Below are 57,671 nucleotides of genomic sequence, written 5' to 3' on the forward strand. Positions count from 1 at the left end.
ATGCCCAATGCCCAATGCCCAATGCCCAATTCCCCATGCCCGATCCCCAATCCCCAATATTGTGATGCAAAAAGATGGACAAATTAAATCTTTCATGTAGAATCGAAACCAACTTGAAATTTGTAAGATTTAAGATTTTTGGAGGGTAGGCTTATTAATCCTTCTAGCAGCTTACAAGATGCTAAATTGTCATCTGTTGCAGACTCCTCAGTTTTGCAAATCTGTGGTGGGCATCCGTTGCAAGGTCATGTAAAAATTAGTGGGGCGAAAAATTCAGCACTAGTCATTATGGCTGGGGCTTTGCTTTGTTCAGGGGACTGTCACATCCGTAACGTACCTTTGCTCGCAGATGTAGAGCGCATGGGTCAGGTATTGTCGGCTTTGGGTGTTAGTTTGCGGCGCAATGGTGACAATTTAGACATCAATGCTAGCGAAATTACCTCATCCAAAGCTCCCTATGAACTGGTAACTCAGTTGCGAGCCAGTTTTTTTGCCATCGGTCCCATCCTGGCACGTTTAGGAATAGCACAAATGCCTTTACCAGGAGGATGTGCAATTGGCGCTAGACCAGTAGATCTCCATGTCCGGGGACTCCAAGCAATGGGAGCCGAAGTACAAATTGAGCATGGTATTTGTAATGCTTACATCCCTGGTAAAAACCGTCGCTTAAAGGGAGCAAAAATCTACCTAGATATTCCCAGTGTGGGAGCCACAGAAACGCTGATGATGGCAGCGACTCTAGCAGAAGGTGAAACAATCATTGAAAACGCCGCCCGTGAGCCAGAAGTTGTTGATTTGGCAAATTTCTGTATAGCAATGGGAGCAAAAATTCAAGGTGCAGGCACGAGTACAATTACCATCGACGGCGTTTCCAAACTACATTCTGTTGAGTATAATATCATACCTGACCGCATCGAAGCCGGAACTTTTCTGTTGGCGGGAGCAATCACCCGTTCAGAACTGCTCCTTTCGCCCGTCGCCCCAGATCATCTAGTACCAGTGATTTCCAAATTGCGGGAAATTGGCGTGAGTGTAGTTAAAGAAACACCAACTTGCTTACGTCTCCTCAAAGCCGACAGATTAATAGCGGCAGATATCGAAACCATGCCCCATCCTGGTTTTCCTACCGACATGCAAGCGCCATTCATGGCTTTACTGGCGATCGCAGAAGGCGATAGCCTAATTAATGAAACCGTATTTGAAAACCGCTTGCGTCACGCCTCCGAGTTAAATCGCTTAGGGGCAGACATTCGTGTTAAAGGTAACACTGCTTTCGTCCGGGGAGTACCACTATTATCTGGCGCACCTGTAATTGGTACAGACTTACGAGCCGCCGCAGCTTTAGTTGTCGCCGGCTTGGCAGCAGACGGTAAAACCACTATCCAAGGATTGTCCTACCTTGATCGCGGCTACGATCGCCTTGATCTCAAATTACAGCAATTAGGAGCAAAAATTCAACGTTTACCCGGTTCCGAGGTAAAAACAGAAATTGCTCCTGGCGCGCTCAATACCTGAACCATCTAAAAAGCTGTATTTTCTCTTTGTGTCTTGGTGTTTCAAATATTCTTTTTCACCACCAAGACACAAAGACACCAAGAAATACCACCAACCACCAACAACTAATCTCGCTATACTAGGCTTTGTAGGGCTGGTATCAAACCAACTCCATTACAAACCTCACAACTTTCCACTTGCTTTGCTATGTTATCCTCCAAAACTCAGCTTGTTGGTCTGAAAGCAGACTCATTTCGTCACCCCCTAGACCTCGAAGCAACCAAAGCGCTGAAGCAGATTCCCGGTATAGATTTGATGGTGCGGAATGTCCTGGGGCCAGTGGCGGAGCAATTATTTTATGTGGAAAACATTGCATCTAGTATCTTGGTGGGCGAAAACCAACTACCCCATTTACACAAACTATTATTAGAAGCTTGTCATGTTTTAGACATTGAGCCACCGCAGTTGTATATCAGACAACATCCGGCTCCGAATGCTTACACTTTTGCGATGCGGGGTAAGCAGCCTTTTGTAGTGCTGCACACTTCCTTAATTGATATGCTCACACCAGAGGAAACTCAAGCAGTCATTGCTCATGAACTGGGACATCTCAAGTGTGACCATAGTGTTTATCTGACACCAGTCAATATATTAATTTTGGCAGCAGCAACTTTGCCTAATATCGGTGGATTTATTGCTCAAGCAATCCAAGCACAACTTTTGGAATGGGTTCGTTGTGCAGAATTTACCTGCGATCGCGCCGCATTATTAGCAACCCAAAATCCCAAAGCCGTGATGTCTGTGTTGATGAAATTAAGCGGTGGTTCACCAACTCTCGCACCCCAACTTAACCTTGATGCTTTTATTGACCAAGCCCGCGCCTACGATGATATTAGTAAAACCGAACTCGGCGAAATGGTCAAAGTCACCCGCACAGCCCAATTAACTCACCCAGTACCAGTATTGCGGGCGCGAGAAATTGACCGTTGGGCAAGTAGCACGGAATATGAAAGATTGTTGCAAAATCCAAAGTTAGAAATTAGCAGTGATGATAGTAAAGGCGTTAAGTGGCGCAACTGGTAGATATTAGACTTCTGGTGATAATTAACTATACGTTACCCAAAATCTTTGTAGAGACGTTGCATTGCAATGTCTCTACATTATTTTCAAGGCAGATCTAACCTACCTTCCGCACCTAACTAACAGTTAAAATTCAAGAGACTTAATGAGAATATTGACTTTCATTGACCCAACTGTAGACCCTGTATCATAGCCTACAGCTAATGTAACCTCTATCAAATACTTAGGTAATACAATTAGGCTACCTCTAATGAATCTTTATAATCGGGATTTACTGGAAAAAATACAGCAGGTGAAACCTTAAAAAATTCTCCAAGTTTTTGAATGTGTTCAACCGTTAACTTACGCTTGCCACTAAGAACATCAGAAACAATTGATTCTGTTTTGAAAATAGGAACCAAATCTTTTTGTTTTAAATTTAATTCTTCAATCAAAACTTTAAGAAGTTCTACACCATAAATATCTGGCACTAAATCTTGTCCTTGTTCGTATTCACTAATCAAAACTCCAAGTAAATCTAGATAATCTTCTTCCGCTTCAGTCAATTCACCTTTATCAAGTAAGCGATCTACACAAGCTTGTGTTTTCTGAAAATCTTCTTCAGATTTTATGGTGCGTGGAGGAAAATTAGTAAGTAATTCAGTATATGTGAGATTGTTTTGCATTTTGTCATTTTTAGAATCGTTTTTTAATTGTTGTCACTAAGATTGATACAATATCAATTTTAGTTTTATTGTAGTGATAGCACCTTTAATAACTATTCACTATCAAACCATTCGTCATTCTTCCATTTATCTTTATCGTATTCTGCATGAGTTAGAAACTCACGAATGTATATAGCTTTTATTTTATAGTTAATACAGGTTATTAACCTATATTTGTTTCCTCCAATATCAAAAATGACGAAGTTTTTAACTTGGTCAGGTGCAAAGATGGAAGTAGCTTTAACATCAGTAAAACTTTTCCATTCTTGCGCTTTTACAAGCTTTATCCAAGCTCGTATACTAGACTCTCCATCAGGATATTTTTCACAAGCTTGCTTGAGTCTGGTTTCTGAGATAATACGCATCGTTTGGGGTTTCCTCTACACTTTGTAATTGCCATATTTGTTGCTCCCTATGAATTCACTGGTTTTTAAAATTAATACAATGCCTTATTTAATAACAGACATGAAATAATCTTAGCAAATTGCGAAGTTAATTGCCAAGACTTTATTTGTGAGTATTTTTGCTCAAATATTGTTATCTCGCCAAAGCTTGCCAGGACTTTGATAAGATTTGGCGTAATTCCTTCTTTCACAAGTTCGACCGAGGAGCGACATTTGGCGAGGTTAACCTTTGAACAAGCAACAAGCAGCAGATTCTCTTGGTGTTAGTGTCCGCGCTCTTGAGCGATATGTCCAGCAGGGGCGAATTAGCGTTTGTAAGACGCGATCGCCTATGGTAAAGTCAGCTAACCTTATTTACTTAGGGATTTGGACAATTTGAGCGATCGCTCCATTTTTAAATTAATAATCACGAATCATATAGCAATCCGTGTAGAAATTGTGAAAGGTAAGAGGTCAGATCCCCGACTTTTTTAAAGATACAGCTGGTGAATAGTGGGTTTGATCCCTCGTTCGCCTACAAATTGGTTGTAGAGACGCGCCATGGCGCGTCTCTACATCTGGTGGAATGACGAAAAATCTTAATGAGGGATGTCACCTTTGATTCGCCAGCTGTATCCTTTTAAAAAGTCGGGGATCTTGTTGTTCACGACCTACGAATTATTTTCTTAACCAATAGCCACAGCCAATAAAACGGTAAAATTATTATTACCAACAAGAATTTCAAAAATAAATTAAACAGCCATTTCCAAATAGCACGGGGAGACAACTGGCGTTGCAGAATCGTCAGATTTTCTCGAATTGTCACTGTCTTGGGATGATTGACCCCTAACAGCCGTTCACACATCGCCAAAGCATCAATGTAGAGAGATTCGGCTTCACTATACCGCTCTTGGCTATTGTAGAGCAAAGCTAAATTGTTCAAGCTAGTAGCCATATCGGGATGGTCACCAACAAACAGGCGCTTGCTCATTGCCAAAGCTTCAATCAAGAGAGGTTCGGCTTCACTATACCGCCCTTGGCTACAGTAGAGCAAAGCTAAATTGTTCAAGCTAGTAGCCACATAGGGATGGTCGCCAACAAACAGGCGCTTGATCATCGCCAAAGTATCAATGTAGAAAGGTTCGGCTTGACTATACCGCCCTTGGCTATCGTACAGTCCAGCTAAAGTGTTCAAGCTAGTAGCCACATCCGGATGATCGCCAACAAACAGGCGCTTGATCATCGCCAAAGCATCAACCAACAGAGGTTTGGCTTCACTATACCGCCCTTGACTACGGTAGAGTTCAACTAAATTGTTCAAGCTACTAGCTACATCGGGATGGTCGCCAACAAACAGGCGCTTTCTCATTGCCAAAGATTCAATGTAGAGAGTTTCGGCNCTAAATTGTTCAAGCTACTAGCTACATCGGGATGGTCGCCAACAAACAGGCGCTTTCTCATTGCCAAAGATTCAATGTAGAGAGTTTCGGCCTCACTATACCGTCCTTGGCTATCGTAAAGTGCAGCTAAATTGTTCAAATTAGTAGCCACATCCGGATGGTCGCCTGCAAACAGGCGCTTTGTCATCGCCAAAGCATCAATNTTAGTAGCCACATCCGGATGGTCGCCTGCAAACAGGCGCTTTGTCATCGCCAAAGCATCAATCAAGAGAGGTTTGGCTTCACTATACCGCCCTTGGCTATCGTAGAGCAAAGCTAAATTATTCAAGCTAGTAGCCACATCCGAATGGTCGCCTGCAAATAAAGCTTGGCAAACAGTGACGCATTGCTCACGCCAAGGTTCTGCTAATTGATATAGTCCTTGTCCTTCATAAAATCTTCCCACTCCCAAAAATATCCAAATTACTTGATCATTGGGAACTGATGCTGGGGAAATTATCTGTTCCTCACCTGCTTTGTTAATCTCAGCAATTAATCGATTTCCCAGGTCTTCAAGATGGGGAACAAAAACGCTGAAAAATTTGATTTGCTCAGAGGTAGGTGACTGGGGGATCTTTTGAGCAAGAGTTATCATTGCAGTGGCGAAGGTTGTTTCTAAAACTGATTGCATTTCGCCAGCATTGGCTAATTGCTCTTGCAAAAACCACCGCACTAAAGCATGAATTTGATAATATCCTTGGCTGTCTTCTACCTGTTGCAGCAAGTTGCGTTCGTAGAGTTGCTTTTTAGCTGCGTTTAATTCTTCAGCACCCCACCCCGCCAAAGCTGCGCTTTTGCTCCCCTCCCCGCTTGCGGGGAGGGGTTGGGGGTGGGGTGCTTCTGTTTCTGTTTGCTCAATGTTTTGACTTTCTATCGCCACCCAAATTACCAAATCCCAAAGAATCAATTGAGGAGCAAATAAACTCAAAAATCTGCCTAGTTGTTGCGCTACTGGGTCGAGTTCATCCCAAGTTAAAGCAAAGGCGGCTTTAACTCCCAGTTGAGTTGAGTTAATGGTTTCCCGGTCTTGTAAAGCTGCTTCTGCTAATTTACGTTCTTGCAATTGCCTTAACATTGTGTCCAGAGATAATTCTAAATCCCGGACTAAATAACCTCCTACTAACTCTATCCCCAAGGGTAAATATTCCAGCAATTTACAAATTGCAGTTGCGGCTTTTGGTTGGTTGTCAACTCGCCCGTCTTTGTTTCCCAACAGTTTTTTTAACAATTCTAAGGCTTTACCTGGTTCTTTTTCTGGCGAGAGAACATCTAAAGCAATCTCTTGAATAAAATTTGGGTCTAGATTTCGCAACCGAGTAGTCACCAAAACTCGAAAGCGGTTATCACTGGGTACAACTTCGCGCAAATTGTCTAAGCTAGTGACATCATCAAAGATAATTAATATAGGTAAGTTAGCTTGGGGATATTGCGACCAACACCAAGCGGCTTGTTGCTTTAGGCTTAATAATTTTCCCCCTCGTTCTTGGGGAATCTCCAAACCCAGTTTGACAAAAAACTCCAACACTTCAGCAGCGAGATTGCTGGCTCGGTCATTAAACCAAGCAATTCCCCCATAATGATCTTGATATCGTCTGGCGTATTGGGTAGCTAATTCTGTTTTACCTACACCTCCCATCCCAGCTATGGCGACATAATCTCCGCGCTGCAAATCTTCATCCAGTTGTGTGAGTTCTGTTTCTCGCCCCACAAAATGCACCGAACCGCGATAGGGGATAGATTTTGTGGGAGTTAGCTGTTTTTGTCCTGCAATGATTTGAGTGCCGATGTTAACATTAGCATCAGAAGCAGCGAAAACACCGATTTTGTCAGCAATTTTCCTGGAATCTTCAGACATATATGATTAAATTTAATGCCATTGAACTAATTCTTCAGTAGTGGCGTGGCAAGGCTAAAATGTTGCAATAAATCTCTAATTTTTTCTCTGCGTTCTCTGCGCCTCTGCGGTTTATTAATGCAACATTTTAGCTGTGTCAGTCCAGTAGTGGCGTGTCTAGACTAAAATGATGCAATAGAAAAGGTTGGTAGTAAGCGCTTTAAATAAGTCGGCGCTAATATTTATAGCTATGTTAAGAAATTTAAATGTAGGGTGCGTTATGCCGTAGGCTAACGCACGGTCAAGAATTCAAGGCGCGTTGCGCTGCGCGATAACGCACCCTACAGCTAATTTATATTTCTTCATATACATTGAATTTTTCCCGCCGACTTACTTAACGCTAAAAAAACTAAAAATCTAATGCACTATTTTAGTCTAGACACGCCAGTAGGATGTGTTACGGCTTTAGCCTAACGCACCGTTTTGAAATCATTGGCGGTGCGTTAGACGTTCCGTCATAACTACTACTACTAAAAAGACATGTTTTCAATATTACCTGTTCCACCCGGCATGACTACCTGACCAATTTTATCTGCCAACTTTGCTAAATTAGGCATAGCCAGAATCTCTGCAAATTTCGGATTTGGTTCGGCTTTTGCTGCTGTTGCTAATTCCTCTGCTGCTTGCGCCACTTCCGGATCAGCTTTCGCCGCAGCTTCTACTTCCAATACTGCCTTACCATAATCTAGCGGTTGTTCTGGTGCTTTTTCAATAGCAGCGACAATTTGAGGAGACTGTTTTCTCAGCTTCACAATAAACTGACCAGTCTTATCCCATAAAGCTTCGCCTACCTTTTCTCCCGTCTTTTCTAACGCTTTGGTGGCGACTACAGAGCCAATTGCGATCGCAGCAGTAGTTAAAGGTTCCATGTGCTACTTTGCTTATGTGCATTCTAATTAACTTAGGAATACACGAGTTTGATTGTACATTAGGCAATTTCAATCAAAATTTTTGATTTCGTTAGGACACAAGTTGTTGTCGTTAGGACACTAAGTTGTGTCGTTAGGACACTAAGTTGTGTCGTTAGGACACTAAGTTGTGTCGTTAGGACACAAGTTGTTGTCGTTAGGACATTAAGTTGTGTCGTTAGGACATTAAGTTGTGTCGTTAGGACACTAAGTTTGTTTTTTTCAAATCGTTCTACTTCGCCATCAATCCTATCTGGTTTGTGAGAATCGCAAAAGCCAGATCCCCGACTTCTCTTAGGATACAGTTGGCGAATCAGGGGTGACACCCCTCATCAAGATTTTTCGTCATTCCACCAGATGTAGAGACGCGCTGTTTGAAGCGTCTCTACAATCAATTTGTGGGCGAACGAGGGGTTAAACCCACCATTCGCCAGCTGTATCCTAAGAGAAGTCGGGGATCTGATCTCTCACGCAGCACTTCAGCAAAAACACTAATACTAATCTCAAAAAACTTGAGCAAAAATCTAATTTTATGTGAAATTTGCTGATGCAGAATGAAATTTGATTAAGACAAACTAGCTCTAAAAGTATTGATGAGGAGCGTAGCTATGTCTCGTAAAAAACGCACATCCCGCGTTTTAGAAAAAGCCGAATTAAGAGCCTCTGGACTCAAAGCAATTGATCCAACTATGGATTTTGGCGATGTTCGCAATTTGCAAAATATGACACAATTAATCGATCAATATCGTACCAAAATTGATGCTTATAATACTGCGTTAACTGTAATTGATTCTTCCAAAACCGAGATGAAAGAATTAGAAAAAAAATTGGGTGATCTTTCAGAAAAAATGCTAATTGGTGTTGCCTTTAAGTATGGCAAAGACAGCGTAGAATATGAAATGGCTGGTGGTGTTCGTAAAAGCGATCGCATTCACAGAAGCTCTGTCAGCCGTATAAAAGCCAGTACAGAGGAAATGCCTGTTAGTCAATAGTCATTGGTCATAAATCAGTTATCAGTTATCAGTTATCAAATTAAACTGGTAACTGTTAACTGTTAACTGATAACTGAGAAAGTGTTCTAGTTTTGTCAAGAGATCTTGAGAATTTGGGAATCAGTATTTTGAGGTTGTGCTATCGAGCGATCGCTTGATTATGCCCGAAATTGTAGCAAAATTGTCTAAGTGAGTTACCAAAAAATTGACAAAAATCACCATTTGTGGGGATGTCAGGATTCACTGAATTAGTAAAAATTATGCCAACAGGTTGAGTTACAAAACTTTTTATTTGTTTTAATATTTGAGATACTGCGAAAAGCTAAGGCGTGTTGTGCTGGGCAAGATTTTGTCATGCGCGTTAGCTTAACTGTCCTGCCTGATAAATCTGCAACAGGAGTTTGACTGTATGTACTTCTCACTCTGGCCTGGTAGACCCTATCCTCTGGGAGCAAACTGGGATGGCAAGGGTACAAATTTCGCAATTTTCTCGGAACATGCGACAAAAGTTGAATTGTGTCTATTCGATCAAAAAGGTCGAGAAACCCGCTTAGAAATTAAAGAAGTTACTAACTTCACTTGGCATGGTTATGTTCCTGGGATTGGCCCTGGTCAAAGGTATGGTTTTAGAGTCCACGGCCCTTTTTCGCCAGAAGAAGGACATCGGTTTAACCCCAACAAACTATTAATTGATCCCTACGCAAAAGCAATTGATGGCGATGTCCGCTTTGGTGAAGAAATCTTTGGTTATCCTTGGGATGATCCAAATGAAGATTTAGGTTTTTCGGAACTTGACGATACTCATTTAGTTCCCAAATCAGTTGTCGTTGATCAGTCTTTTGATTGGGAAGGAGACGTACTACTGCGAACTCCTTGGCATGAAACTGTGATTTATGAAACTCATGTCAAAGGTTTTACCAAACTACATCCAGAAATTCCCCCAAGGCTACGCGGAACTTATGCCGGACTTGCTCATCCAGCCGCGATTTCTCACTTGCTATCTTTGGGTGTAACGGCAGTAGAATTAATGCCAGTCCATCATTTTTTGGCTTATCCCGGACATTTAGTAGATAAAAGCTTAAAAAATTACTGGGGCTACGATTCTCTTTGCTACTTAGCTCCTTACTCTGGTTATAGTGCCAGTGGTTCTCTCGGACAGCAAGTGCGAGAGTTTAAGCAGATGGTAAAAGCATTACACAATGCTGGCATTGAGGTAATCTTAGATGTAGTTTACAATCACACGGGTGAAGGCAACCACATGGGGCCAACTTTATCCTTGCGTGGCATTGATAATGCTTCTTACTACCGTCTGGTTGATGGCAATTGCCGTTACTACATGGATTTTACTGGTTGTGGCAATTCTCTCAACGTCCGCCATCCCCAAGTACTGAAACTGATTATGGATAGTCTACGGTACTGGGTGTTGGAATGCCATGTTGATGGTTTCCGTTTTGACTTGGCTTCGGCATTAGCTAGAGAATTATACGCGGTTGATCGTCTGGCAGCTTTCTTTGATATTATCCACCAAGACCCAACTCTAGCAGATGTGAAGTTAATTGCTGAACCTTGGGATGTGGGTGAGGGAGGCTACCAAGTAGGCGAATTTCCCCTGTTGTGGTCGGAGTGGAATGGGAAATATCGCGATACAGTGCGGGACTTTTGGCGTGGAGAAGACAGCCGCATGGCAGAATTTGCTTATCGGTTTACAGGCAGTTCCGACTTATATCAGTTTAATGGTCGGAGTCCCAGCGCTAGTGTAAATTTTATTACTGCTCATGATGGCTTTACTCTCTATGACTTAGTTAGCTACAACGAAAAGCACAACGAAGCCAACGGCGAAGAAAACCGAGATGGAGAAAGCCATAACCGCTCGTGGAATTGCGGTGTTGAAGGTGATACGAATGATTGGAAAATCACACAACTGCGGCGAAAGCAACTGCGGAACTTCTTGACTACGCTGTTTCTTTCCCAAGGTGTACCCATGTTAGTGATGGGTGATGAAATGGGGCGATCGCAACGAGGAAACAACAATCCCTACTGTCAGGATAACGAAATTTCCTGGCTGGATTGGGACTTGCAAGAAGAAAACGAAGCACTGTTAGACTTCACTCGCCAATTAATTGACTTACGCCGCAGACATCCAGTATTACGAAGACGCAAATGGTTCCAAGGTCGAGCTATTCACGGCTCTGGTGTGCATGATATTCTATGGTTTAACCCCGATGGTGCTGAAATGACAGAGGAACAATGGAACGATGGCTTTACAAAAGCAATCGGCATTTTCCTCAATGGCGAAGAAATAGCTACACCAGGGCCAAGAGGTGAACGAATTATTGACGAAAGCTTTTTATTATTCTTCAACGCCCATTATGAAATGGTGGAATTCATAATTCCCAAAGGACTACAAGACTGGGAATGGCTCACTATTATAGATACTACTAAACCCCGCTTTGTGCAACGCGGTAAACGTTACATTGAAGATAAACCTGTACAAGTAGAAGCGCGATCGCTTGTGATGTTGCAACGTATGGGCAAAGTTTCTCACAATGATGATGATTAGGGATCGGGGATCGGGGATCGGGGATCGGGCATGGGGCATCCATTATTCTCCTTTGTCTCCCTGCTCCCTGCTCCCTGCTCCCTGCTCCCCACACTCCCCACACTCCCCACACTTCCCTTTTCCCCGATCCCCGATCCCCGATCCCCGATCCCCAATCCCTCACACCTAACTACTAACTACCAACAATTAATATGCATATCGGTTCTCAATATTTAGGCGATCGCACTTGCAAGTTTACTCTCTGGGCGCCCTTAGAAAGTGATGTTGCTGTTCATCTTGTCGCCCCTGACGAAAAATTTATTCCCCTGCAAAAGGATGAAAGGGGATATTGGCAGGTAACTGTCAATAATGTTGAGCCTGGATGTCTTTATTTTTACCAGTTAGATGGTCAAGTTGACCGAGCCGATCCGGCTTCTCATTCTCAACCCCAGGGAGTTCATGGGCCTTCGCAAGTGGTTGACCACAGCAGCTTTACCTGGACTGATGCTGACTGGCAGGGAATTCCTCTAGAGCAAATGGTAATTTATGAATTACATGTTACTACTTTTACTGAGGAAGGTACATTTGAGTCCATAATTCCTCGGATACCAGAATTGCTGGAATTAGGCGTCAATGCGATTGAAATTATGCCCGTTGCTCAATTTCCTGGCGATCGCAACTGGGGTTATGATGGTACTTTCCCCTATGCGGTACAAAATTCTTATGGTGGCGTTGATGGCTTGAAAAAATTAGTAGACGCTTGCCATCAGCAGGGAATGGCTGTAATTTTAGATGTTGTATACAACCATCTTGGCCCAGAAGGCAATTATCTTTGGGGATTCGGCACATATTTTACTGACCATTACAAAACACCTTGGGGTAGTGCAGTTAATTTTGACGGGTCTTACAGCGATGGGGTACGGAATTATTTCGTGCAGAATGCGCTTTACTGGCTAGAAACTTTCCATATTGACAGTTTGCGTTTGGATGCAGTTCACGCTATCTATGATTTTGGCGCTAAACATATTTTGGCAGAAATTGCCGAAGCAGTTGCTGACCTTTCGCAACGAGGATATCAACGCTACCTGATTGCTGAAAGTGATTTGAACGATCCCCGGATTATCCGTTCTCCCGAAGTTGGTGGTTACGGAATACACGCACAATGGAGTGATGATTTCCACCACGCTTTACACACTGTACTGACAGGAGAAAATCAAGGATACTACCAAGATTTTGGTCAATTAGAACAACTGGCTAAAGTATATCGCGAAGGTTTTGTTTACACTTGGGACTACTCCCCTCATCGTCATCGCTATCACGGAAATGAAGCTAGCGGTTGTTTGTCACAGCAATTTGTGGTCTGTTCTCAAAATCACGATCAAGTTGGTAATCGAATGATGGGCGATCGCCTTACCTCCCTGATCTCCTTTGAAGGGTTAAAATTAACAGCGGCAGCGTATTTGCTATCTCCTTATGTACCGTTGTTGTTTATGGGTGAAGAATATGGTGAAACAGCACCTTTTCTCTACTTTGTCAGCCATAGTGATCCTGACTTAATTAAAGGGGTGAGGGAAGGTAGAAAGGCGGAATTTGCAGCGTTTTTTGAAATTTATGGTCAAGAAGCGCCAGATCCACAAGCAGTAGAAACAATGAAGCGATCGCGTCTGAATTGGGAAAAGCGTCATGAGGGTAAAAACCGGATGTTATGGTTGTTTTACCAAAAATTACTCAAACTGCGGAAGGAAATTCCTGCACTTGCTAATTTGGATCGCCATAACTTAGAAGCATCTGTGATTGAACCAAATAAGGTTTTACAGCTGCGACGGTGGTGTGAAAATAACGAAGTATTATGCTGGCTCAACTTTAACCCAGAAGTTGTTAATATAAAAGCAAATATACCTAGTGGCCCCTGGAAAAAACAACTGGACTCGGCTGATCCTGCTTGGGGTGGTAACAACTCCCAGTTACCCGAAATATTAAACGCACAATCTCAGGAAACGCTTTTACTTAATCCTGAGAGTGTAGTTGTTTATTGTCAATAGTCTTTTGTCATTAATCATTTGTCCTATTTCATTTGTAATTCTAATGATCAATAGCTAATGACTAATGACCAATGACCAATAACCAGTGACTCATAACTAATCATGGAAATACCAGTAGCAACATACCGGATACAGTTCACCCCTAGCTTTGGTTTTGATCAAGCTAAAGCGATCGCCTCTTATTTAGCAGAACTAGGAATATCTGATTTATACGCATCCCCAATTTTAACTGCCAGAAAAGGTAGTACTCACGGTTACGATACTGTTAACCCCAACCAAATTAATCCCGAATTAGGCGGAAGAGAGAAGTTTTTAGAATTAGTTGCAGAACTCAAGAATTTTCATATCGGTTGGGTGCAAGATATAGTACCAAACCATATGGCATTTGATAGTCAAAATCACATGCTTGTAGATGTTCTGGAAAATGGTTTTGACTCTCAATATCGAGAGTTTTTTGATATTGATTGGCATCATCATTATCCAGAAAATAAAGGCAAAGTTTTAGCACCTTTTTTAGGTAAATTTTGTGGTGATTGTTTAGAAAGTGGAGAACTCAAACTCCAGTATGAGGAAAACGGATTAACTATCAACTATTACTCACTCAAATTCCCCATTCGGATTGAATCTTACTCTCAAGTTTTTACCTATGATTTAGGACGTATACGGGATAAATTAGGTAGAGACCATCCCCATTTCATGAAACTTCTAAGTGTTCTCTACATGTTGAAATATATTCCATCAGGGGAAGAAGGAAGAGAACGCTACGACCAAATTATTATTATCAAACGGATGTTGTGGGAACTGTGGAATGATAGTCCCGAAATTCAGGAATTTATTGAATATAGTATTCGTGCATTCAATGGTGAACCCGGAAAACCAGAAAGTTTTAATCACTTAGAAAACTTACTAGCTGAACAATTTTTCCGCCTCGCTTACTGGAAAGTAGGAAATGAAGAACTAAATTACAGACGTTTTTTTACTGTCAATGATCTCATTTCGCTCAAAATCGAAGACGAACAAGTTTTTCATACTACTCACGCCTGTATGTTGAAGTTGGTTCAAGAAGGAACAATTAGCGGCTTAAGAATTGACCATATTGATGGTCTTTATGATCCCGCCCAATATCTGACTAGATTACGAGAACATGCTCCTGAAGTTTACCTAGTTGTCGAAAAAATCCTTGAACCCCATGAAGAATTACCAATCAACTGGTCAATTCAAGGTACAACCGGTTATGACTTTCTCAATCAAGTGAATGGCATTTTTTGTCAACAATGTGTAGCACCGGAATTTGATACTATTTATCAGCGTTTTTTAGGAAGAAAAGTTTGTTGTGAGGAATTGATTGACCAAAACAAAAGGTTAATTATTAGCAGACACTTAGCAGGAGATATTGATAATTTAGCTCACTTACTGAAGCAAATTTCTGGTCGATATCGCTATGCTAGTGACTTTACAATGTACGGCTTAAAAGCTGCTTTAGTAGAGATTTTGGCACTGTTCCCTGTTTATCGTACTTATATTAGTAGCGCAGGGACTAGCAAAGCAGACCGGGAATATATTAAACAGGTGATGACGCAAGCCAAAAAGAATATTCCCAACTTCCTCAACGAATTGAACTTTATTGAAAAATTCCTCATCCTTGACATTGATGAACACCTCTCTCCAGAAGATCAGGAACAATGGTTGCATTTCTTAATGCGTTTACAGCAATTTACCGGACCATTGATGGCGAAAGGTGTAGAAGATACAGTTTTATATGTCTATAATCGCCTGATCTCTTTAAATGAAGTGGGTTCCCATCCCACACATTTTGGTATTTCTTTGGAAGATTTCCATACCTTTAATCAACAGCGTGCTTCTCAATGGCCCCACGCCATGAATGCTACTTCTACCCACGATACCAAACGCGGTGAAGACATGCGCGCTCGGATTAATGTACTCTCTGAAATTCCCCAAGAGTGGGAAATTCATCTCAAAGAATGGCGTGAGATTAATGCTCCGTACAAGGAAACTGTAAATAGACAGGATGTACCAACTCCCAACGATGAATACTTTTTCTACCAATCATTGATAGGAGCTTTTCCTTTTAAAGACGACGAGTATCCAGGCTTTGTCGAGCGGATACAGGAATATATTATCAAAGCAATTCGTGAGGCAAAAGTCCACACAGAATGGATTAAACCAGATACAGCTTATGAAAATGCTTTCACTAATTTTGCCGATCGCGTCTTGAAAGATCCTCACAATAACCCATTTCTGGAAGCTTTCCGTCCGTTCCAGCGCAAAATTCAACACTACGGCATTTTAAATTCTCTCTCCCAAACGTTATTGAAGGCAACTGCTCCAGGTTTACCAGATTTTTATCAAGGATCAGAACTTTGGGATTTAAGTCTGGTAGATCCGGATAACCGTCGTCCGGTAGACTTTGAAATTCGACAAAAATATCTGCAAGATATCAAAACCAAAGCAGCACAAGACCTATCAGGTTTGATTGCAGAGTTGCTGCAAACCCCAGAAGATGGACGAGTGAAGCTATTCCTGACTTATCAACTTTTGCAAGCACGGCGAGTATACTTAGATGTCTTCCAACGAGGAACCTATGTCAAATTGTCGGTAGCAGGTAGCTTGAAAAGCCATGTTGTAACTTTTGCTAGGGAATTAGCAGATACAAGAATAATTGCAATTGCTCCTCGTTTCCTCACCTCCCTAGTTAAAGAAGGTGAGTATCCTTTGGGTGAACAAGTATGGCACGAAACCCGCATTGTTCCCCCTGCTGGTTCCTCTGATGTTTGGTATGATGCCATCACAGGACATAAAGTCCAAGGCGAAGATACCCTGTGGTTGCGGGAAATATTACAACAATTCCCCGTAGCATTGTTGGTTAATCATGTAGAAACATCAACAACAGAAGATAAAAATCAGGAAGCAGAATAGGATAAAAACTTGATCTTTTTTTGAAAGAGATCCCCGACTTCTATTAAGAAGTCGGGGATCTTAATCTTCAGATTCGCTGTAACTGCAAATACAGCAATTTTAAGCGTTTAATTTTATTTTGATATATTTAAATTTTTCCATAATTGTTTAATATCAACATAAAGAATAAAATCAGGTTATTTTAACATTTTAAATCGCTATTCCAGTGGTGATATGCTATCCTGACTTTAGGGGAATCAAAAATGATGGGTTGCGATCGCACTTTCTAGGAAACAATAAAGATAGTGGGAAACATGTATCGCCTCACCCAGCAAAAAAGACGCTGCAAATAACTCGATAAAATAGGTGATAATACCTGACTTATGCAGTCAATTTTAAGAGTCCATAGGGATATTAAGCGTAAATTTTGAAATCTTAACTCACTTCATAATTCACAACTCCTAACTTCAGGAGAGGATCATTAGAATGAAAATAGCCTTCACAACCAGTGATAGAGTTCATGTTAATGCTCACTTTGGATGGGCGCAAGAAGCAGATGTTTATGAAATCTCAGACGCTGGTTATAAATTTATAGAGACTCTGAAGTTTCCTGGTAGTTCTAATCAAGATAAAAATGCTGAGAGTGATGATAAAACAGCATCAAAGCTGGAAGCATTAGCTGACTGTGCAATTGTTTATGTCGCATCAATCGGTGGTATTCCTGCTGCTAAGTTAATTAAAAGAGGTGTCATGCCAGTCAGACCACAATCAGAAGAAGAACAGATTGATAGTATTCTAAATAAGTTAGTGCAAACGCTCAAGGGTAATCCTCCACCGTGGTTGCGTAAAGCTCTACAAAAAAGCTAATTTTTGTGATTTTCTTTTTCAAAAGATTTGTAGTCAGGCTAGAGCGCTACCAAAATACAAAAGACCTCTTGTAGAGACGTAGCATTGCTATGTCTCTACTTGCGACTTGCGAATTGGTATAAGTTGGTGTTTTATTGTGCTACTAATGTAAAGGGAGTTAATCGCCGCAAGCAAATTGCCTGTAGCAAATTAGTAAATGGTGGGAAAATTAAAATTAAAAAATTTTTCCTTTCATTAGCAGAACAGCCAAGAGATTTTTTTATTAAAATCAACGGTTGGTAGAATGCTACCAAAAATGCCAACAAAATACCAACTGAATTGGTAAAACTATGCCGAGAAAAGAACAAGGATGGATTACATTTCAAACCTCTGAGGAAGAGCGCAAAATGCTGGAGGAGTTTTGTCAGCAATCTCAACGCACAAAGACAGAGGTTTTACGGGAATTTGTACGTAGTCTCAACAAAGAGTCTTCAGTATCTTCAGTTTCCCTAGTCTCATTACCAACCATTCCTCAAGCAGAAGATGCTAGCACTCAATCAACAGAAGTTGCTACCCAAAAGAAACCATTAAAAGTTAGTTCTCGCAACGTTCTCAAAGGGGTTGTCACCAAGATAATTAACGGGCCAGTCAATAGTGAAGTCACACTAGAGATTGTTCATAAAGTCCAGCTAACTTCTGTAATTACCAAAGTTTCCAGCGAAGAATTAGAACTGATGGTGGGAGAAGAAGCCTATGCTGTTATTAAATCTACAGACATAGTCATTGCCAAGGAATAAATAAAAAAAGTATAATTAGGCACTCTTGTTTTAATTAGGAATTTTTGAGCAAAAAATGATCAAATATTATTACTGATGAAATAGGGTAAAATTGATTTAGCGATCGCTTATCCATCTCCAAGTAAAAATTCTCGCGTATTTTAGCTTTCAAAACAGAAGCTGAAATCATCAATGGTAAATTGACCATCAAAAGCACAGAAAGTAATACTGTAAATATCATCGACCGTCAAAGATAACCGAGTATTGGGAGGAAGCGCAGCATCGGAGTTAGCGAGATTAGCTCCTGGTAATGCTGTTTGAGTTAAAAGTTGGCGATCGCGATTATATGCAGAAAGCACTAAACGCTGTGAACTTGTGACCAAAGCACTAACAAATTGGACTGGTTGCAAAAAAGTAGCTTCTAAATATCCACCTTTCGGCGCTCCCATCAGTACCAGCAAACCTGATTTAGTCGGAAATGCAGGGTTTGAAGGCTGTATGGCGATACAATTGTCAAAAACGACGCCCAATTTTTGATACTGATCCTTCACAACTTCAAAGCATTTTAAGTCTTCTATATTTAAATCAATAGACTTAGGTCTAGCTACCTTTTCGGTATCAAATGCTGTATGCATTTGACTGTCGAAGGATGAATTTCGCTTTTGATTGTGAATATCTTGGATATCAAAGTTATCAAGCATGAATTTTTGGTCTTCAAACTTTGGCTGTTGATCAGATTGAAGACAAGCTTGCTTTGACATGACACCCCACCTCAGTATTTTCTATAAAATCATCAGATTAGTAACTATCAAGCACTAAAAAATGTATTCTCACAATACACAAAATTTTGTTTTGAGAACTATATAGTTATTGGTGATTTTGCCTACGAGTATTACTGACGTTCAAAATTATCAGTATTGTTTCTGAATAGATTACCATAAACAAAAGCTGAGAGTTTTTTTCGTCAGTGATAGCTGTTACTAGTACAAATATTGCATTTCTGGCATTTTCAGGACAAAAAACTTAAACCCCAGAAATAAAAATTACTGAATCTTCACAACATAGTCAGTACTTTTACATCTACTTCACCAGAAGCATCCCTCAAAAAAACCAGAATTTAATCTGTCTTTGGAGGTATGTAGGGAGAGTAGGAGAGTGTGAGAGTGGGAGTATGGGGAGTAATGTAGAGACGCGATTCATCGCGTCTGGGAGTATGGGGAGTAATGTAGAGACGCGATTCATCGCGTCTGGGAGTGTGGGGACAAGGAAGAGAATAAACACCAAATGACAAATGACCAAAAATCTATGTTTATACCATTAGGATTTGAACAACGTTCTGTGACTACTTCATTAGGCAGGATAGTTTACTATACTGCTGCTGGTCTACCTTGGCAAGAAAACAAAGTTGCTACCGAAGAATTAGAGACTCTGGTATTTTTGCACGGATTTGGTGGAGGTTCTTCTGCATATGAGTGGTCAAAAGTTTATCCAGCATTTGCTAGTGAGTATCGCATTTTAGCACCAGACTTAATCGGTTGGGGTCGCTCTGAGCATCCCGCACGAAATTACACAATAGAAGACTACTTGCTCACGATTCGGGAGTTTTTGCAGCAAACTTGTACTGGTCCAGTCAGAGTGATTGCTTCATCTTTGACAGCAGCGTTTACTATTAGAGTTGTGATCGCTCACCCAGAATTATTTAAGTCTTTAATTGTGACTATACCTTCTGGAATTTCTGACTTTGGACAAGATTATTCCCGTACTTTCTTTGCTCAACTCGTCAGTGTTCCTGTGATTGACAGAATCATTTACACAACTGGAGTAGCAACAGAAAATGGTATTCGTAGCTTTCTCGAACAACGACAATTTGCTCGTCCTAACCGAATATATCAAGAAATAGTCCAAGCTTATTTAGAATCAGCCAAGCAACCAAATGCTGAATACGCCGCTTTGTCTTTCGTGCGTGGTGATTTGAGTTTTGATCTCTCACTATACATTCAACAATTAACTATTCCTACGGCGATTATTTGGGGTCAAAAATCACAGTTTACTAGTCCAGAAATTGGACGTCGTCTGGCTCAAATGAATCCCCAAGCAATTAAATTTTTCCAAGAATTAGAAGATGTGGGTTTGACACCACAATTAGAACTGCCAGCAGTTACAATTGGCTTAATTAGAAAATTCTTACCTCTGTTGATTGAATTACCTACACCCGTAACCTATTAAGAAAAATATACTAGTAGTCAGGGTTATAGATCCCCGACTTCTTAAAGAAGTCGGGGATCTGTCTGTTTCAAGAGCAACCAAAAATTCTATCAATAAGAATATTTCCTTACATCGTAAGCTTTTTAGTTAAGATTTTCTTCTCTAATTTAATTTGTTTTGATTTTTCCTGAAATACATTGGAAAGAGACTGTAAATATCATTACAGACTCAAAATATTCTTTTCAGGAAATAATATTCTTACATGGAATTGCAATTTGAATCAACAGATATATTCGCTGACATCGACCCTCGACTACAAAGACTTCTCGAACGCAAAAGCAGGGGAATCGCGATAGCTGCTACGACATCAACCGAAAAAGAAGAAGTTGCAGTGATTGCTAAAGTAAATAATCTCAAAGAATGGCTATCTATGAATGAAGTCTATCCAGGTGCTGACTTGGGTACTACACCTGATGGTGAGCGAATTGTCACAGGTAGAATTCCAGTTTCGAGAATTAAACATATAAAAAAATCCAGTTGTGTTGTCAGCTTGAAACCAGCGCAAGCACTCAAACCAACTCTAGAGATTAATATTAAAGAAACTGCTACTAAACAAGACCTCTCGCCACAAAATTCTTTAGGAAAACAGGGAAGTGGTGTTGTAGTTGGTATTATTGATGTTGGTTGTGACTTTGCCCACAAAAATTTTCGCCATGCTGATGGTTCCACAAGATTGCTAGCTTTTTGGAATCAAGATGGTCATTCTAGTCCTAAAAGTCCCTATGGTTATGGTCAAGAATATAAACGGGATGAAATAAATCAAGCTCTTGGGACAAGTGATCCTTATGCTGCCTTGGGATATAAATTAGAAAATAGGGCGCACGGAACCCACGTTATGGATATTGCTGTGGGTAACGGACAAGGAAGTGGTATTTCGGGTATAGCTCCCAGCGCAGATATTGTGTTTGTCCAACTTTCTCAAAATGAATTTACTCCCTTGATTGAAAATGGTGAAAAAGCTGTAGAAAGTTGTTTTGGTGATACGGTGGCGTTGCTAGAAGCAATGAGATATATCTGTGATATTGCTGGCGATCGCCCTTGTGTGATTAATATTAGTCTGGGATTGTTCGGTGGTCCCCATGACGGTACAACTTTAGTTGAACAGGGTATTGATGCTTTAGTTTCCGAAAAGCCAAACCGAGCGATAGTAATTGCTGCTGGAAACAGCTACGATACAGGTATTCATGCATCGGGAACGGTGTTGCAGAATCATCACTTTGATCTCCAATGGCAAATTCCGCACCGAAATCCCAAACAGAAAGAGATAGAAATATGGTACGACGGAAGCGATCGCTTCCAATTAGAAATTATTGCTCCCGATGGTACTAGTCTGGGTCGGGTGGATTTGGGAGAAAACGGAGAAGTGGTAGATATTGAAGACAACACAATCATCTTCTTCACTAACCGCCAGTCTGATCCGAACAACGGCGATAATGTCATTTGTGTATTTATGGAACCTGATTTACCAGGAGGGATTTGGACGCTACGTCTCCACGGTGTTCAAGTCACCAATGGCAAATTTCACGCTTGGATCGAGCGTGAAGATAACAGCCAAACTCGTTTTCTTCCTCCCCACGATAATAGCCATACCCTCAACACCATTGCTTGCGGATATAAAAGCATTGTGGTTGGTTCCTACGATCATAGTAAAATCAATAAGCCTTTATCATTTTTTTCTAGTTCCGGCCCGACTCGTGACGGACGACAAAAACCAGATTTGATTGCTCCTGGTCATCATATCTGGGCCGCTGCTTCCAAGACAGCGACTCAAGTTACACGTATGTCTGGTACTAGTATGGCTGCTCCTGTTGTCACTGGTGCGATCGCTTTAATCTTAGCTGAAGCCCTTTCCTACAACAAGTCACTCACCATCGATGAAATTCGTGATATTCTAATGGCTAGTATTCAAAAAAATTTTCCTAATCTCGACCAGCCAGAACGTTACGGTTATGGAGCGATCGATATCAATAGAGCATTGTTAACTGTGCGAGACAAGGTCAGTTAGCTATGGTATTATGATTTCAGGCATAATGTAACTAAATTTTCCTGTAGTGTTATAATGGATGATTTGGTTTTAAACAAATGATGAAAACACACTTACGCTTGATTAAATGTTCAGGCGATAAACTCAAAAAAATAGAGCCGAACACGGGAGATTGGACTCGACAAAGCGAGAGTCCTCAAGATCCAATTGCGGTCACGGTGAAAGTTAATGAAGATGGTTATGTACCAAATTTTGTTAACCTCCGCGCCCAAATATCGCCGAAACTATTTACAGCAACAGTCACAGAAACGGATTTATATAGATTAGAAGCAGACCCACGGGTTATATCTTTAGGTACACCCAGACGTTTACATGCAACAATTTAGTTTCAGTTCGGCTAGTTTTGTGTAGAAGAGCATCAAAACTAAAGGCACCTGTCGTTATGACGTCTATTGTGAATTCATGGTTCCTTGTCTGTTTTAAGAGCAATATTTACAATAATTTACAAAAGGGTGGGCTATAAGCTCATCCTTTTAATTTTGGGTCTTTGGGGTTTTGGGGCAATAAAATAACCCGCACAGGCGGGTAAAGTCTCTTGTAGCCGTAGCACCTGGCGTGCGATTTATAATCGCCAGAGCTGAATAAATTTTTAGCGAGTATAAGTGTTCAAGCGGACATGATATTAGGCTACTTGACACTCCCCATACTTAAAAGGCAAAGTATTCTTGCTTCACCGAGCTAAGATCACCTGAATCATTAGAAGGATACGCACGAACCCTCATCAACACGTAGCACGGACTCTTGTTGAAACATACTTATATATGCTTGTCGGATTTGTGTAATTTTTTTGTTACTTTCGTTGTTGAAAGGATACAGCAATATCAAGAGCTTCGACCCCTCTTTAACCACTGTCCCGCTCGAATTCTTGAATTGACCTGTACCAGTTAATAAGGTTAGTCCATCAGGAAAAAGAGGTGTAATTTCATTGTCTATGAACCGACTAAATTCTTCTTCACTCACCATTGAACCGTCTGGTTTTGATAACCCAAAAAATAACTCGGTTCTGGCAAAATGCTCCCCATTCAACTGATTCTTACAAAAATTATTGTTGCTAATAGCTTCTGTTTTGGGAGGTTTAGCTGAGACATCTATTGCCAATGCATAGTTCAAGACTAGCCCGGTGGCTAAAGAAATGCCTAATATAGTGCGACGCATTTTTAATTTCATAATTTGCTCCATCAAGTCAATATCGTTAGTGACTAACGCTAAAAACGTTAGACAGTTTGTTTGGTATGTTAAGAAAACTAACTACTAAACTGAAGTAGGTGGTGCAAAATGTAAGTAGGAAATCGGACGACCTTTGTTTGAATCCTGTGTACTTATCTAAAGTGAGTTAGAGATTTACGCAGCCATTAAATAAATTTGTATTCCTTGAAGCCCAACCATAGATCATCCGTGAATTATTAAAGGTCAGTACATTTTGTTAATACGTCCACGTAAAGAAATAATTTAGAAAAATTTAAATATTCGATCCTTGATACCTCAGCTTTGATACAGTAATTCAAAAGCTATGAAAATTTATTGAAAATCTAGAGGCTTCGAGTTATGAAAGTCCTTCATGGTACTTGGATACCGAATGCTGAGGGTGATTTTATACAGTCTGGCGGGTTTTTATTATGGGTGGAAACTCCTGTGATGAAAAAGCGACAAAGCACTAAGAAAAATATTCACCCTGGACATCTGCCAAAAGAAGAATTAGTCAAATTTTTAACGACAGAATTGGGAATCAAAGAAGTAGCACCAGTACTGACACAACGGATATCTCCCAAATATTTTGTTTTGCCAACTATTAATAATCAGCCTTTACCTTCACCAGAATTAAGCAAGTATCTCGAAGCCGAAACCCCGGAAGACTATGAGGAGTTTCAATACTGGCAGGTAGATTGTTATGAAACAGTCACTTCTGCAAACGCAATTAACGCGATTAAATTACTCAATGAAATTCACTTTTTAGCACTTTATAATTCCAGTGAAATTCAACTGGGTTCGGATCTCCTGTTTTGGTATCACTACACCCAAGCTTTTAAAGAGGTTATTTTAAAAGGCCAGTATATTCCAGCACTCAAATATAGATCGTTAAATAATACTACTGAGAAGAAAACTAAACAAAAGTCTGCTAAAAAACCTGCATTTGAAATATATGCAACTTGGGAGATTATTTCCGAGCAATACGAAGCGAATATCAAAAAATACATTGAATATATGCCATTAATTTGTGTGGCGGGTGCAACAGAACCAACAGATGCAGTTGAATTCTACGACAAAGAAACACTATTACGCCACTTTTCGGAATTTCTATTGCATGATTTGCTGACTCATACTCCCTCTACAGCAGCTTTTGACAAACAAATCATTGATTCTCTAGTTTACTATTGCTTGTATCCCAACCGTCACAATCCTTTGACAAGTGATGCAGCTTTAGCAGAATATCAGCAATGGCTGGCGTGGAAAACTAAAATTACTCGCACTCAAAGCGATTCTTTATTTCACCTCTGTTTGCAGTTGTATGATCCTACCCCAGACAATATTGATAACTGGCAAATGCAGTTTTTAGTAGCCAGCAAACAAGAGCCTTCGCTGAAGCTAGCACTGGCTGATTATTGGCCGATGAGTCAAAAAAACAAAGCTGGGGTGGAGAAAGAATTTGGTAAAAACTTTGAAACTAATTTACTGCTGAAACTGGGGTATGCAGCACGGATGTATCCTAAATTATGGCAGGGTTTGGAGAGCGATCGCCCCACAGGAATGCGACTAAGTTTAGAAGAAGCTTTCGACTTTCTCAAAGAAAGTGCTTGGGTATTGGAAGACTCTGGCTTTAAAGTCATCGTACCAGCTTGGTACACTCCCGCAGGTCGCCGTCGTGCCAAAATTCGCCTCAAAGCTTCAAGTGGGAAGTCTGCAACTAAAAGCAAAACAAAAAGCTATTTTGGTCTAGATTCATTAGTACAGTATCAGTATGAATTAGCAATTGGCGATCAAGTCGTCACCCCTAAAGAATGGGAACAGTTAATTAACGCCAAATCTCCCCTTGTGCATTTTCGTGGTCAATGGATGGAACTCGATCGCGATAAAATGCAGCAATTACTCGAATTTTGGCAATCCCACGGTAACGAACAACCAGAAATGACTTTGCTGGAGTTCATGCAACGCAGTGCAGAAGTTGGTGAAGAGTGGGAAGTTGAACATGATGAAGCTTTGTCAGCAATGATGACGAAGTTGCAAGACAAAACCAGACTAGAGCCAATTGCAGAACTAGCAAAGTTACAAGGAACCTTAAGAGAATACCAAAAACGCGGTGTATCCTGGCTGGAATATCTCGAAAGATTGGGATTAAATGGTTGTCTCGCCGATGATATGGGTTTAGGTAAATCGGTGCAGGTAATTGCTCGATTGGTTCAGGAGAGGGAGGTGTGGGGATTCTCCAGAGGAGACGCTTCGCGAACGGGGATTGGGAATTGGGGATCGGGAAAAGAGCTAGAAGACAAGGGGGACAAGAGAGACAAGGGGGACAAGGGGGTAATTTTTGACTCATCTTTGTTGTTACCTACGTTATTAATTGCGCCGACGTCGGTAGTGGGAAATTGGCAAAAAGAAATTGCTAAGTTTGCACCACATCTGAAAACAATGGTGCATCATGGTAGCGATCGCATTTCAAATCCTGCTGACTTTAAAGCCGCAAGTCTGCAACATGATGTAGTTATTACTTCTTTTACCCTGGCTCGTAAAGATGAAAAACTCTTCACTAGCGCCGATTGGCAAAGGATAGTAATAGATGAAGCGCAAAATATCAAAAATCCTAAAGCAGCACAAACTAAAGCTATTTTAAAACTATCGGCAAAACACCGATTAGCATTAACTGGAACTCCTGTAGAAAACCGCTTACTTGATCTTTGGTCAATTTTTAACTTTCTCAATCCTGGTTATTTGGGTAAAGAAGCGCAATTTCGTAAGTCTTTTGAGATTCCGATTCAAAAAGATAATGACAAAATCAAATCAACTACCCTCAAAAAATTAGTCGAACCTCTGATTTTGCGGAGAGTCAAAACAGACCAATCGATTATTAATGATTTACCTGATAAAGTAGAGCAAAAACTATATACTAACCTGACCAAAGAACAAGCATCTCTCTACGAAGTGGTTGTGAAAGACGTTGAAGAAAAACTCCAAGAAGCAGAAGGGATTCAACGCAAAGGTTTAATTCTTTCCACACTGATGAAATTAAAACAGATTTGTAACCATCCAGCCCAATTTTTGCAAGACAACAGTGAATTTTCCACCGAGCGATCGCATAAACTTAGCCGTTTAGCAGAGATGGTAGAAGAGGTAATTTCTGAAGGGGAAAGTTTGCTCATCTTCAGTCAATTTACTGAGATATGCGAGAGTTTAGAAAAACATATAAAACATGCATTTCATTGCAATACTTACTATCTGCATGGTGGTACTAGCCGCAAACGCCGGGAACAAATGATTACCGAATTTCAAGACCTGGAAACAGAACCATCTGTTTTTATACTTTCTCTCAAAGCAGGCGGTGTTGGTATTACTTTAACCAAAGCCAACCACGTCTTCCACTTTGATCGATGGTGGAATCCCGCCGTCGAAAACCAAGCCACTGATCGCGCTTTTCGGATTGGTCAAAAAAAGAATGTCTTTGTGCATAAATTTGTGGCGATCGGTACACTAGAAGAGAAAATTGATCAGATGATTGAAGATAAGAAAAAACTCTCTGCGGCTGTAGTTGGTAGCGATGAATCGTGGTTAACAGAATTAGATAACGAAGCATTTAAACAACTTATTTCGCTGAACAAGAGCGCAATTTTGGAATAAAAACGTTGCTGAATCCAATATGTTCGTGAGGTGAAAATTGATGAGCAGACTCAAATCAACACTCTGCTGCGAGCATACATGGAAGCACATCGATCTTGAGTATTTATTGGTGAAAGAAGAGAATATATAGGTATTGTTTATGTCAAAATTTTCTCGTACTTGGTGGGGCGATCGCTTTATTAAAGCTCTAGAAGCATTTACCGACGAAGGTAGACTCCAGCGCGGACGCTCTTATGCTCGTGGTGGTAAAGTCAAAAGCTTTGAGATAGAACAAAATCATATTACTGCTCAAGTCAGGGGTTCAGTAAATCCTTATTTTGGTGTTTACAAAGAACCTACCTACCACATAGAAATAGAAATCAAAGCTATTAATAAAACTAATTGGAAACAAGCTATAGATAAACTTTCATCAAAAGCGAGTATTGTTTCTCGACTGTTGCTAAATGAAGTTCCAGAAAATATAGAAGATACTTTTGCTGAATTAGGACTACATTTATTGCCGCACAGTCGTAAGGACTTTACAACAAGTTGTTCTTGTCCAGATTATGCTAATCCCTGCAAACACATCGCTGGAGTTTATTATTTAGTCGCATCCCAACTGGATAATAATCCATTTTTGTTATTTGAACTGCGGGGATTATCGAAAGCAGAATTACAAGCAAAGTTGGCTGATTCACCTTTAGGTAAAGCTCTATCTGCGGAATTGAATGATCGAGATATTTATCTAGAAAATTCCACATCACTTTATACAAAAGTAGAAAAACAACCTGTTACTCAAAAGCCAACTGCTAGAGAATTTTGGTTAAGCACAAAAAGGCTACCGCAAGCAATAGAAGTTCCGACAAAAAGTAGTGTTTCAGCTATTTTGATTAAAAAGCAGGGTGATTTTCCCGCTTTTTGGCAAAAAGATAATTCTTTTATTGCAACAATGGAAGAATTGTATGGGCGGGTGAAGAACAAAAATCAGAATTTGATTTAACATGTGTTTCTCCACAGGCTTTTGATTCCCCCAACTTCCCTTAATTAAAATTTACTAAGGGTTTAAAACCCTTAGCTAACAGCACAAGTCGTCTTCAGACGACTCGAATAAATCAAGTAGTCTGCTTTAAGCAGGGGTTTTTTTGAACATTTGGGATGCTCCCTTTCAAACACTCGTTGATGAGTCTCAAACACTCGAYGACGACTCTCAAACACTCGTTGATGAGTYTCAAACACTCGACGACGACTCTCAAACACTCGTTGATGAGTCTCTAATACTCGTTGACGACTCTCTAATACTCGTTGATGAGTCTCAAACACTCGACGACGACTCTCTAATACTCGTTGATGAGTCTCAAACACTCGACGACGACTCTCAAACACTCGACGACGAGTATTTAAGAGTCGTTCATCTATTTCATATCAGGTTCGGATAATTAGTTATACTTACCACAGTCATTGCACCCTACCCCGGTTTTGGCTTTAGACAAAACTGGGGTGGGGTTCAAAGGGAATTATAAGTAATCAAGCAAACCTGATATCACGCTTGCTGAAATCTGCTGTATTTGTATGCATGTGATACCATTTCACAAAAAATCTGATACAAATGCAGACCCTGTACCAGACGCGATATATCGCGTCTGGTACAAAATTTATGTGTATCGTGATTAACGTGAAATGGTATGAGGTTGTAGTGAAAATTGTCAAAGTTACCCAAGATGACTTTAATGAATGGCTAGACCTGACTTTAAAACTATGGCCAGATGAATCACGCGAAGAAAGACAGATTAGTCTGACAAAGATTCTCCAATCTCCTCGTGAGGCTGGATTTATAGTCAGATCTGAAGATGGAAGTGCGATCGCATTTATGAATCTTTCTCTTCGCTTTGACTATGTTCCGGGTGCTACTCACACTCCCGTTGCGTATGTAGAAGGGATTTATGTGAAAGATGAGTATCGAAAACAAGGTGTGGGTAAATTTTTAATTGAATACGCCCAAAAATGGGCTATTGAAAATGGATGTGTGGAACTTGCTTCAGATGCTTTACTGGAAAACACAGCAAGTTATGAGTTTCATACAAAAGTAGGGTTCCAAGAAGTGGAACGAGTTGTCACTTTCATCAAGAAAATAGCTTCTTCTGAGTGATTTGTGTTCTTTAGGAAAGAATAATTTAACTTTTTGATACTTCCTTGCCAAACAATGTCCGGTACATCAATTTATAAATATCTGTATTATCTACTGTATTGGGTAGTAACTCAGAATTAAAACCATGTGCTTTTGCCACAATCGAGCCAGTGAAATCACCTAAACCAGCCCAAGCGATCGCAAAGGGAAAGCGTTTACCTTGTTTGTCTGGTGCAGAGACAAAGGGTAAAGTTGCAGTTCCTTCTTTTCCATCCCAGGGTGAACCGTTTTCGCCTTTTTCTGGTAAAGGCTGATTGAGAGGGAAATCTTTTTCTGTGACTCCTACTACTTCTAACCCACCTGCATCACTATCTGCGGCTGTCACTAACAAAGTATTTGGGTTTTTTTCAATAAATTTCATCGCTACACCGACAGCATCATCGGCGCGTTTGATTGCTTGAATACAACCAGCTGCATGATTAAAGTTGCAGAAATTATCACTACCCTCTTCTTCTAAAACCACAAAGAAACCCTTCGAGTTCTGGGACACTATTTTTAAAGTTGCATCCAACATTTCCCCAACTGTCGGTGCTGTGGGGACATATAAAGGCAAATTTTGTTGTTTTAATTCTTCTTCTGGTGCATCGTTATAAGTATCATCGGCGGCAAAAATACCCAGGACTTTCTTAGTATTTGCTGGTAATTGCAAGAGTTCATCGCGGGTATAAACTACGGTGTAACCCTTTTGTTTGGCTTCTTCAATCAAATTGATTCCGTCTTGGCGTTGACTTTGTTCGGCGGTGGTGTGTCTTCCAGCTGTACCTTTGGGTAGATACCACATCTCGCCACCACCCATAATTACATCAACTCCAGATAGAACAATTTGCTTGGTGATTTCGGCAAATTCGCGGCGATTTGCAGCCTTTGCGACAAATGCACCCGTCCCCGGTTCGTGAATCATCCCAGAGTTAATAATGGCGGTTCCTTTACCTGTGGCGATCGCTTCTTGCATAATTGTCTGAGGTTGACCAGAAAAAGCAACTACAGGTTGAAAAGCTTCATTCAAACCGAAAGAATCAGCATTGACTTTCACTCCTGTGGCGTGAGTTACTGCACCAGCGTTAGAAGTAGCAGTGAGTTGGTTTTTCATGTGTCCCAAGTACACAGCGAGATGCGACATCTGATCCCAATTGAGTCTACCATCCGGGCCAAGGTAAAGCATCCGCGCCGCCCCCCAGTGAGATGCACTCGTACCATCTGGATGAATAAAGATTACATTTCCTGAGCGGGAGTTGGTATTAACTGGGTTCGGGGAAGTGCAGGCTACTAATATAGCTACTAAGGCAGTGGCAGCTAAGACAATTATTTTGTTATTTAGTACCTTGAGCATATGTTTAATAGGGATGTGATGGTATGAGTGTAGGAGTGTGGGACACCCTTACACCCTTACACCCCTATACCCTTTCTTTGGTCAATTTTCTATGGCTTTAATTAAAGACAAGTTAAGAACAAAAGCTTGGGCTGGTGCAGTAGCTCAACCCGCTCAAGAATTTCCTCTCACTCCCTTACCTGTAATTTCTGGCACAATTACATCTGGTTTACGTGGCACACTTTACCGCAACGGACCTGCGCGGATGGAGCGGGGCAATATGCCTATGGGACACTGGTTTGATGGAGATGGCGCAATTCTGGCTGTACATTTTAATGATGCGAGTGCTACGGGTGTTTACCGTTATGTTCAAACTATTGGCTACCAAGAAGAATCAGCAGCAGGTAAACTACTTTACGGTAACTATGGGATGATAGCACCGGGAGCATTTTGGAATAAATGGTTCAAACCAGTCAAGAATGTTGCTAATACTAGCGTGTTAGCACTCCCAGATAAACTATTAGCATTATGGGAAGGTGGTAAACCCTACGCTCTTGATTTGCACAACTTGGAAACTTATGGCGAAGATGATTTAGGTGGATTAACTCAAGGTTTAACTTATTCCGCACACTATAAACGTGATCCGCAGACAGGGGAAATTTTTAACTTTGGTATAACTCCTGGGTTAAATTCCACTTTGCATATTTATAAAAGCGATGCTAGTGGCAAAATTTTCCAGAAAGCAGCTCATGAACTTGATGGTATTCCTGTGGTGCATGATTTTGTTTTCGCAGGACAATACCTGATATTTTGCATACCACCAGTGCGGTTGAATCTGCTTCCTGCTTTAACTGGGTTGAGTAATTTTAGTGATGCTTTACAATGGCAACCTAGTAAGGGAACACAAATTTTAGTCATTGACCGCGAAAGCTTAAGAATGATCAGTCGTAGTGAAGCGGAACCTTGGTATCAGTGGCATTTTGGTAATGGTTATGTAGATGATAGCGGTACGATAATTGTAGATATTGCCCGTTATCAAGACTTTCAAACCAACGAATATCTTAAAGAAGTTCCTACGGGGGAAACTCACACTCCAGCTAAAAGTACACTATCGCGAATTTACATTCATCCACAAACAGGCAAAGTTACTCATACTCAACAAATATTAGACTGTCATTGTGAGTTTCCTGGCGTACCACCCGAAAATGTCGGACGAAACTCCAGATACACATACTTATCGACTTTCCGACATGGAACAGATATTAGCCAAGAAATAGTGAATGCGATCGCCTGCTATGATCACAAAACCGAAACTCTCAGCAAAACAGACTGTGGTGAAAATCGCTACCCCAGCGAACCCATCTATGCAACAGACGCAGACAATCCACAACAAGCTTGGATTTTAACCGTTGTCTATGATGGGAATTGCGATCGCAGTCAAGTTTGGATATTTGACGCCCATCGGTTAAATGAAGAACCCGTGTGTAAACTGGAATTACCAAGTGTGATTCCTCATAGTTTTCACGGTACTTGGAAACCGAAAGATTAAGGGTGTGATACCAATTTCCTTTAAAAGTGAAACATAGTTTTTTGTAGAGACGCGATATATCGCGTCTTTACAGGGTCTGTATTTGTATCAGATTTTTTGTGATATCAGGTTCGCTTGATTACTTATGATTCCCTCTGAACCCCACCCCGGTTTTGTCTAACGCCAAAACCTCCCCTCCCCGCACGCGGGGAGGGGATTAAGGGGTGGGGTGCAATGAAAATGAGTACAGACACTATTAATCCCATCTATAAATTTGTTGATATGCTTGGATTGTTTGACGAGCGATCGCATCCCAACTATAGTTTTGCAATGCATATTCTTTAGCGTTTAATCCTCGTCGTTGACATTCCGCAGGATTTTGCAAAGCGGTACGCAGTGACTCAGTCAGTGTTAGCACGTCTGTTGTAGTCACCCATCCCGACTCGCTTTCCTGCACCTGTTGGTAAATATGCACTTGATCGGAAATGACTACAGGTGTTCCTGCTACCATTGCTTCAGCGACAGCGATACCAAAGTTTTCGTAGTAGGAAGGTAAAACAAATAAATCAGCAGCTTGCAACAGACTAGATTTTAAGTCCCCAGTGACAAAACCAGTAATTGTAGTGTGCGATCGCAAAGTAGAATGATCTATCTGTGATTTGATTTTGTTCTCATAATCTGGCTCTTGTGGGTTTGTTCCAGCTAAAACAAAGTGAAAATTTAACCCTTCAACTAAAAGCTTTTCCAAAGCTGGAATCAACAAATTCAAACCCTTCTTTTTATCAATTCGGGACATAAACAACACCAACGGGATATCATCATCAATCCCCAATTGATTACGTATGTTTTCCTTATTTTCTTTGAGAGGATTCACACCCAATTGCATAACTAAATCCCGTGTTTTTACTCCGAATCTTTCGGAAATTTGCGCCTCTTGAACACTAGTAAAATGAAGCGCAGCAGCACCAGCGATATTCTCACGCTCTAATATCGCAGCATAAATTTGTTTCAGATATCTTTTCTTTTGTAAATCGGCTGGGTCAAGAGTACCTAAAGGACGCAAAATATAAGGTAGTTTTCGACGACGACAAATTGCCGCAGCAGCGCTACTTACAGGAGAGAATAAAGCATGAACGTGCGCTAAATCAAACTCTTGAGCATAGCGATTTAACCACTTGCATAAATCAAGAGAAAATTTGTAGCGACGAAAAGGGGCGCAACGAAAATAGATGATTTCGTAACCATCTTTCTGGATGGGAATATTTAAACTAACATCCAAAGGATTTTGATTATTATCACCATTACTATCAGTTGTAATTACAGTTACTTTCACACCTTCTTTTGCTAAAGCCGGCGCTAATCCTAGTACCATTTGACTTGGTCCACCGTAAATTAGGGAAATAGAAGGAACTATTTGAAGAACTTTCATTTAAAGTTTATATTTTGCTCTTTGGGATTATAGATCCCCGACTTCTTTAAGAAGTCGGGGATCTGAACACACGCGATTCATCAAAACTGTAATAAATTCATCAATCAATAATCTCTCTATAAAACTCTAATTGCTGTTTTGCTAAAGCTTTATTTGTATATTGTGAGCTTACTCTTTGATAACCCATCTCACCTAAAGCTTGAGCAAAATCTGGTTTTTCTATTAATTTGAGAATGCAATCAGCAAGGATTTGGACATTTCCTTCAGGAAAGACTAAACCAGCATCACCAATTACGTGAGGAATTTCACCCGAATCAGAACCAATCACGGGTACTTGACAAGCCATTGCTTCAATCAGAACATGACCAAATTGTTCTTTCCAACCAATAGCAGTTAAGGTTTTAAATTTGTATGTTGTTTCTGATGGTAGTACCAGAGTATTCATTAAGTTGATATATTTATAAACTTCATCGTGGGGAACACTTTCTACGATGATTATTCTGTCTTGCATCTGATTTTCCACGGCTTTATTCATCAACTCTGTTCGCAAATCACCACGTCCCAACAGCAATAATTTCCAAGGTTTATCTTTTGGTAAAAGAGTTAAAGCTTCTATCAGAGTTAATAACCCTTTCTCTTTTACAAATCGCCCGACAAACCCAACAATAAATTCATCTATTTCAAGACCTAATTGTTTAGCTAAATCTGGTTGTAATTGAGGTGTAAATACACGTTCATCTACACCTAGTTGAGGTATGACTTTAATTGGTCTTTTGTATCCACGTTGGCGTAATATTTCAGCACCGTCTTGATTGCCAGATATAATACCGTGGCTATTGTGGAGATTATATTTCTCTAATAAAGAAACTGGAAAGTTTAATTTGTATGGTAAATTCCACCAGGTAAAAAATAAATTTTTTGCTTGTAATCGCAAAAGTTTATTCAAGGTAATCATTTGAGCATAAGCCAAACTTCTCGAAGCTTGTTCTACTTGAATAATTTGGGGGCTAAACTGTCGCATTAAAGATATTAAATCAGTGCCAAAAGTCAATAATCCTTGATGATTTTGACTAAAGTTAGAAATAGGAACAATCCGAAATCTACCTTCGTCGCGATATTCAGTTTCAATAATTTTGTTTTGAACTCCTCCCGGTTGCCATTTTTTAGGTACTACAACCGTTACTTCAATCTTTGACTCTAACTGGGATAAAGCTCGTAATTTTTCACAATTAATATCTACAATATAGCTATGACTGGCGACTAGAATTTTCATAAATAACAAAATAACAATTAATATATGAAGTTTGTAGTCAGGACTTGAGTCTTTTTTAAGCACTAAAGTGCTTACTACAAACTCTTATCTAAGCGAGTGTAAATTTGACCATCATTCCAAAGAGATTGGATGATGGTTCCGAAAGCTTTAGCAAAACCTAAAGTGTAGAAAATAGCGCGGGTGAAAATTTTGATTGGGGAACCGCTTTTGTGACAAGGAGGACGTCCTAAAACATGACAGTCAAACAAACGGATGTAAAAGCGTAAAGCTTGACTAACAGTCAGGTTTTTTAAACCCAATAGAAAATGATTGTGATAAAAAGTAAGTTGATATTTGAGCGATCGCATACTAATATCATGACAACCACCCGTCTCTTCTCCCAAATGCACTAAACTAGCTTCTGGGTCATACCAAATCTTATAACCAGTTTGCCGTAACCGCAAACAAAAATCAGATTCTTCTCGAACTGCACTACCAAGAAATCTCTCATCAAAATGCAGTCCATGCTGAGTAAAAATTTCACGACGAAACGACATATTACAACCCCTCGCTGTCAGCACTTCTTGGGGTTTGATTGTATGCACTAAATCTATATAATACCAAGCAATACCAGGGTCCATTGCCTGAGGAGGTAAATATTCAATAGTCTTATAAGGTGCATCTCCCTGTGTTTTTCCTTGGATAGTATCAGCTATTTTCATCCTGTCAAAAACTCGCCCAGCAACAGCACCTATCTCTGGTTTCTCTAAATAATTTTTCCCATGGGCTGATAAAAATCCAGGATTTAACTTCACATCATCATCAATAAATAAAATTATATTTCCTTGAGCGCGTCGCACTGCATAATTACGCGCTCCTGGTAAACTAGCCCAGTTTAAACGGAACCATTGAATTTTATTTGCTGTAGCTTGTTCCGATAAAAAAGCTTCAATTTCTACTTCATGTTTTGGAGTTTGGTCTACTACTAAAACTTCAAAATTTGCATAATCTTGGTTCAATACATCAATCAAACTATCTCGCAGCGCTTCCTCTCGACCATAAGTAGGAATAATCACAGAAATCAAAGGTATTTTGTCATTAGTAGAGACGCGATTCATCGCGTCTGTACAATAGTCATTTGTCATTTGTTAGTTGTTCTCCCTTGTCCCCTAATTGTTGCAGTCTTTCCATTTTGTCTATGACTGGTAATTTTAAGAGAATACCAGCAGCAAACCAATAATAAACAGCTACAGGATCAACATCTAAAGGATAGTAATAGGTGTTGTAACTAATAAACAATATAAACACCCACATCGCAGCGCCGTAACTGCGGAAATTACGGTTTTTTACTAAACGATATTGTCGAAAACAAATAATTGTTAAGGTTGTAACCAAAGCAATAAATCCTAATAGTCCAAAAATTCCTACTTCATACATAACTTTTGGATAATAGGTTTCGACTAGTTTTGTTGGTCCCATCGCACGTGCAGAATTAGTCGCACGACCTAAACCACTTCCAAAGGGTCCATCTACAGTTTTCCAATTTTCCTCAAATTGTTGGACTATAAATTCATAGGGAGGAGAAGCATTCCAACGGGCGATAAAACTGTCCATTCTCTCTTGGACAACGATGGGATTACTAACGATTGCAATTCCCAAAAGAATTGCTAGTCCAAAAAATATAGGAATAAATCTTTTTAAATTACCAATTTGACCTGTCAGTACAAGTAACATTACAAAACAAACTGGTACTAAAGCTAAAGCTATTCTTTGTCCAGAAATAACTGCATTAATAAATACCGATGCCATTGAAGCTAAACTGATAATCCGCCAAATAATAGCAGGGTCACTAAAGCCAGTTGCAAAAGTAAAAAATGTACTAGAAATTAAAAACCATGCCCATTGCCAAGGTGCAACAAATGTTCCTGGTAAGCGAATCATTCCTTGACTAGGACTATAAACTAATGAACCACCAAAAAAACATCTTGCTTCCAGTGAAGCTTTAAATAAAGCAGCACCTTCTGCATTTCTTGTACCTTCACATATTCCAGTTAATAATAATAGATATTGAATAAATCCTAGAACACAAGCAACAAGAGTTAAAATAACTTGTAAGCGAGAAATAAATAAAAAGTCAACTTTATTACGAATTAAATAATAAACACAACCAATCAGAGGTACATAACCTAAAAATACTTTTAACCCCAAAATTCCCATACCAATCGGAAATTCTTTCGGTGGTGTTTTAAAAAGTGCAACAGGAGGCGGGTTAAACTGTTGTCCACCATTTATAAATAACAGTGTGATTATGCATGAACCTAATAGAATATATAGCGGAGTTTTAATTCCCGCTGGAATAATTAGGGGTAGTCTCTGTTTACGGCAATTCTGCCAAAGTGCAATCAATGCAGGAATATAGAAAGAATCTTTTGCTAATTGCAGTATGGGACTATTGCCGATGTAGTAAGTGATAGTACCTCCAAATGGTACATAAAAAATAAAAGCAAACAAAGCTTGGCGGGGATATTTGTAGGCTAGTGACATGACTATAATCCCCATTACTGCTGGAACTGCTGCTTTAATTCCAGCTACTAAAAAAAGAATAAAGCCAATAAATAAACCCCCACCAATTGCAGGAGTTAGTAGATTAATCAGTTCTTGGCGCGCCTGTGCTGTTTTGCGCTTTTGGGCTAAACGTTCTTTTAGGGTGAGGGTGGGAGTTTCCTGTTTTTTTTGCTTTTTGGTTTTTGGATTTTTCCGGGATTTGAGCTTTGATTTTGGCATGATTTGGTATCAATACGCGTCATTTGTCATTGGTCATTGCTAAGAGAATGTTTGAAAAGTTCTGTTGTTGGTAGCAAAGTTCTAGACCCCTAATACCATTTCACAAAAATCTTGATACAAATACAGGCGGTGTAGAGACGCGAAATTACCCTGCGGGAACGCTAAAAGCGAACGCGTCTCTACAAAGGATTTTGGGCTTATCTGAACTGTATTGTGGTATAAATCCCTTTTTCCAAGGGGGACTTTTTTCCAGTTTCCCCTTAAAAAAGGGGGTTATACCATTTCACGTTAATCACGGTACACATAAATTTTGTACCAGACGCGATATATCGCGTCTCTACAGGGTCTGTATTTGTATCAGATTTTTTGTGAAATGGTATTAGGAGACACCCCTTTTCCAAATCAGAATTTATCTAACTTGCAACCGCCATTGGCTTTTTGCGATTGGGACGTTTGCGGTCTGATTTTTTCTTCAATCCAACAGCTTGCGCTTGGTCACTATCTGAACCATATTGACCACGCACAACTTCTTTCATCGCTAATACAGCGTTGTGAAATTGCCATTCTGCTAATCGCGCAGCATCAGTAGCAGCACGGTATAAAGCTAGTTTTTCCGTTTCGACTTTTTGTTGCATCATCATTGCCTGATAAGCTTGCTGTAAGTTGTCAACAGAAGCATCAGCACGAGTTGTGTTGTAGGTACTGATGGTTTGCAAACCGTGCAATGAATCAATATCTTGACTAATTATTTGAGGGGACAAGCGGCGTGTTGTGTCTGGGGTAGGCATAAATGCTTCCGTATTAAACTACACATTTAATGTTCCCATTACAACAATAAAACTAACAATCATATTTTTTTGTAGAGACGCGATATATCGCGTCTCTACATTATTTATCTGTATTGCGATTAACGTGAAATGGTATGAGAAGGCAGAAGGAAGAAGGCAGAAGGGAACCCCATAAATAAATTTAGGGGTTTCTAACAAGGACGCCTTGTATCTTGTGCTACGCATCTTGATACAAATCTTATTATCTTTTCCACGAATAAATTCGGGGGCTTGAAACCAAATGGCAGAATGAAGAGGACTGAATTTTTTGGTATAAATTTTTTATTAAACCTTCTGCCTTCTGCCCTCAGCATAAGTGCCTTTCTTCGGTCATATCAAGTTCGGATAATTAGTTATATTTCCCACAATCATTGCACCCCACCCCTTAATCCCCTAGGCGCAGGCGCTTAGGGGAGGTTTTGGCGTTAGACAAAACCGGGGTGGGGTTCATGGGGGATTATAAGTAATTTAGCGAACCTGATATCAGATATTTAGAACCCCGACTTTTTGAAAAAGTCGGGGTTCTGGCTGGACTGAAAATTTTAAACCTCTTGTTTTTGTTTCATTTTTTCAAGTTTTTCTGCTATAGCTTGAGCATCTTTGCCCAAAAAATTATTACTGTCGCCGTTACTCCAAATTATGTAACATGCTAATTGCCAAGACTGATGAATATGAATCTGGCGAAACTGAATTTGACGAGCGTAAGCTAAGTTTAAGCAGCCTCTTGTGGGTGTTTGACAGAGAATAGATTGTGGCATAATTAGTTAAACCTTGAATAAAGGGTCGAGAAGCGGTTTCTACTTTTGGTTGGGTGGAACCGCTTCTCTTATTTCATTATTTAACAGTTGTTTACGCTTGTCAATAAGCGTAGTAAAATATCATGTTAAAAGTAGTAGTGTATTGCTATGGATTTGAAGCAGTTAAGAGAAAAAGTTGGTTTAAGGACAGTAGACATAGCATCACAACTAGGAATTGCTGAGTCTACTGTTCGCAATTGGGACAGTGGTAGACATTCTCCGAGATTGTCTATTGAAGAAATACCTAAATTCTTGGAGGTGTATCAATGTACTCTTGAAGAAGCGATCGCAGCTGCAAAGGAAAGTAGAAGGAAGTTTGAGGAAGCTAATTCCTGATTTAATCTTTTGCAAGCCGATACATTCGCAATGTAAGTCGATACATTCGCAATGTAAGTCGATACATTAACAATGTAAGCCGATACATTAACAATGTAAGCCGATACATTAACAATGTAAGCCGATACATTAACAATGCAGGTCGATACATTAACAATGTAAGTCGATACATTAACAATGTAAGAGTTTTTAAGCACTGAAGTGCTTACTACGAGGCGTTTTGAATTGATTGAGGGGTTTGATTCCCTCAATCACTTTCCAACAACATCATTTATTCCTGGGCGGATTGTGGCAACAATTAAATAGTACTGCTATGCAGGCGATCGCTTTTCCCTTGGGAAGTAAATATATATGAGTATTGCTCAAGCTAAACGTTTTACCGTAGCTGAATATCACAAACTCGCGGAACTGGGCTTTTTTGGTGAAGATGATCACATTGAATTAATCAATGGAGAAATTATTCAAATGGTAGCAAAGGGCAAAGCCCACGAAACTTGTTTGCGAAAATTGTTAAAGGAACTGCCAAAATTAGTAGGAGACAGAGCAACTTTACAATCTCAAGCGCCAATTATCTTACCGCCCAACAGTGAACCAGAACCAGATTTTGCTATTCTTAAAAATCGCTCAGATGATTATCTTTTTGGTCATCCCGAACCTGCTGATACGTTGTTAGTTATAGAAGTTGCAGATTCCTCTTTATATTATGACCGAGATGTGAAAATTCCTCTCTATGCTAAAGCAGGTATTGCTGATTATTGGATAATTAATTTGGGTGATAATTATCTCGAATATTACAGCGAACCATATCAGGATAATCAAGGTAAATACGGTTATTTAAATAAAAGAATTATCTTACCAAATCAAGTAATATCATTGCCTTGCTTCCCTGACTTGTCTCTAGATTTAAATAAAGTATTTCCACAAAATATGAATGCTTAAAAACGAACAGAACCCCGACTTCTTAGAGAAGTCGGGGTTCTTGTTGTTCAAAATTTAATTAATAGACCTCTTGCATGAATCTTTCCCCTCTCCCTAAATCCCTCTCCCAAACATGGGAGAGGGACTTGGAAATTGGCTCCCCTTCTCCCAATTTTGACCAGAAGGGGCTGGGGGATGAGGGCAAGTTTTGCATTCGTGCAAGAGGTTTAATGTTCGTAGTAAGTACTTTAGTGCTTCAAAAATAATATTTCTACTTTCATCTGAATGTCGGATAATCATTTACACAAAAAACCGACTTACAACACAACTAAAACCAGGCAACAAAGGAGAACTCAATTCATCATTATCTAACAACGTTACCACCAACTTTAAAACTCCACTTTCCCGCCGATAAACTTCAACTTGTTGCAATCGCCAATCTGCAATCCAATATTCTTTCACTCCCCGTGAAGCATAGAGCTTGAGTTTCGCTTCTCTATCCCGACGCTCATTTTCCACACCAGGAGATAATACTTCTACCACTAACTCCGGTGCGCCTGTTAAATGTCCCGCTTCGTCAAGCAAAGCTGCTAAACGTTCATGACTCGCCCAAACCACATCTGGAATGACATTATCAGTTTCCGAAAACAGCACACCAGGAGTAATACTTGCTTGTCCCAAACCACTAGAATCTGACCAAAAATCAAGTTCTCGGAAGATACGACCGCAAGTACGTTGATGTTTCCAGTGGGGCGCTCTGGTCATGAATAACTCTCCGTCTATAATCTCATAGCGTGTACCCTCGTTTTCGGGTAGGAGGTCTATGTCTGTAGTAGTCCAGCGCACACGCTCAGTTGCTGTCTGATTCATAGCCGCTCTCTTTTTTAATAGAGTTCTATCTTAAAGCTAACTGATAAATTTGCCATATCAAGCGTAAATTCAGATCCCCGACTTCTAAGAGAAGTCGGGGATCTTGCAGCCGATCAAAAAGTTCTATCAAAGGTGCATTCAGGACGATTCAAAAAGCTCAAGAGTCTAAAAACCAGTTATTAAGTATTTATTAAATATTTCCTTAACTGTCTTAACTGTCTTAACTGTCCTTGCATCTTCATTTAAATTTTGAAACACTGAAAAAACTCAAGTCTCCTTAGCTCGACTTTATCCATTTTTTTTGCAACGCTCAAGCTGATGCTAAAAGGATCAATAAGTGTCTCAAGTCACAGTAAAACACTTTTAAAATAACCTCTCAGATGCATTTAAAGCTTATTTCATCGCTAGGTATTTCTTTTGAAGAATTAACTACAAAAGGATAAAATTAATGACATTTAAAGTTACTGGACGAATTTACGAAGCTGAAAGCGGTTTAGGAATTCCTAACTTAATAGTTGAAGCATTTGATAAGGATATTGCCAGTAAAGATAAGTTAGGACAAGTTAAAACCAATAGTACTGGCACTTTTGAAATTAACTACACTGAAGCTGATTTTAAAGGCAAATTTGAGAAATTTGAAGGTAATGCCGATTTATTTATTGTTGTCAAAACAGCAGACAGTTCAAAAGTCTTGTTTTCCACAGAGAAAAATGTTCGTCCTGATGCCACTAAACATGAGCATTTTGAAGTAGCAATTCCTCAAGCTGAAATAGTACAAAAACCATCAAAAAATGCTAAAGAATTGTTAAAAATTCTCATTGGTATTGCTTGGATTGATGGAGTACTAGAACCTGAAGAAAAAGAATTTTTACAGCGAGTTGCACAACAAAAAGGATTGACTGAAGATCCAGAAATTAAAACTCTATTATCAAACAATCAACCTGTCAAACCAGAAGAGTGTTATAGCTGGCTTCAAGCTTATTTAGGAAATTATCCTGACAAGAAAGATTTTCAGGAGTTATACGAAGCTCTCAACTCGCTGATGTATATTGAGGGTGTGTTAGATGCAAAAGAAAAGGAACTCATACAAACCCTCGCGATCGCCACAGTAGCCCCAGCTGGTACTTGCCCTAATACTTTGCAGCGGCGATTTATGAGCGCTTTACTGGATAGCAAATTCCTAGCTAATGTCTTACAGATGGAGCGGTCATCAGTAGTCAGTAAAGGGCCTTCGGTCACTGGCTACTATGCTCGTGTACCTTACCAAATTTTGAGTCGCCTCAGCACTACTGCCAGAGTTAATATCCTGGCAGAAGATATGGCAGATTTTTATTTGACTGATAATTTTGCCCCAGTCAAACAAGAAATAACTGCTGACAACCTAACCGTCATTGGTGAACTACCCGAAGGACTGAATGGGATATTTCTCCGCAACGGCCCTAATCCCCAATTTGAGCCTATCGGACTGCATCACTGGTTAGATGGGGATGGAATGCTCCACGCAGTAAATATCAGTAACGGCAAAGCCAGCTACCGCAACCGCTACATTCGCACAGAGGGGTTTGAGATTGAGCAAAAACAAGGTAAGTCAATTTGGCCTGGTTTGCTGAATCTACCTCGATTTGATGCCCCTTATGGCTTGATGATGAAGAATACTGCTAACACTTCAACTATATGGCACGCAGGCAAACTGCTGGCACTGTGGGAAGCTGGCGCACCTTATGAAATTCGTCTTCCTGATTTAGAAACAGTTGGGGTAAATACCTTTGACGGTAAGCTTGCTTCTACTTTTACAGCTCACCCAAAAGTCGATGCTCAAACGGGTGAAATGATTGTGATCGGCTTTGCACCTATTGCTCCTCCTTATCTGGAATACAGCGTGGTTTCCGCAGAGGGCAAAATGTTGCGAACCGTACCTATTGATATACCTGCGCCAGTGATGATGCACGATTTTGCCATCACTGAACACTACACCCTTTTTCTGGATATGCCGCTTGTTTTTAGTCCGATGCGGATTATGCAGGATCAGTTGCCCATTAAATTTGAGAAGCAAAACCCCAGCCGCATCGGTATCCTACCTCGCCACGGAGATAACCGAACTATCCGCTGGTTCAATATCTCGACCTGTATGCTGTACCATGTTGCTAACGCTTGGGAGGAAGGCAACGAAGTAGTACTTATTGCCACCAGGACACCCGATACCTATCTGTTTATTCCTCAGAAAGACAATGGTGAGGGGGGAGATACTGAATTTGAACACTTCCGCCTATATCTCTACCGGATCAATTTGGCAACGGGTGTTGTGAAAGAAGAATTGCTAAATAACAATGATATCGCCACGGAATTTCCTCGGATTAACGATGACCTGACTGGGCGAAAGACACGTTACGTCTACGCATCCCGACAGGCTACTTACATGAGACCTAGACTTTTGTTGGATGGTCTGCTCAAGTATGACTTGGAGACTGGTAGCACTCAAGTACATGAATTTGGTCGGGGACGCTTTGGTGGTGATAGTGTCTTTACGCCTCGTCCTGGTGCTACTTCTGAAGATGATGGTTGGTTGCTGACTATGGTTTGGGATGCACTAGCGAAAAAGTCTGAGCTATTAGTCGTTGATGCTCGAAATATCACAGCTCCACCTGTAGCGCGGATAATGATGCCACAGCGTGTTCCTTACGGCTTCCACGCCAATTGGGTTTCTCAGGCACAGATGGCAAGTTGATAAGGTTAATGTTAGGTTTATTTAAGTAGTGTAGAGGGCATGGCATTATTTGTGCGATCGCCCTCTACACTTGTGTCATTAAGTAAATTCAATTACCAGGTGTGCAAAACCCTACTTTCTAATTCGTATTGTCTGTATTTTCACTACATAAAACTTGAGGCAATATTATGAATGTCAGCAGTTAAAGGAATTTAAAAACAACCATCTAGTTATCAATGCAGAGGTGAATGATATTATGATGATTCGCTACTTGCAACCAATCCGCGAACTAGAAAACTTGCGTCGCCAAATGGATTTAGTTTTTGATGAACTCTCAGCACAAACTAATCAAACAAACGATACATCAACAGCTTGGGTTCCTGCTGTAGAGTTAATTGATACGGGTGATAACTTGGTTTTCCATGCACAACTACCTGGTGTAACAGCTAAAAATCTTGATATACAGGTAACTCGTGACGCTGTAGCGATCGCAGGGGAACGTCAGCGTCAATCTCAAAATGCAAACTACCTGCATTCAGAGTTTCGCTACGGTAAGTTCCAGCGAGTTGTGAATTTGCCTGTTGCTGTGCAGAATGACAAAGTACAAGCTGATTTCCGCGATGGTATTCTGACTCTGACTCTTCCCAAAGTTGAAGAAGTCCGCAATCGCGTTGTGAAAATTAATTTAGGTGAAGCTACTGCTACTCAGAGCATAGACACAACTGCTCAAACCGCCTGCAATTGAAATCGTAGTCTCCTTTATGTCTTGGTGTTAAATAAATTTCATTGAAACACCAAGACACTAAGACACTAAGAAGACTTGTTTTTTTGGGTAATACCATTTCACGTTAATCGCGATACACATAAATAATGTAGAGACGCGATATATCGCGTCTCTACAAAAAAATATGTTTCACTTTTAAAGGAAATTGGTATAGTCTGCTTAAAGCAGACTTTTGCTATAAGACTGCGATTTCAATCGCAGGCGTTTTTTTGAACATTTGCGATGCTCTCTTGACTTGAGTCGAGTGGGGTTTATTATTTCAGCAAATATTCTTTGACAAACATCACCGTTGCATAAAACTGGAAATCAATATTTTTCTTTTTACTAAATCCGTGTCCTTCATCTTTTGCCATTAAATACCAAACTGGTACATTATTTTTTCTGACTGTCGCCACAATTTGTTCTGCTTCCCGCAAAGGAACACGGGGATCATTTTGACCATGAATTACAAATAGCGGTTTTTTGATGTTACTAGCATTATTGACGGGCGAAATTTTCAGCAAGAATCCTCGCATCTTTGGATCACGTTCATCACCGTATTCGACTCGTCGTAAATCACGCCGATAGCTTTCTGTATTTTCTAGGAAAGTGACAAAGTTGGAAATGCCGACTATATCAATTGCTGCACGAATGCGATCGCTATATTTTGTTGCGACTGCTAGGGACATGTAACCACCGTAACTACCACCTGTGACCAAAATTCGGTCTTTATCCAAGTTCGGTTGAGTTGCGATCCAATCGAGAAGTGCGCCGATATCTTTGACCGAATCTTCTCGTTGATAACCATTGTCTAATGTCAAAAAGCTTTTGCCATAGCCAGTGGAACCCCGGACGTTAGGAAATAGCAAAGCAACACCCAACTCATTCAAGTAATAGTTATAGCGCCCCAAAAAAGACGGGCGAGACTGTCCTTCTGGTCCTCCATGAATATCAATGATTACCGGACGCTTGCCTGTAAATTTCGCAGGAGGGCGATAAAGAAAACCAGATATAGTTTTACCATCAAAGCTTTTCCAACGTACCAACTGTGCATCAGAGAAATTTACTGTATTCAATCCGCCAGTTTCGCTTTCAGTCCAACGTTCAACTTTATTAGTGCGGATATTCACAGAATACACATCTGCGGTGAAACGGGCTGAAATTAGAGTCAAACCTAAATCTTCGTTGTTAGGATGCCAAGTAATACCGTATACTTGCCCCACTGGTAATTTCGGTAAAGGCTTTTCTTGCTGAGTTGCTGTTTCCAATAAATGTAGTTTGCTTGCTCCATCTTCATTAGTCACAAAAGCTAGGTATTTTCCATCTTTTGTCAGGTCAAAATCTTCTACATCCCAAGGAATGTGAGTAGTCAGATAGGTATGTTTTAATGTAGCTAAATCAACATACGCCAACCGGAAAAATTCTGAATCACGGTCAGTAGTTACATATAAACCCTTACCATCTTTGCTAAATACACCACCTCCGTAGGACACTTTCTCTTTGCCTGACTTGGGTGTAATTAATTTTTTATCACCAGAGTTAGTATCTACCAACCACAGATAACTTTCATTAATAGATATATATTCTATTGCCAGGATTTTACGGTCATCAGGCGACCAGTCCAATGGTTGCCAACCACCACCTTCAACTTGTGCAAGCAACTTATCGCTCTGAGTATTTTTCGGGTCAACAATGTAAAAATCGTTATCTTGACCCCTGCGGCGAGTGGAAGTGTAAATCATGCGATCGCCACTATTAGACCATATACCCCGGCTATTTTTGGACTTGCCATCGGTCATTAAGGTAATGTCACCCGTCGCCAAATCATAACGATAATTCTGGTTAAATTCGTTACCACCAATATCTTTACTGAAAACAAAATAATCGCCCTGGGTTGGTTGAAAAGTCCCTCCTCCAACCCGTTCTGGAAAGAAAGTCATTTGCTGACGACTACCGAGAGGGAACTTAACCAAATGTACTTGTGGCGTGTCTGCAAAACGGGTTGATATCAGCATTTCACGACGCACTGGATGCCAACTAGAGAGACTAGCAGAACGAAAATTAGTGTAGCGCTCAACTGTTTGTGCTAGTGTTGCTGGAATTGGTGGAATTCCCTCAACAACTAAGTTTTCATTGGGAGTAATCAAAGAAGTTTGAGCAGCAACCATAAAATTTGGTAGCAGAAAGACTGCAAGCAGTGTAGCAAAGAAAAGTGAGAAAAATGGCATCCTGTCATTGGTCATTGGTCTAGAGACGCGATGAATCGCGCCTGTACAATAGTCATTGGTGATTTGTCATTGGTAAGGGTTTTCAGGTTGCTATTGTTCTAATTTTTTAGTCCGTTGAAACGGACTTTGGCTATTAGCCTGGAACTTTATTTCTAGGCGTACTGTTTCTGCAATGTCAGAATTTCCACACCATCTTCTGTGACAGCAATTGTATGCTCAAACTGTGCCGAAAGTTTGCGATCGCGTGTTAAAGCAGTCCAGCCATCGCTTAAAACCTCAACTTCCCAAGTACCTTCATTAATCATGGGTTCGATGGTAAATACCATACCAGGTCTGAGTACTCTACCTTTGCCACGTGTGCCGTAATGGGGAATATCTGGTGCGGTATGAAAAATATTGCTGATTCCGTGTCCAACAAAGTCTCGGACTACAGAAAAACCCTGTGATTCAGCATATTCTTGAATTGCAGCACCAATATCTCCAATGCGTGCGCCTGGTTTCACTTCAGCAATACCTCTGTCACGACATTCTTTTGTCACCTCGACTAATTTTTTGGCTAATGGCGAAGGTGTACCAACAAAGAATGTTTTAGATGTGTCGCCGTGATAACCATCCACAATCAATGTCACATCGATATTGATAATGTCACCATCCTTTAAAATTTGCTTGGCATTAGGAATACCGTGACACACTACTTCATTGATGCTAGTACAAATTGACTTTGGGTAGCCTTTGTAACCAAGAGGTGCGCTTTTCGCTCCATGAGCCTGTGTCCAGCGTTCTGCTTCATCGTTGATTTCCAGAGTACTGACTCCTGGTTTCACCATCGGTTCTAAATGATGTAAAAGTTCGGCTGCCAAATGACCAGCCTTACGCATTTTCTCTAGTTCTCTTTGGGATAAAATTACAATAGTTTGATTTTTCATAGGATTTTTATTATCTTTATTCATCCACAACTGCGGTTAACCCGGTTTCGGCAGAACGCCGAGCTGCATCCGCAACCTTAAGAGTATACAAGCTTTCCTCTGGAGTAACATACAGGGGAGTGCCATCAAAAAGATGGTTTAACACCATATTTGTATCTTTAGCAAATAATCCTCGGCGACTACCAATCTCTATGGGTGTGGTTTCCTCCGCCTTGACTAACACTCCAGCATTACCATCAAAAATTAATCCTCCTTTTTCACCATGAACCTCAAATCTACGTTCTGGTTGCCACATAGTTTCGCCTTTAGCATAGATCACTTGTGCTAGCAGTCCACTACTAAAACTCAACTGAGCTACACAGAAACAACTTTGATAATATTCTGTTTCCCTTGCCCAAAAACGATTGTGACAATTGACTGTCAGAACTTGACCAAATAAATTAGTCAAGCGATGTAATCTTGACAATGCTCCCATTAAAGGAAAACCGAAAAGTTCATGACTGTAAGTCCATTTATGAGGTGCGGGATATTCAGGTTTAATAGTGTTGTAGCGAACAAAAAAGGTCTGCTCAACTTTTGGTAAATTTTGCTTCAGAGCTTGATGCACACCACCCAAAAGTTCTATATGTTCTACGTGTAGGAGTTTCTTTTGAGTTTTTGCTAGGGCAATGAGTTTCTCTGCTTCTGGTACATTCAAAGCTAAGGGATACTCAACAATTACGTGTTTACCGCTGGAAAGTGCTGATGCTGCGATCGCACCATGATCTCGATTTACAGTACAAATTATTACTAAGTCTATATCATCTCTGGTGACAAGTTCTGCCCAAGAACTCATGACTTGACACTGGAATTCCTCAGCAAAGACCACTGTTTTTGCGGGTGTGTTCCCAGTCACAGCCACAAGGTGCGATCTCTCATCATCCATCAACGCTTCTGCGCGTAACTTTGCCGCATACCCGGTACCAACTAAACCAATACGCACTTTTTCATCCATTCCTAACTAGTGGTCTGTTTCATTAATTATGAGGCGTTATAGATGCCCGACAACTTCTAACGAAGTCGCAAGTCGGAATTAAAACGAATTTTTCCAACGCTTCGGAGTTTAAATCCAGATATAAAAACTGTACTTCCGACTTGGGACTTCATTTTAAGGCTATTCCAGAACGCGATCGCACGATCAATCAATTAGGACTTACGCACACTCTACAAATTCTTGGCGTTCTACCTTACGGTAGACACGTAGACGCTTCTGCGGCTACTTGCAGAAGTCGCTACGCGCCTACCGTAGGTAGTGGCTTCCGCAGGTAGCCGCTTGCGCGTCTAAGGCTCCTTGGCGGTTAAATAAATTAAGCTTTTTGGCGACTTTTGCGTAAGTCCTGTCAATATAAAGATGTTCTTAAATAAATCGTACAGACGGCTGCATTCGCAATGTAGGTCGATACATTAACAATGTAGGTCGATACATTAACAATGTAGGTCGATACATTAACAATGTAGGTCGATACATTAACAATGTAGGTCGATACATTAACAATGTNATTAACAATGTAGGTCGATACATTAACAATGTAGGTCGATACATTAACAATGTAGGTCGATACATTAACAATGTAGGTCGATACATTAACAATGTGAGCCGATACATTCGCAATGTAGGTCGATAAATTAGTTGTAGTTTACTCAGACTTAACTACTGTCAGAACTTAAGCAGCTAATTTAGACGATATGTCAATACATTCAAGCTTCTTTTCAAATTTATAAAATTATCTAATAGATTAACTACCACCTGGTTTATTTTATAAGCAAAACTTATTGTTAGCAAGTAACTAAATTTCATTACTAATCGCCTTGAAATTCCGGTTACATCCTTTTCTTTTTCTCGTAGTATCAGAAGTGAAGCAAAATATCACAACCGACTAATCCTATAGGACTAGCCGAATTGTTTGCTTCAAGATAAATTATACTGCCGCTTGCAAAAGAGAGGATTACTGCATGGCAACTTACAAAGTTACACTCGTTAGCGAAGCTGAAGGGCTGAATACAACTATTGAGTGCGACGACGATACCTATATTCTAGATGCTGCTGAAGATGCTGGTCTGGACTTGCCCTACTCTTGTCGTGCTGGTGCTTGTTCCACCTGTGCTGGTAAGCTTGTGTCTGGTTCTGCTCCAGACCAGTCTGATCAATCATTCTTGGATGATGACCAAATGGAATCTGGATATATCCTGACCTGTGTTGCTTATCCAACCGGAGACTGCACCATCGAAACCCACAAAGAAGAAGAACTCTACTAAAACTTAGGCGCCTCACATCTACATCTCTTGCAAGAGTCATTGATGCCCTAAAAATAGGGAAAAAAGCAGGACAGACAACAAAAAAATTCTTCTTTTGCGTCTGCCCCAAGCACCTAAATTTGGCAAAAAGTCAAGTAGTATCTTGGCAAAACGGCAGGAAATGCATAAAGTTGCCTTCCTGCCTTATTCGCTTGATTATTGAACGCATCTAAAAATATAGACAAAAAGCTTGTACAGCAAGCTTTTTACCTAAATCGTAGCTGCCCTCTTTTACTAGTTTAATACTTCTACGTGAACTGGCTACACTTCCGCAATTGGAAAAAAGGGTGTGAGAGGTAATTTATAAAGTAAAAATAAAATCACGGTAGGGTGTGTTAGGCGCAGACTTAAATATGATTTGTAATGAAAAATACTTGAAAAGCGCCTAACGCACCGCTATCTAAATGGTGCGTGATAGCAAAGCCGTAACACACCCTACGCGATTCAATAAGTTTAGGCTTGCAGCTCTGCACTTTCATCCTTCGCATAAGTTTGCAAACTATAGGAGTCTGATTTTATTTATGAAAAAATCTAAGTATCTGTAGTAGCGTGTCTAGACTAAAATGTTGCAATAAATCTCTGATTCTATCTCTGTGTTCTCTCTCTTGAAAAGCTTTGAAGTTCCCTCCGGGACGCTGCGCGAACGGAGGAAACCTCCGCTCAAACTTTTCGCTGCTTCCTCTGCGGTTTATTAATGCACTATTTTAGCCTTGACACGCTACTACGTATATTTCAGAAATCAAATATGAGTCCTATATATGGTACAAAGTTAACACCCTACCCTCACACCCTTACATCCTTCTAAAAATTTCTGCTCGTTAATTTAATATTATTGTCGAGAATATGAATTTGAGTGCCAGGATAGTAAAACTCTAATATTTTTGCATTCGACCAACCTAATTGAGCTAGATTTTGTGCGCCTGTTTGACTCAAACCAACTCCGTGTCCAAGTCCACCACCAACAAAAGCGTATCCCCAAAGCCCCGGTTGACCTTTATTGAGAGGTTGCAGGTAAAATAATGTACTTACCGGAGCAAAAAAGGCACTACGAACTTCATCTTTGTATAGGTAAAATGTGCCAATTTCTGTGTCAACAGCTAGTTTGAGAATACGTCCGCTTTTGCTGCGTTCTACTACTTTCATCCCCTTGATGGTTTTAAACTTAGCATAAGGGCTATTCTTTACCTTCAGAAATTTCTGTAAACCTTTGGTGATATCTTCTAGTTTGGTTTCTCTACGCCAGCGGAACAGATCCCACTCGCTTTCATTAAACCCCTTTTTCAGGTTGATAAATCGCTGGAAGTTGTTTTCATCTGCGAGATTTTGCCCCCGCAAGTTCCAAATATTGCTCGGAGAATCAATTATCGGTTGCAGATAAGGACGGTCATCTCCATTCCAAACGTCGCTGAAAGCAGCTGTCACACCGCCAGTGGTAGAAGAATAAAGGGCGTCTACCAACTCATCATTATATGTTAGTACCATACCTCGTGTAGTAGCGATCGCCTGATCTGTAGCGGCAGTGGCTCCCTTCAATCCATAATAAACTTGACAGTGTGTATCAGCGCATAATTGATACCCATCTGCTTCAAATCTATGTATATTTCGCAGAGCATAGGTACGAGCAATAATCGCTTGTGCTTCCATTGAGGCTTTTGGGGCTTGTGTACCTATTTCATAGGGTACTACTCCACGCAAGTATGTTTCTAAAGGCACTAAGTTTACTAAAGTGTAAGTACCATAAGCATTTGACTGTAACTGTAAACGTCCGGCGTAGAGTCGAGCATTTTGTGGTTTATTGGTTTCGTTTACCTTGATTAAATTTTTATTGCTGCTAATTTCTAAATAGTCATCACTGTAACGCTTGCCATCTATTACCCAGCTCACTCGTGGTACTTTTTGCGGAGTTTTAGTATCAATCAGTACTTTAGCTTTACCAGCAGCTTGCAAGCTTTCTAATAGTAAGCGACGTAGCAAAGGAGTGCTGTAAACATCCCGTTTTGCCCATATTTGCCAACGTTCTGGTTGAGCGATTTCTACTTCTATACCCTTGGATTGCCAATTTTTCGCACTATCTTCGGCTGTTTCATAAGTCCGGTAAGTTCCCAGCACCACCCGTTCCTCAATTGCTGGTTCCGCTAACGGTTGCATCGTGACTTCTAATTTTATCGGTTTGTTTGTAACTAGAGTTTGTCCCTGATTATTACCTTTTTTGAATTTTAACTGCAAGCGATCGCCCTCTGTGGGTTCAACTAGCAACTGTTCTTTTGGATGATCTCCAAAACGCTGCACAATCCCAACTCGCAGTTCTACATCATTCGCCAATCCTTGAGGACGCGATGCAGCCGTCAAGCCCAATAAACAAAATGTTGTCAGTACAGTATACGAACAACGCCAGAGCGATATTTTCATATAAGTAGATCCGCAGCCAGTATCATCTTTAATAAATTAGACGACGAATTTCCCTTGTAGTTTAGTCGCTTTATGAGGTTATTTGGCTACTGATGTTGGCTATATTTTAAACTCTTTTAACAAAATAGTTGCAATACAAACTCATAATGACTATGATTTATATAGAGGACTGGGAAACATTTTAAAGATATGGTAAAAGTTCAAGAAATACCCTTAAATCAGATCAGGCGACCCTTACCACGCCAGAACGACCCCAACAAAGTGCAAGCCTTAATGGAATCAATTACTGAAATTGGGCAGCAAGAACCAATAGACGTGATAGAAGTGGATGGACAATTTTATGGCTTTTCTGGCTGCCATCGTTATGAAGCTTGCCAACGTTTAGGTAAAGAAACAATTTTAGCCAGAGTCCGCAAAGCACCGAAAAGCGTGCTAATGAAGCATTTAGCGTAAAAAGTCAATTGTCCAGAGTCAAGTGTCAATTGTCCAGAGAATTTTATATTAACCATTGACACTTGACCATTGACATTTGACACTTGACAAACAAGGAGAAAACTATGCAATCTCTACCAGTAAACATCGGCATTGACGAAACCAACAGAGCAAAAATTGCTGAGGGATTGTCTCGTTTACTAGCTGATACCTACACCCTCTATCTGAAAACTCATAATTTTCATTGGAACGTCACCGGGCCAATGTTCCAAACATTGCATCTGATGTTTGAGCAACAATATACAGAACTGGCCTTGGCAGTTGATTTAATTGCTGAGAGAATTAGAGCATTGGGTTATCCTGCACCAGGAACCTACAGCGAATTTGTCAAACTTAGTTCCATATCAGAAACCTCTGGAGTTCCCAAAGCTAGAGACATGATTCGCCTACTAGTAGAAGGACAAGAAGCCGTCGTCAGAACTGCACGATCTATTTTTCCTGTAGTAGAAGAAGTAAACGACGAACCCACAGCCGACTTGTTAACTCAACGGATGCAAGTCCATGAAAAGACAGCTTGGATGTTGAGAAGTCTACTGGAAGAGTGAGGATTGGGGGTCGGGGCATGGGGCATTGGGCATTGGGGATGAATCAGTTATCAGTTATCAGTTATCAAATTAAACTGTTCACTGTTCACTGTTCACTGATTAGTTGTCCTCCTTGTCCTCCTTGTCTCCCCACACTCCCCTTTCCCCTTTCCCCAATCCCCAATGTCCAATCCCCAATGTCCCAAACAGATTTCACTCAAAAGTTACAAAATTTAATGCAACGGGTAGGTGTTTCTAGTTACAAAGCACTGAGTCGTGCTGCTGGGGTTTCAGAACGACAAATTTTGCGGCTACGACGGTTGGGCGTTGAGCAAATGCGTGTAGATGTTATGCTCAAACTGTCCCAGGTACTCCAGATATCATTACAGGAATTAGTGGCAAGTTTTTCTGGGCAAGAATTATTACCAAATAAAGCCACATCTGAGGAATTATCGCAACAAATTACAGACTTAAAAACAGAGTACGATCGCCTGCAATTACAACTGCAACAACAGCGCTTGAGTTTGCAGCAAGAGTTCCAGCAGTCAAGTTTACAACTGCTGGAATCCTTATTATTGCAGTTTCCTACAGCAGCTTTTAAAGCGCGGGAAAATCCCCAGCTAAGTGCTGTTAACATTGTGCCGTTAGTACAAAAACCGTTAGAAAAACTTTTGCAGGATTGGGGAATAGAAGCGATCGCATCTGTTGGAGCAGAAATACCCTACGATCCTCAGTTACATCAATTGCTCGATGGTACTGCACAACCAGGAGATATTGTCAGAGTACGCTACATTGGTTATCGTCAAGGTGACAAATTACTTTATCGAGCCAAGGTGAGTCCCCTGTAAATAACAAAAAAATACCTACTGTTGAGACATAGAAAATTCCGGGAATACTAAGACTGATCAGACGTGATACCAATTCACATTAATCACGATACATATAAATTTTGTACCAGACGCGATATATCGCGTCTCTACAGGGTCTGCTACCGATATTACCGAACGCAAACAAGTCGAAACTCAGTTAAAGCAACAGACAAAAGACCTAGAACCGGTTTCAGCTTCGCAACTGATGAACCCAGTACTGCTGGGTATTTTTTTTGCTGGATAGTGATTACGATGTTGGTGCGATCGCTTTCTATACCTGGGCTACTGGTTGCATGTGGTGATCTAGTCTGGTGTATGTTGTACTGTTTAAGCATTTTCCAAGGATCTATTGCTTTTGCAGCGATCGCTTATCCCATAACATAACCGATTTGTGAATTTACTATAGCAGTTTGCTATTGAGTAGAATACACTCAAATTATGCGATCGCATCAAACATATTAATAGTTGTCAACTTTCTGAGATATTCGAGAGTAGCACACACCTCATTTTGGTCAAATTGCCATTCTCTGAACCTGTCACAAGTTTGATTAACATATAATTTTAGTGAACTTACGTTTAACAAGGATTTAATCACTATGCGTCATGATTTAAAAGATTTAAAAATAAGTCTTAGTGAACTACAATATTTGACGAATTTACCTGTTAATGATGAGTTAGTAATTATTATTAATCCGATCAGGAAAACACTCCAACGTTTCATAGATAAAGCAAAAGGTCCAGAGGGGGCTACTACGATCTTTATCGGCATTACTATATCATTCGTGAGCTATCTTGCATTTGATGTGCTAGCTAAAAGTTTTCTGGGTGAACCATTCATACCATCTTGGCTTTTATTTATTGTGTTTGTTGGTGTCAGTGCTGCTCTCACACAATTAATATTATATCTGATTTGGAAGCAAAAAAATAGACTAGTTAAAACTAACATTACACCTTCCCTTCAGACCCTATTAATGGATGTTGAAAAATATAATTCTGTGATTAAAGCAATAGATATAAATGATCAAATAGAAGCAGTTGGTAATGTCGGAGTAACGATTCAAGAAAGGAGTAAGGTTATAGAAGCATTACAACTCACAAAATCTGACCTGATACGGGCTTTAAAGACAGAAAAAATTTTGCGAGAAAATCGGAATTTTATTATTAATAATTCTGAACTATTTATGAATAATTTAGCTGCTTTAACAGCAATGCAAGTACCGGAACAAGCGAGTGAACATGGAAGGTTATTAAATGAGGCTTTACAGATTGCTTTGGATGTTCAACATGAGATGAAACGTTTACAGGATCAGCATTAAATTTTATACATATAGCTAAATTACCTCGTAACTACTGATACCTCATAACCCATTACTAAGTGTTAAATTAACTGCCAAACAATATCTGAGATTAGTGTTATTTTTTTCAATATATTTTTAATAAAAGATAATATATTATAATGAAATAGACGCAAGCTAACTTATGCGTTTGTTTCAGATTTTTTGTGATTAACTGTCCTATTTTCCTGTTTGTCTTCTTGTTCTCTGTAGATGGAAATGAAGAACCTTGGATCGTTAGGGAGCATCTATGAAGAACAATGAAGGCGATCGCGGCAGTGGTAGATTTAATTGCTAACCAAATGAACCAGAATCCATCTAAGTATCCATGATGGTAAAGGCTATTGTTTGGGAAGCAATAGGATTTTATTTTGGCATTTTGGCAACAATTCGGATTGAATAAAAATTACAGTAAGTTAGCAATCCGTTCTTGCACAAAATTAGCGCGAATTGCAAAATTTCCTCCCCTGGTTAGCCACAGGGGTCTTTTATTGGGAATTTAACGAAGTAAGTCGGCACAAATAAAGTAGGGGCGTAGATGCGCTTTAGGGACTTCTAAGGCGTCTATGCGCGGCTTCTCTGAGAGTACGGTCTTTTCCCTCTATTAGTTGGGGCCATCATTTGTTATTTGTCATTGCTCATTGGTAAGAATTTTAGGCTTATTTACTTTCTGTAACTCCCATTTATGTTTATTCAGACCGACTTACTTGTAATCAGAATTACATGATCAAATGAATACTAGAAATAGAATTAACAGCATATATTTTTCTAAGCTAATATTTCAGATAAAAATCATAAATGTTACACAAATACTCGGTTGTTTTTGGCATTTTGGCATATGTGTAGATTTCAAAGCGAGTATTCTAGAGAAATCATAAATCAAGTGCAAGAGTGTCAAACTACAGGATTCCCGGAGATTATTCCGGGAATTTTTATTTTTAGCACATGAATATTATCTTGAATATAGGTGTACGGGTATAAGGGTCTGGGAATGTAGGAATAGGCACATTTTCATAGTGACTTGAAAGTATACCAATTTAAACAGGACTTACATAACTCTTATGCACCAAAGAGTTTCCAGTCTAAAATCTAAAATATAAAATTGGATGACGTCTCCTGGGCAGCAGGTTTACCATAAAAAAGTGTTAACTAAAATAATTAACTAGCGATCGCCTATCAACATGGAATGGAAAGAAATCTCTGGTAACTGGGTGTTGATTCCACCAAAGCCTATAGGTATAATTCATTTCCTTGGTGGTGCCTTTGTAGCTACGGCCCCACACATCACTTACCGTTTGCTATTGGAAAACATAGCCGAGAAAGGCTTTGTCATTGTTGCGACATCGTTCGTCAATACTCTCGATCATACAGCGATCGCAAAACTTGTCCTTCTCAACTTTGAACGTACTTTACTACGCTTAGAAGATAGACAAATACTAGGTAAAAAATATCTTCCTGTTTATGGACTGGGACACAGCATGGGATGCAAGCTGCATTTACTGATTGGTAGTCTTTTTCCAGTGGAGCGTGCTGGTAATATTCTCATCTCTTTCAACAATTATGCTGCACGAGATGCAATTCCCTTAATAGAACAGTTTAATTCTACTTTTAAGTTTAATTCTAATTTAACTGTCGAATTTACTCCTTCACCCTTAGAAACCCAGCAACTAGTACAGGAAAACTATAGTGTCCGTCGTAATTTATTAATTAAATTTAACGATGATA

General features: G+C 40.1%; 46 protein-coding genes and 2 pseudogenes (1 of these 48 only partly in view). 27 read left to right on the forward strand and 21 right to left on the reverse strand.

All coding sequences use genetic code 11. The features are described from left to right. Nucleotides 1-138: 138 nt before the first annotated feature. Nucleotides 139-1,515 carry a UDP-N-acetylglucosamine 1-carboxyvinyltransferase gene (gene murA / locus B4U84_RS09415; RefSeq protein WP_017313619.1) on the forward strand — a complete coding sequence of 459 codons (1,377 nt, stop codon included), beginning with the start codon at nt 139-141 and terminating at the stop codon, nt 1,513-1,515. Nucleotides 1,516-1,701: 186 nt separating this feature from the next. Beyond that, the gene (locus B4U84_RS09420; RefSeq protein WP_131117262.1) at nt 1,702-2,577 is read left to right on the forward strand and encodes a M48 family metallopeptidase; all 876 of its coding nucleotides are present in this window, start codon (nt 1,702-1,704) and stop codon (nt 2,575-2,577) included. Nucleotides 2,578-2,810: 233 nt separating this feature from the next. On the opposite strand, the gene B4U84_RS09425 is transcribed toward B4U84_RS09420, so the two are convergent. Then, the gene (locus B4U84_RS09425; RefSeq protein ID WP_131117264.1) at nt 2,811-3,239 is read right to left on the reverse strand and encodes a helix-turn-helix domain-containing protein; all 429 of its coding nucleotides are present in this window, start codon (nt 3,237-3,239) and stop codon (nt 2,811-2,813) included. Between the two features lie 92 nt (nt 3,240-3,331). Beyond that, nucleotides 3,332-3,643 (reverse strand): type II toxin-antitoxin system HigB family toxin, encoded by a 312-nt coding sequence (locus B4U84_RS09430; RefSeq protein ID WP_131117266.1) that lies wholly within the window; start codon nt 3,641-3,643, stop codon nt 3,332-3,334. Between the two features lie 268 nt (nt 3,644-3,911). Between B4U84_RS09430 and B4U84_RS31535 the strand changes: the two genes are divergently transcribed. Continuing rightward, nucleotides 3,912-4,061: a MerR family transcriptional regulator gene (locus B4U84_RS31535; protein WP_242677585.1), complete on the forward strand. Its 150-nt coding sequence runs from the start codon at nt 3,912-3,914 to the stop codon at nt 4,059-4,061. A 264-nt stretch (nt 4,062-4,325) separates the two neighbouring features. On the opposite strand, the gene B4U84_RS31540 is transcribed toward B4U84_RS31535, so the two are convergent. The 4 genes and pseudogenes from B4U84_RS31540 to B4U84_RS09445 form a co-directional block, all read right to left on the reverse strand. Further along, on the reverse strand, nt 4,326-5,060 hold a 735-nt coding region (locus B4U84_RS31540), incomplete at its 5' end, for a tetratricopeptide repeat protein (protein WP_242677586.1). Between the two features lies 1 nt (nt 5,061). After that, nucleotides 5,062-5,248: pseudogene (locus B4U84_RS31545) on the reverse strand (tetratricopeptide repeat protein); the annotation flags it as partial. A 16-nt stretch (nt 5,249-5,264) separates the two neighbouring features. Further along, nucleotides 5,265-6,955 (reverse strand): annotated as a pseudogene (locus B4U84_RS31550) (tetratricopeptide repeat protein); the annotation flags it as partial. A gap of 509 nt (nt 6,956-7,464) precedes the next feature. After that, on the reverse strand, nt 7,465-7,863 hold the full coding sequence (locus B4U84_RS09445) for a hypothetical protein (RefSeq protein ID WP_017313614.1): 399 nt from the start codon (nt 7,861-7,863) through the stop codon (nt 7,465-7,467). Between the two features lie 647 nt (nt 7,864-8,510). Between B4U84_RS09445 and B4U84_RS09450 the strand changes: the two genes are divergently transcribed. From B4U84_RS09450 to B4U84_RS09480, 6 genes are all read left to right on the forward strand, one after another. Further along, complete coding sequence (locus B4U84_RS09450) at nt 8,511-8,894, forward strand: hypothetical protein (RefSeq protein WP_017313613.1); 384 nt, start codon at nt 8,511-8,513, stop codon at nt 8,892-8,894. Between the two features lie 409 nt (nt 8,895-9,303). After that, complete coding sequence (gene glgX / locus B4U84_RS09455; RefSeq protein ID WP_131117268.1) at nt 9,304-11,454, forward strand: glycogen debranching protein GlgX; 2,151 nt, start codon at nt 9,304-9,306, stop codon at nt 11,452-11,454. A gap of 191 nt (nt 11,455-11,645) precedes the next feature. After that, nucleotides 11,646-13,475 (forward strand): malto-oligosyltrehalose trehalohydrolase, encoded by a 1,830-nt coding sequence (gene treZ / locus B4U84_RS09465; RefSeq protein WP_131117272.1) that lies wholly within the window; start codon nt 11,646-11,648, stop codon nt 13,473-13,475. Nucleotides 13,476-13,577: 102 nt separating this feature from the next. After that, complete coding sequence (gene treY, locus B4U84_RS09470; RefSeq protein ID WP_131117274.1) at nt 13,578-16,412, forward strand: malto-oligosyltrehalose synthase; 2,835 nt, start codon at nt 13,578-13,580, stop codon at nt 16,410-16,412. Nucleotides 16,413-16,877: 465 nt separating this feature from the next. Further along, a complete protein-coding gene (gene nifX / locus B4U84_RS09475) occupies nt 16,878-17,258 on the forward strand; it encodes a nitrogen fixation protein NifX (protein WP_017313608.1) in 381 nt (126 codons plus the stop codon). A gap of 329 nt (nt 17,259-17,587) precedes the next feature. After that, nucleotides 17,588-18,034, forward strand: coding sequence for a TOBE domain-containing protein (locus tag B4U84_RS09480; protein WP_017313606.1), 447 nt, complete (start codon nt 17,588-17,590; stop codon nt 18,032-18,034). 140 nt (nt 18,035-18,174) lie between these two features. Here the strand turns inward: B4U84_RS09480 and B4U84_RS09485 are convergent, their stop codons facing one another. Then, nucleotides 18,175-18,774 carry a hypothetical protein gene (locus B4U84_RS09485; protein WP_131117277.1) on the reverse strand — a complete coding sequence of 200 codons (600 nt, stop codon included), beginning with the start codon at nt 18,772-18,774 and terminating at the stop codon, nt 18,175-18,177. 544 nt (nt 18,775-19,318) lie between these two features. On the opposite strand from B4U84_RS09485, the gene B4U84_RS09495 reads away from it, so the two are divergent. The 3 genes from B4U84_RS09495 (at nt 19,319) to B4U84_RS09505 (ending at nt 22,648) form a co-directional block, all read left to right on the forward strand. Beyond that, nucleotides 19,319-20,239: an alpha/beta fold hydrolase gene (locus B4U84_RS09495; protein WP_207390948.1), complete on the forward strand. Its 921-nt coding sequence runs from the start codon at nt 19,319-19,321 to the stop codon at nt 20,237-20,239. A gap of 241 nt (nt 20,240-20,480) precedes the next feature. Then, nucleotides 20,481-22,283, forward strand: coding sequence for a S8 family peptidase (locus B4U84_RS09500; RefSeq protein ID WP_131117283.1), 1,803 nt, complete (start codon nt 20,481-20,483; stop codon nt 22,281-22,283). Between the two features lie 77 nt (nt 22,284-22,360). Next, nucleotides 22,361-22,648: a hypothetical protein gene (locus B4U84_RS09505; RefSeq protein ID WP_026082188.1), complete on the forward strand. Its 288-nt coding sequence runs from the start codon at nt 22,361-22,363 to the stop codon at nt 22,646-22,648. 370 nt (nt 22,649-23,018) lie between these two features. Here the strand turns inward: B4U84_RS09505 and B4U84_RS09510 are convergent, their stop codons facing one another. Next, on the reverse strand, nt 23,019-23,489 hold the full coding sequence (locus B4U84_RS09510; protein ID WP_017313601.1) for a DUF3574 domain-containing protein: 471 nt from the start codon (nt 23,487-23,489) through the stop codon (nt 23,019-23,021). Between the two features lie 378 nt (nt 23,490-23,867). Here B4U84_RS09510 and B4U84_RS09515 point away from each other — a divergent pair, with 378 nt between their 5' ends. Both B4U84_RS09515 and B4U84_RS09520 read left to right on the forward strand, forming a co-directional pair. Further along, nucleotides 23,868-27,149 carry a DEAD/DEAH box helicase gene (locus B4U84_RS09515; protein WP_131117286.1) on the forward strand — a complete coding sequence of 1,094 codons (3,282 nt, stop codon included), beginning with the start codon at nt 23,868-23,870 and terminating at the stop codon, nt 27,147-27,149. A gap of 139 nt (nt 27,150-27,288) precedes the next feature. Continuing rightward, on the forward strand, nt 27,289-28,128 hold the full coding sequence (locus B4U84_RS09520) for an SWIM zinc finger family protein (protein WP_131117289.1): 840 nt from the start codon (nt 27,289-27,291) through the stop codon (nt 28,126-28,128). 71 nt (nt 28,129-28,199) lie between these two features. Here the strand turns inward: B4U84_RS09520 and B4U84_RS30465 are convergent, their stop codons facing one another. Further along, nucleotides 28,200-28,511: a hypothetical protein gene (locus B4U84_RS30465; RefSeq protein WP_165490264.1), complete on the reverse strand. Its 312-nt coding sequence runs from the start codon at nt 28,509-28,511 to the stop codon at nt 28,200-28,202. A gap of 271 nt (nt 28,512-28,782) precedes the next feature. Here B4U84_RS30465 and aac(6') point away from each other — a divergent pair, with 271 nt between their 5' ends. Beyond that, nucleotides 28,783-29,274 carry an aminoglycoside 6'-N-acetyltransferase gene (gene aac(6') / locus B4U84_RS09530; RefSeq protein ID WP_082068380.1) on the forward strand — a complete coding sequence of 164 codons (492 nt, stop codon included), beginning with the start codon at nt 28,783-28,785 and terminating at the stop codon, nt 29,272-29,274. A 25-nt stretch (nt 29,275-29,299) separates the two neighbouring features. On the opposite strand, the gene B4U84_RS09535 is transcribed toward aac(6'), so the two are convergent. Further along, nucleotides 29,300-30,643, reverse strand: coding sequence for an alkaline phosphatase (locus B4U84_RS09535; RefSeq protein WP_131117291.1), 1,344 nt, complete (start codon nt 30,641-30,643; stop codon nt 29,300-29,302). A gap of 91 nt (nt 30,644-30,734) precedes the next feature. On the opposite strand from B4U84_RS09535, the gene B4U84_RS09540 reads away from it, so the two are divergent. Continuing rightward, nucleotides 30,735-32,171 (forward strand): carotenoid oxygenase family protein, encoded by a 1,437-nt coding sequence (locus B4U84_RS09540; protein ID WP_131117294.1) that lies wholly within the window; start codon nt 30,735-30,737, stop codon nt 32,169-32,171. A 235-nt stretch (nt 32,172-32,406) separates the two neighbouring features. On the opposite strand, the gene hpsP is transcribed toward B4U84_RS09540, so the two are convergent. The 6 genes from hpsP to B4U84_RS09570 all read right to left on the reverse strand — a co-directional run bounded on the left by hpsP (nt 32,407) and on the right by B4U84_RS09570 (nt 39,200). Continuing rightward, the gene (gene hpsP, locus B4U84_RS09545) at nt 32,407-33,579 is read right to left on the reverse strand and encodes a hormogonium polysaccharide biosynthesis glycosyltransferase HpsP (RefSeq protein ID WP_131117297.1); all 1,173 of its coding nucleotides are present in this window, start codon (nt 33,577-33,579) and stop codon (nt 32,407-32,409) included. A 100-nt stretch (nt 33,580-33,679) separates the two neighbouring features. Further along, complete coding sequence (gene hpsO, locus B4U84_RS09550) at nt 33,680-34,852, reverse strand: hormogonium polysaccharide biosynthesis glycosyltransferase HpsO (RefSeq protein WP_131117300.1); 1,173 nt, start codon at nt 34,850-34,852, stop codon at nt 33,680-33,682. 74 nt (nt 34,853-34,926) lie between these two features. After that, a complete protein-coding gene (gene hpsN / locus B4U84_RS09555) occupies nt 34,927-35,976 on the reverse strand; it encodes a hormogonium polysaccharide biosynthesis glycosyltransferase HpsN (protein ID WP_242677587.1) in 1,050 nt (349 codons plus the stop codon). Then, nucleotides 35,966-37,615 (reverse strand): hormogonium polysaccharide biosynthesis protein HpsL, encoded by a 1,650-nt coding sequence (gene hpsL, locus B4U84_RS09560; RefSeq protein WP_131117302.1) that lies wholly within the window; start codon nt 37,613-37,615, stop codon nt 35,966-35,968. The genes hpsN and hpsL overlap by 11 nt, the downstream gene beginning before the upstream one ends. 413 nt (nt 37,616-38,028) lie before the next feature. Continuing rightward, complete coding sequence (locus tag B4U84_RS09565; protein ID WP_017313590.1) at nt 38,029-38,403, reverse strand: hypothetical protein; 375 nt, start codon at nt 38,401-38,403, stop codon at nt 38,029-38,031. 581 nt (nt 38,404-38,984) lie between these two features. Next, nucleotides 38,985-39,200 (reverse strand): hypothetical protein, encoded by a 216-nt coding sequence (locus B4U84_RS09570; RefSeq protein WP_017313589.1) that lies wholly within the window; start codon nt 39,198-39,200, stop codon nt 38,985-38,987. Nucleotides 39,201-39,347: 147 nt separating this feature from the next. Here B4U84_RS09570 and B4U84_RS09575 point away from each other — a divergent pair, with 147 nt between their 5' ends. Together B4U84_RS09575 and B4U84_RS09580 are read left to right on the forward strand one after the other, a co-directional pair. Beyond that, nucleotides 39,348-39,575 carry a helix-turn-helix domain-containing protein gene (locus B4U84_RS09575; protein ID WP_017313588.1) on the forward strand — a complete coding sequence of 76 codons (228 nt, stop codon included), beginning with the start codon at nt 39,348-39,350 and terminating at the stop codon, nt 39,573-39,575. Nucleotides 39,576-39,926: 351 nt separating this feature from the next. Further along, complete coding sequence (locus tag B4U84_RS09580) at nt 39,927-40,514, forward strand: Uma2 family endonuclease (RefSeq protein ID WP_131117305.1); 588 nt, start codon at nt 39,927-39,929, stop codon at nt 40,512-40,514. 279 nt (nt 40,515-40,793) lie between these two features. Here B4U84_RS09580 and B4U84_RS09585 read toward each other — a convergent pair whose 3' ends face one another. Continuing rightward, nucleotides 40,794-41,363, reverse strand: a complete 570-nt coding sequence (locus tag B4U84_RS09585; protein ID WP_131117308.1) for a Uma2 family endonuclease — start codon at nt 41,361-41,363, stop codon at nt 40,794-40,796. A gap of 448 nt (nt 41,364-41,811) precedes the next feature. On the opposite strand from B4U84_RS09585, the gene B4U84_RS32105 reads away from it, so the two are divergent. Next, nucleotides 41,812-44,088, forward strand: a complete 2,277-nt coding sequence (locus B4U84_RS32105; protein ID WP_131117310.1) for a carotenoid oxygenase family protein — start codon at nt 41,812-41,814, stop codon at nt 44,086-44,088. 235 nt (nt 44,089-44,323) lie between these two features. Then, complete coding sequence (locus tag B4U84_RS09595) at nt 44,324-44,812, forward strand: Hsp20/alpha crystallin family protein (RefSeq protein WP_131117313.1); 489 nt, start codon at nt 44,324-44,326, stop codon at nt 44,810-44,812. 293 nt (nt 44,813-45,105) lie between these two features. Here the strand turns inward: B4U84_RS09595 and B4U84_RS09600 are convergent, their stop codons facing one another. From B4U84_RS09600 to B4U84_RS09610, 3 genes are all read right to left on the reverse strand, one after another. Continuing rightward, entirely contained in the window at nt 45,106-46,998 is a 1,893-nt protein-coding gene (locus B4U84_RS09600; RefSeq protein ID WP_131118844.1) for a S9 family peptidase, read from the reverse strand. Nucleotides 46,999-47,210: 212 nt separating this feature from the next. Continuing rightward, nucleotides 47,211-47,984 (reverse strand): type I methionyl aminopeptidase, encoded by a 774-nt coding sequence (gene map, locus B4U84_RS09605; protein ID WP_026082184.1) that lies wholly within the window; start codon nt 47,982-47,984, stop codon nt 47,211-47,213. Between the two features lie 16 nt (nt 47,985-48,000). After that, a complete protein-coding gene (locus B4U84_RS09610) occupies nt 48,001-48,978 on the reverse strand; it encodes a Gfo/Idh/MocA family protein (RefSeq protein WP_131117316.1) in 978 nt (325 codons plus the stop codon). A gap of 140 nt (nt 48,979-49,118) precedes the next feature. Between B4U84_RS09610 and B4U84_RS30470 the strand changes: the two genes are divergently transcribed. Both B4U84_RS30470 and B4U84_RS09615 read left to right on the forward strand, forming a co-directional pair. Further along, nucleotides 49,119-49,292 carry a hypothetical protein gene (locus B4U84_RS30470; protein ID WP_165490265.1) on the forward strand — a complete coding sequence of 58 codons (174 nt, stop codon included), beginning with the start codon at nt 49,119-49,121 and terminating at the stop codon, nt 49,290-49,292. Between the two features lie 684 nt (nt 49,293-49,976). Next, the gene (locus tag B4U84_RS09615; protein ID WP_017313581.1) at nt 49,977-50,279 is read left to right on the forward strand and encodes a ferredoxin; all 303 of its coding nucleotides are present in this window, start codon (nt 49,977-49,979) and stop codon (nt 50,277-50,279) included. A gap of 840 nt (nt 50,280-51,119) precedes the next feature. On the opposite strand, the gene B4U84_RS09620 is transcribed toward B4U84_RS09615, so the two are convergent. Next, complete coding sequence (locus B4U84_RS09620; RefSeq protein ID WP_131117319.1) at nt 51,120-52,727, reverse strand: SpoIID/LytB domain-containing protein; 1,608 nt, start codon at nt 52,725-52,727, stop codon at nt 51,120-51,122. Nucleotides 52,728-52,916: 189 nt separating this feature from the next. Between B4U84_RS09620 and B4U84_RS09625 the strand changes: the two genes are divergently transcribed. The 5 genes from B4U84_RS09625 to B4U84_RS09645 all read left to right on the forward strand — a co-directional run. Then, nucleotides 52,917-53,180 (forward strand): sulfiredoxin, encoded by a 264-nt coding sequence (locus B4U84_RS09625; RefSeq protein WP_017313579.1) that lies wholly within the window; start codon nt 52,917-52,919, stop codon nt 53,178-53,180. Nucleotides 53,181-53,284: 104 nt separating this feature from the next. Then, the gene (locus B4U84_RS09630) at nt 53,285-53,764 is read left to right on the forward strand and encodes a Dps family protein (RefSeq protein WP_131117322.1); all 480 of its coding nucleotides are present in this window, start codon (nt 53,285-53,287) and stop codon (nt 53,762-53,764) included. 176 nt (nt 53,765-53,940) lie between these two features. Next, nucleotides 53,941-54,591: a nucleotide exchange factor GrpE gene (grpE, locus tag B4U84_RS09635; protein ID WP_131117323.1), complete on the forward strand. Its 651-nt coding sequence runs from the start codon at nt 53,941-53,943 to the stop codon at nt 54,589-54,591. 617 nt (nt 54,592-55,208) lie between these two features. Next, nucleotides 55,209-55,928, forward strand: coding sequence for a hypothetical protein (locus B4U84_RS09640; RefSeq protein ID WP_017313576.1), 720 nt, complete (start codon nt 55,209-55,211; stop codon nt 55,926-55,928). A 1,199-nt stretch (nt 55,929-57,127) separates the two neighbouring features. Further along, nucleotides 57,128-57,671, forward strand: the 5' portion of a protein-coding gene (locus B4U84_RS09645) for a DUF1350 family protein (RefSeq protein WP_017313575.1). Its footprint extends 242 nt past the window's final position; the window shows 544 of its 786 coding nt (coding positions 1-544); its start codon is at nt 57,128-57,130; the stop codon falls past the right edge of the window.

Origin of the sequence: Westiellopsis prolifica IICB1 (genome assembly GCF_004323185.1) — a bacterium.
Classification (GTDB): domain Bacteria; phylum Cyanobacteriota; class Cyanobacteriia; order Cyanobacteriales; family Nostocaceae; genus Pelatocladus; species Pelatocladus prolificus_A.

Bases quoted from the DNA above. Each gene is read 5' to 3' on its own strand.
- B4U84_RS09420 (WP_131117262.1), top strand. From the start codon at position 1,702: ATGTTATCCTCCAAAACTCAGCTTGTTGGTCTGAAAGCAGACTCATTT.
- B4U84_RS09425 (WP_131117264.1), bottom strand. From the start codon at position 3,239: ATGCAAAACAATCTCACATATACTGAATTACTTACTAATTTTCCTCCA.
- B4U84_RS09430 (WP_131117266.1), bottom strand. From the start codon at position 3,643: ATGCGTATTATCTCAGAAACCAGACTCAAGCAAGCTTGTGAAAAATAT.
- B4U84_RS09445 (WP_017313614.1), bottom strand. From the start codon at position 7,863: ATGGAACCTTTAACTACTGCTGCGATCGCAATTGGCTCTGTAGTCGCC.
- B4U84_RS09450 (WP_017313613.1), top strand. From the start codon at position 8,511: ATGTCTCGTAAAAAACGCACATCCCGCGTTTTAGAAAAAGCCGAATTA.
- glgX (WP_131117268.1), top strand. From the start codon at position 9,304: ATGTACTTCTCACTCTGGCCTGGTAGACCCTATCCTCTGGGAGCAAAC.
- treZ (WP_131117272.1), top strand. From the start codon at position 11,646: ATGCATATCGGTTCTCAATATTTAGGCGATCGCACTTGCAAGTTTACT.
- treY (WP_131117274.1), top strand. From the start codon at position 13,578: ATGGAAATACCAGTAGCAACATACCGGATACAGTTCACCCCTAGCTTT.
- nifX (WP_017313608.1), top strand. From the start codon at position 16,878: ATGAAAATAGCCTTCACAACCAGTGATAGAGTTCATGTTAATGCTCAC.
- B4U84_RS09480 (WP_017313606.1), top strand. From the start codon at position 17,588: ATGCCGAGAAAAGAACAAGGATGGATTACATTTCAAACCTCTGAGGAA.
- B4U84_RS09485 (WP_131117277.1), bottom strand. From the start codon at position 18,774: ATGTCAAAGCAAGCTTGTCTTCAATCTGATCAACAGCCAAAGTTTGAA.
- B4U84_RS09495 (WP_207390948.1), top strand. From the start codon at position 19,319: ATGTTTATACCATTAGGATTTGAACAACGTTCTGTGACTACTTCATTA.
- B4U84_RS09500 (WP_131117283.1), top strand. From the start codon at position 20,481: ATGGAATTGCAATTTGAATCAACAGATATATTCGCTGACATCGACCCT.
- B4U84_RS09505 (WP_026082188.1), top strand. From the start codon at position 22,361: ATGATGAAAACACACTTACGCTTGATTAAATGTTCAGGCGATAAACTC.
- B4U84_RS09510 (WP_017313601.1), bottom strand. From the start codon at position 23,489: ATGAAATTAAAAATGCGTCGCACTATATTAGGCATTTCTTTAGCCACC.
- B4U84_RS09515 (WP_131117286.1), top strand. From the start codon at position 23,868: ATGAAAGTCCTTCATGGTACTTGGATACCGAATGCTGAGGGTGATTTT.
- B4U84_RS09520 (WP_131117289.1), top strand. From the start codon at position 27,289: ATGTCAAAATTTTCTCGTACTTGGTGGGGCGATCGCTTTATTAAAGCT.
- B4U84_RS09535 (WP_131117291.1), bottom strand. From the start codon at position 30,643: ATGCTCAAGGTACTAAATAACAAAATAATTGTCTTAGCTGCCACTGCC.
- B4U84_RS09540 (WP_131117294.1), top strand. From the start codon at position 30,735: ATGGCTTTAATTAAAGACAAGTTAAGAACAAAAGCTTGGGCTGGTGCA.
- hpsP (WP_131117297.1), bottom strand. From the start codon at position 33,579: ATGAAAGTTCTTCAAATAGTTCCTTCTATTTCCCTAATTTACGGTGGA.
- hpsO (WP_131117300.1), bottom strand. From the start codon at position 34,852: ATGAAAATTCTAGTCGCCAGTCATAGCTATATTGTAGATATTAATTGT.
- hpsN (WP_242677587.1), bottom strand. From the start codon at position 35,976: ATGACAAATGACTATTGTACAGACGCGATGAATCGCGTCTCTACTAAT.
- hpsL (WP_131117302.1), bottom strand. From the start codon at position 37,615: ATGCCAAAATCAAAGCTCAAATCCCGGAAAAATCCAAAAACCAAAAAG.
- B4U84_RS09565 (WP_017313590.1), bottom strand. From the start codon at position 38,403: ATGCCTACCCCAGACACAACACGCCGCTTGTCCCCTCAAATAATTAGT.
- B4U84_RS09570 (WP_017313589.1), bottom strand. From the start codon at position 39,200: ATGCCACAATCTATTCTCTGTCAAACACCCACAAGAGGCTGCTTAAAC.
- B4U84_RS09575 (WP_017313588.1), top strand. From the start codon at position 39,348: ATGGATTTGAAGCAGTTAAGAGAAAAAGTTGGTTTAAGGACAGTAGAC.
- B4U84_RS09580 (WP_131117305.1), top strand. From the start codon at position 39,927: ATGAGTATTGCTCAAGCTAAACGTTTTACCGTAGCTGAATATCACAAA.
- B4U84_RS09585 (WP_131117308.1), bottom strand. From the start codon at position 41,363: ATGAATCAGACAGCAACTGAGCGTGTGCGCTGGACTACTACAGACATA.
- B4U84_RS32105 (WP_131117310.1), top strand. From the start codon at position 41,812: ATGACATTTAAAGTTACTGGACGAATTTACGAAGCTGAAAGCGGTTTA.
- B4U84_RS09595 (WP_131117313.1), top strand. From the start codon at position 44,324: ATGATGATTCGCTACTTGCAACCAATCCGCGAACTAGAAAACTTGCGT.
- B4U84_RS09600 (WP_131118844.1), bottom strand. From the start codon at position 46,998: ATGGTTGCTGCTCAAACTTCTTTGATTACTCCCAATGAAAACTTAGTT.
- map (WP_026082184.1), bottom strand. From the start codon at position 47,984: ATGAAAAATCAAACTATTGTAATTTTATCCCAAAGAGAACTAGAGAAA.
- B4U84_RS09610 (WP_131117316.1), bottom strand. From the start codon at position 48,978: ATGGATGAAAAAGTGCGTATTGGTTTAGTTGGTACCGGGTATGCGGCA.
- B4U84_RS09615 (WP_017313581.1), top strand. From the start codon at position 49,977: ATGGCAACTTACAAAGTTACACTCGTTAGCGAAGCTGAAGGGCTGAAT.
- B4U84_RS09620 (WP_131117319.1), bottom strand. From the start codon at position 52,727: ATGAAAATATCGCTCTGGCGTTGTTCGTATACTGTACTGACAACATTT.
- B4U84_RS09625 (WP_017313579.1), top strand. From the start codon at position 52,917: ATGGTAAAAGTTCAAGAAATACCCTTAAATCAGATCAGGCGACCCTTA.
- B4U84_RS09630 (WP_131117322.1), top strand. From the start codon at position 53,285: ATGCAATCTCTACCAGTAAACATCGGCATTGACGAAACCAACAGAGCA.
- grpE (WP_131117323.1), top strand. From the start codon at position 53,941: ATGTCCCAAACAGATTTCACTCAAAAGTTACAAAATTTAATGCAACGG.
- B4U84_RS09640 (WP_017313576.1), top strand. From the start codon at position 55,209: ATGCGTCATGATTTAAAAGATTTAAAAATAAGTCTTAGTGAACTACAA.